54 protein-coding genes, 2 tRNA genes and 2 rRNA genes are annotated in these 53,722 nt (G+C 36.9%); 3 read left to right on the forward strand and 55 right to left on the reverse strand.

Features of this window, described 5'->3' with window-relative positions:
- The 18 genes from C7437_RS14835 to C7437_RS14920 all read right to left on the reverse strand — a co-directional run.
- Positions 1–91 (reverse strand): 16S ribosomal RNA (locus C7437_RS14835); the annotation flags it as partial.
- A 424-nt stretch (positions 92–515) separates the two neighbouring features.
- Positions 516–2,006: a lysine--tRNA ligase gene (gene lysS, locus C7437_RS14840; RefSeq protein WP_111440756.1), complete on the reverse strand. Its 1,491-nt coding sequence runs from the start codon at positions 2,004–2,006 to the stop codon at positions 516–518.
- Between the two features lie 240 nt (positions 2,007–2,246).
- Positions 2,247–3,272: a tRNA dihydrouridine synthase DusB gene (gene dusB / locus C7437_RS14845; protein WP_111440758.1), complete on the reverse strand. Its 1,026-nt coding sequence runs from the start codon at positions 3,270–3,272 to the stop codon at positions 2,247–2,249.
- A gap of 2 nt (positions 3,273–3,274) precedes the next feature.
- Positions 3,275–3,490 (reverse strand): helix-turn-helix domain-containing protein, encoded by a 216-nt coding sequence (locus tag C7437_RS14850; RefSeq protein WP_111440760.1) that lies wholly within the window; start codon positions 3,488–3,490, stop codon positions 3,275–3,277.
- Positions 3,442–3,960, reverse strand: a complete 519-nt coding sequence (folK, locus tag C7437_RS14855; RefSeq protein WP_111440762.1) for a 2-amino-4-hydroxy-6-hydroxymethyldihydropteridine diphosphokinase — start codon at positions 3,958–3,960, stop codon at positions 3,442–3,444. Before folK ends, C7437_RS14850 begins: the two co-directional genes overlap by 49 nt.
- Entirely contained in the window at positions 3,957–4,322 is a 366-nt protein-coding gene (gene folB, locus C7437_RS14860; RefSeq protein ID WP_111440764.1) for a dihydroneopterin aldolase, read from the reverse strand. The genes folK and folB overlap by 4 nt, the downstream gene beginning before the upstream one ends.
- A gap of 5 nt (positions 4,323–4,327) precedes the next feature.
- On the reverse strand, positions 4,328–5,185 hold the full coding sequence (folP, locus tag C7437_RS14865) for a dihydropteroate synthase (RefSeq protein ID WP_111440766.1): 858 nt from the start codon (positions 5,183–5,185) through the stop codon (positions 4,328–4,330).
- Entirely contained in the window at positions 5,182–6,024 is an 843-nt protein-coding gene (gene pabC / locus C7437_RS14870; RefSeq protein WP_111440768.1) for an aminodeoxychorismate lyase, read from the reverse strand. The genes folP and pabC overlap by 4 nt, the downstream gene beginning before the upstream one ends.
- Positions 6,025–6,027: 3 nt before the next feature.
- Complete coding sequence (pabA, locus tag C7437_RS14875; protein ID WP_111440770.1) at positions 6,028–6,618, reverse strand: aminodeoxychorismate/anthranilate synthase component II; 591 nt, start codon at positions 6,616–6,618, stop codon at positions 6,028–6,030.
- Positions 6,615–7,997, reverse strand: a complete 1,383-nt coding sequence (locus tag C7437_RS14880; protein ID WP_111440855.1) for an anthranilate synthase component I family protein — start codon at positions 7,995–7,997, stop codon at positions 6,615–6,617. Before C7437_RS14880 ends, pabA begins: the two co-directional genes overlap by 4 nt.
- Positions 7,998–8,140: 143 nt before the next feature.
- Positions 8,141–9,064, reverse strand: a complete 924-nt coding sequence (cysK, locus tag C7437_RS14885; protein WP_111440772.1) for a cysteine synthase A — start codon at positions 9,062–9,064, stop codon at positions 8,141–8,143.
- Between the two features lie 310 nt (positions 9,065–9,374).
- Positions 9,375–10,304, reverse strand: coding sequence for a peptidyl-prolyl cis-trans isomerase (locus tag C7437_RS14890; RefSeq protein WP_111440774.1), 930 nt, complete (start codon positions 10,302–10,304; stop codon positions 9,375–9,377).
- Entirely contained in the window at positions 10,288–11,169 is an 882-nt protein-coding gene (gene hslO, locus C7437_RS14895) for an Hsp33 family molecular chaperone HslO (protein WP_111440776.1), read from the reverse strand. The genes C7437_RS14890 and hslO overlap by 17 nt, the downstream gene beginning before the upstream one ends.
- The gene (locus tag C7437_RS14900; protein ID WP_111440778.1) at positions 11,170–11,952 is read right to left on the reverse strand and encodes a type III pantothenate kinase; all 783 of its coding nucleotides are present in this window, start codon (positions 11,950–11,952) and stop codon (positions 11,170–11,172) included.
- A gap of 114 nt (positions 11,953–12,066) precedes the next feature.
- Complete coding sequence (gene ftsH, locus C7437_RS14905; RefSeq protein ID WP_111440780.1) at positions 12,067–14,064, reverse strand: ATP-dependent zinc metalloprotease FtsH; 1,998 nt, start codon at positions 14,062–14,064, stop codon at positions 12,067–12,069.
- A 96-nt stretch (positions 14,065–14,160) separates the two neighbouring features.
- A complete protein-coding gene (hpt, locus tag C7437_RS14910; protein WP_111440782.1) occupies positions 14,161–14,703 on the reverse strand; it encodes a hypoxanthine phosphoribosyltransferase in 543 nt (180 codons plus the stop codon).
- Between the two features lie 18 nt (positions 14,704–14,721).
- Entirely contained in the window at positions 14,722–16,110 is a 1,389-nt protein-coding gene (gene tilS / locus C7437_RS14915) for a tRNA lysidine(34) synthetase TilS (protein ID WP_111440784.1), read from the reverse strand.
- A 74-nt stretch (positions 16,111–16,184) separates the two neighbouring features.
- Positions 16,185–18,551, reverse strand: a complete 2,367-nt coding sequence (locus C7437_RS14920) for a SpoIIE family protein phosphatase (protein WP_245909308.1) — start codon at positions 18,549–18,551, stop codon at positions 16,185–16,187.
- 421 nt (positions 18,552–18,972) lie between these two features.
- Between C7437_RS14920 and C7437_RS14925 the strand changes: the two genes are divergently transcribed.
- A tRNA-Met gene (locus C7437_RS14925) sits at positions 18,973–19,046 on the forward strand.
- Between the two features lie 58 nt (positions 19,047–19,104).
- Positions 19,105–19,176 (forward strand) — tRNA-Glu (locus tag C7437_RS14930).
- A gap of 631 nt (positions 19,177–19,807) precedes the next feature.
- Here the strand turns inward: C7437_RS14930 and C7437_RS14940 are convergent.
- The 26 genes from C7437_RS14940 to metG form a co-directional block, all read right to left on the reverse strand.
- Positions 19,808–21,013 carry an EAL domain-containing protein gene (locus C7437_RS14940; protein ID WP_111440790.1) on the reverse strand — a complete coding sequence of 402 codons (1,206 nt, stop codon included), beginning with the start codon at positions 21,011–21,013 and terminating at the stop codon, positions 19,808–19,810.
- Positions 21,014–21,137: 124 nt separating this feature from the next.
- On the reverse strand, positions 21,138–21,569 hold the full coding sequence (locus C7437_RS14945; protein ID WP_111440792.1) for a S1 domain-containing RNA-binding protein: 432 nt from the start codon (positions 21,567–21,569) through the stop codon (positions 21,138–21,140).
- A gap of 139 nt (positions 21,570–21,708) precedes the next feature.
- Positions 21,709–22,104, reverse strand: a complete 396-nt coding sequence (locus tag C7437_RS14950) for an FtsB family cell division protein (RefSeq protein WP_111440856.1) — start codon at positions 22,102–22,104, stop codon at positions 21,709–21,711.
- A gap of 14 nt (positions 22,105–22,118) precedes the next feature.
- Positions 22,119–22,628 (reverse strand): spore cortex biosynthesis protein YabQ, encoded by a 510-nt coding sequence (yabQ, locus tag C7437_RS14955; protein ID WP_111440794.1) that lies wholly within the window; start codon positions 22,626–22,628, stop codon positions 22,119–22,121.
- Entirely contained in the window at positions 22,625–22,927 is a 303-nt protein-coding gene (gene yabP, locus C7437_RS14960) for a sporulation protein YabP (RefSeq protein WP_111440796.1), read from the reverse strand. The genes yabQ and yabP overlap by 4 nt, the downstream gene beginning before the upstream one ends.
- Positions 22,928–23,016: 89 nt before the next feature.
- Positions 23,017–23,307: an RNA-binding S4 domain-containing protein gene (locus tag C7437_RS14965; RefSeq protein ID WP_111440798.1), complete on the reverse strand. Its 291-nt coding sequence runs from the start codon at positions 23,305–23,307 to the stop codon at positions 23,017–23,019.
- Positions 23,308–23,314: 7 nt separating this feature from the next.
- Entirely contained in the window at positions 23,315–24,772 is a 1,458-nt protein-coding gene (yabN, locus tag C7437_RS14970; RefSeq protein WP_111440800.1) for a bifunctional methyltransferase/pyrophosphohydrolase YabN, read from the reverse strand.
- 12 nt (positions 24,773–24,784) lie between these two features.
- Positions 24,785–26,392: a putative polysaccharide biosynthesis protein gene (locus C7437_RS14975; RefSeq protein WP_111440802.1), complete on the reverse strand. Its 1,608-nt coding sequence runs from the start codon at positions 26,390–26,392 to the stop codon at positions 24,785–24,787.
- Positions 26,393–27,057: 665 nt separating this feature from the next.
- Positions 27,058–27,594, reverse strand: coding sequence for a stage V sporulation protein T (gene spoVT / locus C7437_RS14985; protein ID WP_111440857.1), 537 nt, complete (start codon positions 27,592–27,594; stop codon positions 27,058–27,060).
- An 88-nt stretch (positions 27,595–27,682) separates the two neighbouring features.
- A complete protein-coding gene (gene mfd / locus C7437_RS14990; RefSeq protein WP_111440806.1) occupies positions 27,683–31,216 on the reverse strand; it encodes a transcription-repair coupling factor in 3,534 nt (1,177 codons plus the stop codon).
- Between the two features lie 69 nt (positions 31,217–31,285).
- Positions 31,286–31,516 carry an anti-sigma-F factor Fin gene (locus C7437_RS14995; RefSeq protein ID WP_111440807.1) on the reverse strand — a complete coding sequence of 77 codons (231 nt, stop codon included), beginning with the start codon at positions 31,514–31,516 and terminating at the stop codon, positions 31,286–31,288.
- Between the two features lie 47 nt (positions 31,517–31,563).
- Positions 31,564–32,127 carry an aminoacyl-tRNA hydrolase gene (gene pth / locus C7437_RS15000; protein ID WP_111440809.1) on the reverse strand — a complete coding sequence of 188 codons (564 nt, stop codon included), beginning with the start codon at positions 32,125–32,127 and terminating at the stop codon, positions 31,564–31,566.
- Positions 32,128–32,222: 95 nt separating this feature from the next.
- Positions 32,223–32,816 carry a 50S ribosomal protein L25/general stress protein Ctc gene (locus C7437_RS15005; RefSeq protein ID WP_111440811.1) on the reverse strand — a complete coding sequence of 198 codons (594 nt, stop codon included), beginning with the start codon at positions 32,814–32,816 and terminating at the stop codon, positions 32,223–32,225.
- Between the two features lie 76 nt (positions 32,817–32,892).
- Positions 32,893–33,852, reverse strand: coding sequence for a ribose-phosphate diphosphokinase (locus C7437_RS15010; RefSeq protein WP_111440814.1), 960 nt, complete (start codon positions 33,850–33,852; stop codon positions 32,893–32,895).
- Between the two features lie 23 nt (positions 33,853–33,875).
- Positions 33,876–35,246 carry a bifunctional UDP-N-acetylglucosamine diphosphorylase/glucosamine-1-phosphate N-acetyltransferase GlmU gene (gene glmU / locus C7437_RS15015; protein WP_111440816.1) on the reverse strand — a complete coding sequence of 457 codons (1,371 nt, stop codon included), beginning with the start codon at positions 35,244–35,246 and terminating at the stop codon, positions 33,876–33,878.
- Positions 35,247–35,407: 161 nt separating this feature from the next.
- Positions 35,408–35,707, reverse strand: coding sequence for a septation regulator SpoVG (gene spoVG / locus C7437_RS15020; RefSeq protein ID WP_111440818.1), 300 nt, complete (start codon positions 35,705–35,707; stop codon positions 35,408–35,410).
- Positions 35,708–35,874: 167 nt separating this feature from the next.
- Positions 35,875–36,246, reverse strand: a complete 372-nt coding sequence (locus C7437_RS15025; protein WP_111440820.1) for a RidA family protein — start codon at positions 36,244–36,246, stop codon at positions 35,875–35,877.
- The gene (purR, locus tag C7437_RS15030) at positions 36,224–37,075 is read right to left on the reverse strand and encodes a pur operon repressor (RefSeq protein ID WP_111440822.1); all 852 of its coding nucleotides are present in this window, start codon (positions 37,073–37,075) and stop codon (positions 36,224–36,226) included. Before purR ends, C7437_RS15025 begins: the two co-directional genes overlap by 23 nt.
- A 55-nt stretch (positions 37,076–37,130) precedes the next feature.
- The gene (ispE, locus tag C7437_RS15035; RefSeq protein WP_111440824.1) at positions 37,131–37,997 is read right to left on the reverse strand and encodes a 4-(cytidine 5'-diphospho)-2-C-methyl-D-erythritol kinase; all 867 of its coding nucleotides are present in this window, start codon (positions 37,995–37,997) and stop codon (positions 37,131–37,133) included.
- Between the two features lie 487 nt (positions 37,998–38,484).
- Positions 38,485–38,658, reverse strand: coding sequence for a small, acid-soluble spore protein, alpha/beta type (locus C7437_RS15040; RefSeq protein WP_111440826.1), 174 nt, complete (start codon positions 38,656–38,658; stop codon positions 38,485–38,487).
- 130 nt (positions 38,659–38,788) lie between these two features.
- Complete coding sequence (veg, locus tag C7437_RS15045; RefSeq protein WP_053591096.1) at positions 38,789–39,052, reverse strand: biofilm formation stimulator Veg; 264 nt, start codon at positions 39,050–39,052, stop codon at positions 38,789–38,791.
- A 151-nt stretch (positions 39,053–39,203) separates the two neighbouring features.
- Positions 39,204–40,082 carry a 16S rRNA (adenine(1518)-N(6)/adenine(1519)-N(6))-dimethyltransferase RsmA gene (gene rsmA / locus C7437_RS15050; RefSeq protein ID WP_111440828.1) on the reverse strand — a complete coding sequence of 293 codons (879 nt, stop codon included), beginning with the start codon at positions 40,080–40,082 and terminating at the stop codon, positions 39,204–39,206.
- 3 nt (positions 40,083–40,085) lie between these two features.
- Complete coding sequence (rnmV, locus tag C7437_RS15055; RefSeq protein ID WP_111440830.1) at positions 40,086–40,646, reverse strand: ribonuclease M5; 561 nt, start codon at positions 40,644–40,646, stop codon at positions 40,086–40,088.
- An 88-nt stretch (positions 40,647–40,734) separates the two neighbouring features.
- Positions 40,735–42,012, reverse strand: a complete 1,278-nt coding sequence (locus C7437_RS15060) for a G5 and 3D domain-containing protein (RefSeq protein ID WP_111440832.1) — start codon at positions 42,010–42,012, stop codon at positions 40,735–40,737.
- A gap of 122 nt (positions 42,013–42,134) precedes the next feature.
- Entirely contained in the window at positions 42,135–42,902 is a 768-nt protein-coding gene (locus C7437_RS15065; protein WP_111440834.1) for a TatD family hydrolase, read from the reverse strand.
- A 124-nt stretch (positions 42,903–43,026) separates the two neighbouring features.
- Entirely contained in the window at positions 43,027–44,985 is a 1,959-nt protein-coding gene (metG, locus tag C7437_RS15070; protein WP_111440836.1) for a methionine--tRNA ligase, read from the reverse strand.
- 341 nt (positions 44,986–45,326) lie between these two features.
- Between metG and C7437_RS15075 the strand changes: the two genes are divergently transcribed.
- Positions 45,327–45,602, forward strand: coding sequence for a transition state genes transcriptional regulator AbrB (locus tag C7437_RS15075; protein WP_053592248.1), 276 nt, complete (start codon positions 45,327–45,329; stop codon positions 45,600–45,602).
- 44 nt (positions 45,603–45,646) lie between these two features.
- Here the strand turns inward: C7437_RS15075 and rsmI are convergent, their stop codons facing one another.
- The 11 genes from rsmI to rrf form a co-directional block, all read right to left on the reverse strand.
- Entirely contained in the window at positions 45,647–46,525 is an 879-nt protein-coding gene (gene rsmI, locus C7437_RS15080) for a 16S rRNA (cytidine(1402)-2'-O)-methyltransferase (RefSeq protein WP_111440838.1), read from the reverse strand.
- Positions 46,497–46,790 carry a GIY-YIG nuclease family protein gene (locus C7437_RS15085; protein WP_111440840.1) on the reverse strand — a complete coding sequence of 98 codons (294 nt, stop codon included), beginning with the start codon at positions 46,788–46,790 and terminating at the stop codon, positions 46,497–46,499. Before C7437_RS15085 ends, rsmI begins: the two co-directional genes overlap by 29 nt.
- Complete coding sequence (locus tag C7437_RS15090; protein WP_111440842.1) at positions 46,777–47,523, reverse strand: tRNA1(Val) (adenine(37)-N6)-methyltransferase; 747 nt, start codon at positions 47,521–47,523, stop codon at positions 46,777–46,779. Before C7437_RS15090 ends, C7437_RS15085 begins: the two co-directional genes overlap by 14 nt.
- A 64-nt stretch (positions 47,524–47,587) precedes the next feature.
- Complete coding sequence (yabA, locus tag C7437_RS15095) at positions 47,588–47,941, reverse strand: DNA replication initiation control protein YabA (RefSeq protein WP_425450573.1); 354 nt, start codon at positions 47,939–47,941, stop codon at positions 47,588–47,590.
- A gap of 14 nt (positions 47,942–47,955) precedes the next feature.
- On the reverse strand, positions 47,956–48,786 hold the full coding sequence (locus tag C7437_RS15100; RefSeq protein ID WP_111440846.1) for a PSP1 domain-containing protein: 831 nt from the start codon (positions 48,784–48,786) through the stop codon (positions 47,956–47,958).
- Complete coding sequence (gene holB, locus C7437_RS15105; RefSeq protein WP_111440848.1) at positions 48,779–49,792, reverse strand: DNA polymerase III subunit delta'; 1,014 nt, start codon at positions 49,790–49,792, stop codon at positions 48,779–48,781. The genes C7437_RS15100 and holB overlap by 8 nt, the downstream gene beginning before the upstream one ends.
- 53 nt (positions 49,793–49,845) lie before the next feature.
- A complete protein-coding gene (locus tag C7437_RS15110; RefSeq protein WP_111440850.1) occupies positions 49,846–50,286 on the reverse strand; it encodes a YaaR family protein in 441 nt (146 codons plus the stop codon).
- Positions 50,287–50,305: 19 nt separating this feature from the next.
- A complete protein-coding gene (locus tag C7437_RS15115) occupies positions 50,306–50,635 on the reverse strand; it encodes a cyclic-di-AMP receptor (RefSeq protein ID WP_111440851.1) in 330 nt (109 codons plus the stop codon).
- 47 nt (positions 50,636–50,682) lie between these two features.
- Entirely contained in the window at positions 50,683–51,324 is a 642-nt protein-coding gene (gene tmk, locus C7437_RS15120; protein ID WP_111440852.1) for a dTMP kinase, read from the reverse strand.
- Positions 51,325–51,326: 2 nt separating this feature from the next.
- On the reverse strand, positions 51,327–52,748 hold the full coding sequence (locus C7437_RS15125) for an aminotransferase class I/II-fold pyridoxal phosphate-dependent enzyme (protein WP_111440853.1): 1,422 nt from the start codon (positions 52,746–52,748) through the stop codon (positions 51,327–51,329).
- 745 nt (positions 52,749–53,493) lie between these two features.
- A 5S ribosomal RNA gene (rrf, locus tag C7437_RS15135) occupies positions 53,494–53,609 on the reverse strand.
- Positions 53,610–53,722: the final 113 nt, after the last annotated feature.

The raw sequence follows: 53,722 nt of genomic DNA on the forward strand, positions 1-53,722 counted from the left end.
AAGAAGCAAGCTTCTTCATCATTCGCTCGACTTGCATGTATTAGGCATGCCGCCAGCGTTCGTCCTGAGCCAGGATCAAACTCTCCATAATAGTTGAGTATAAAACTCAACAAATTAGAACTAGTTTAAAAGCTCATTTTGTTTTGCTGGCATCATCATTAAATGATGTCAAAAATGTTTTGCTATCGAGCTAACCAAAGTTAGTCAATAAGCTGTATTTCTTAACGTTTTGCATGTTCAGTTTTCAATGTTCATTTTATTGCGTCGTTTTGACGACTTTAATATCATAACAAATTTTTCATTCTTTGTCAACAACTTATTTATTTCGTTTTCGGAAATATTTAGTAATGAAAATGACAACTTGATAACTATACCACCCACGATAGCTTATGACAAGGCTTATTCTTATCTTTCCACAAAAAAAATTAAACTCTATTTCCCCACACAAGATATAGTAAAAAATAGAAGGAGAGGCACTACAAATAGTAGCACCTCCCCTTCTCTATAACAGCTTATTAATCTTTATGACGCATCGTTGGGAACAATAACACATCACGAATAGATGCAGAATTAGTTAATAACATAATTAAACGGTCAATACCTATACCAAGACCACCTGTTGGAGGCATACCGTATTCTAATGCTTCTAAGAAATCTTCATCCATTTCATGCGCTTCATCATTACCTGCTTCTTTTTCAGCTAATTGTGCTTCAAAGCGTTGACGTTGATCAATAGGGTCATTTAATTCTGTAAAAGCATTTGCATGCTCACGACGAACGATAAACAACTCGAAGCGATCTGTAAAGCGACCATCTTCTGGATTTTTCTTCGCTAGTGGAGAAACCTCTACTGGATGTCCGAAGATAAATGTTGGCTGCACTAAAGTTTCTTCTACTTTTTGTTCAAAGAACTCATTTAATACATGTCCCGCTTCCATAGTAGGTTTTATATTTACTCCATGTTCTTTCGCTAAAGCACGTGCTTCTTCTTTAGTCATTTCTTTCCAGAAGTCAGCTCCGGTAATTTCTTTTACTGCATCAGCCATATGCCAACGTCTCCAGCCCGGCGCAAGATTAATCTCGTCCTCACCATATGTAACCGTTGTTGACCCTAACACTTCTTGTGCAACATGTGCCACCAAGTTTTCCGTCAAGTTCATGATATCTTGATAATCCGCATACGCTTCATATAATTCAATCATTGTGAATTCTGGATTATGACGTGTCGAAACACCTTCATTTCTGAAAACACGACCGATTTCATATACTTTTTCTAATCCACCTACGATTAAACGTTTTAAATGTAATTCAATCGCTATACGCATATATAATTCCATATCCAAGGCATTGTGGTGCGTAATGAAAGGACGCGCTGCTGCTCCACCTGCAATCGTATGCAACATTGGTGTTTCAACTTCCAAATATCCTTGACCATCTAAATAGCGACGGATTGCTTGGATGATACGACTTCTTGTGATAAATCTATTTTTACTCTCTTCACTTGTCATTAAATCTAAATAACGTTGACGATAGCGTTGTTCTACATCTTTCAAACCATGGAATTTCTCTGGCATAGGACGTAGAGATTTAGTTAAAAACGTAAATTCTATAGCTTTAACAGATAACTCACCTACATTAGTACGAACTACATTCCCTCGTATACCAACGATATCACCTAAGTCCGCTGAATTGAATAATTCATATGCATCGTCTCCGATTGCATCCTTACGTACATAGATTTGAATTTTACCACCAAGATCTTGAATATGTGCAAATCCAGCTTTCCCTTTTCCACGTTTAGTCATGATACGACCGGCAATTACTACCTCGTGATGCGCTTCTTCTAATTGTTCTTTAGTGAACGCATCATATTCTGCAATGACTTGATCGCTTAAATGAGTACGTACAAATTTGCTACCAAAAGGATCTAATCCTTTTTCTTGTATTGCAGTCATCTTTTGTCTTCTCACCAAAAGCTGATCATTTGTTTCTTCAATATTAGACATGTTTGTCACTCCTCCAACTACTATTATCCGCAAGTTTCTATTTATTACGTTGAACTTATTGTACACAATTTCTGTGCGCTGTTCACCTATTTCCTACAATACGAAATATATTCCATTATTCTGATTACCTTTTGAAATGGAAAGAGCCGCCACCTTTTGTGACAGCCCTTTTCTTTATTCATCAAATCCACTTCTCTCAGATTTCAAGAAAACAGTGCATTTAATACTTAAGCAAAGAAATTAGACAACAATTGTATCTGCAGCATAATAATCTTTGGAAGATTCTTCCGCAAATTGGCGTAAGTAATCTTTCAATTCTTGTGCAGTTTCTGTTTGATTGATTACATTTCTTGCTCTTCCGTTTCCACGAATCCCTTTTAAATACCAAGAAGCATGTTTACGCATTTCTCTTACCGCAATGTTTTCGCCTTTTAAAGCAGTTAATCGATCAAAGTGTAATAAGCATACCTCAACTTTTTCTTGTACAGATGGTTCTGGTTTTAATTCACCAGTTTCTAAATATTCTACTGTACGGTAGATCATCCAAGGATCTCCTAGCGCTGCTCTACCTATCATTACTGCATCTACACCTGTTTCATCCAGCATACGTTTTGCATCTTGTGGAGTATTCACGTCTCCATTTCCGATGACTGGGATATTAACAGATTCCTTCACTTGACGAATTAAATCCCAGTCTGCGTGACCTTCATACATTTGTACACGTGTACGACCATGCACAGCAACAGCTGAACCGCCTGCACGTTCTATCGCTTGAGCATTTTCCACCATATATAGATGTTCATTATCCCAACCTGTACGCATTTTCACACTTACCGGTTTTTTAACATTGTCCACAACAGCCGCAACCATCTCATAAATCTTGTTTGGGTCTAGAAGCATTCTAGCTCCGGCCTCGCATTTAATGATCTTGTTAACAGGACATCCCATATTGATATCAATGATGTCTGCTGAAGTATGTTGATCTACATACTTTGCTGCTTCTACTAATGTTTCTTTTTCTCCCCCAAAAATCTGAAGAGACAGAGGGTTTTCACGTTCATCAATGTATAGCATACTCAACGTTTTTTCATTTTTTTGTACAATTCCTTTGTCACTAATCATTTCTGCATAAACTAACCCCGCTCCGAATTCTTTCACAGTTAAACGGAATGCAGAGTTACAAATACCAGCCATTGGCGCTAACACTACACGGTTGTCCATCTCGAAATTACCAATTTTAAATGGTTTCGTTGATGCGCTCGTCATTATTATTCACCTTCCTTTATTCCTTTTAATTCTTTTACTTCTATACCAAGGATTGATGCAATTTCACTTAACTGCTCCTCACTTGGCACTCGCTTACCCTGCTCTATTTGACCTAAAATAGACACAGAGATATCTAGCTCTTTTGCAAGCTCTACTTGCTTGACCCTTTTTAACTTTCGAAAAGAACGAATGCGTCTACCCCATCGAATGTTCTCCACAAATGGACGCCTTCTTTCTGAATATGAGCAAGCTTCGATAAAGACTGCTTATTTAATGGATCTACTAAATCTGAGTTTAGTTCTACTAGTGGTATGAGCACGAATCCTCTTTCCGCCATCCTTGGATGTGGGATAATGAGGTCCTTCGTGTTCACATTCTCTTCATTATACAACAAAATGTCAAGGTCTAAAGTTCTAGGTCCCCAATGAATAGTTCTCATTCGACCTAACTCTGTCTCTATTTCATTGCATTTTTTTAATAATTCATGTGGTGTCAATAAAGTCTCTAGTTCCACAACCATATTCAAAAAAGCAGCTTGATCTACATAACCAACAGGGTCCGTTTCATAAACCGAGGAAACCTGATTTACATGTATACCTTCTGTTACAGTTAACAATTGAACGGCCTGCTGTAGATAATGAAGTCTGTCTCCAATGTTTGACCCTAATGAAATATACGCCCTATTCATATAGTACCTCTCGTAATATCTACAGCCACTGATGCATAATGCCCTGCAATCGGTGGATTTGGTTTCACTAATTGAATGCGACACCCACTTACTTTGGATGCATACTCTTCTAGTATGCGTGTAGCAATTCTTTCCGCTACTGCTTCTATCAATAAATACGGCTTGCCTTCCACAATTTCTTTACACAGTTCAAAAACCTCTGCATAATTAACTGTTGCATCTAGGTCATCCGTTTCTCCTGCTTTTTTTAAATCACAAGCAAGTGTAATAGTAACTTGGAAAATTTGACCTAGTTTTGTTTCTTCCGGAAGGGCACCATGATACCCGTAAAATTGCAAATCATTTAAATGAATATAATCCATCGTGATTAAGCCTCACTTTCCTTATATACTACTTTCCCCGTTAGCACATCCATCATTGTTGTCATGCGTGCTATTTCTTTCACGTCATGTACACGCACGATATGACATCCTAGTTGCACACCATAACAAACAGTTGCACCGGTTCCCTCCATTCGTTCATTTACTGGAAGGTTCAAAACATTTCCGATTACTCGTTTACGAGATGTTGCAAGTAAAACAGGATAGCCCATATCCACTAAGTCATCCAAATGTTGCATCATTAATATATTCTGAGTGTTTGATTTAACGAAACCGATACCTGGGTCTAACCAAATGTTTGCATCTGGGACCCCAGCGGCTTTCGCAATTTGAATACTTTCAGCTAAGTCTTGTTTTGCTTCAATCCAAAAGTCATTATACTCTTCATTATCCCGGTTATGCATTAAAATAATCGGCACTCCTAGTTCAGCTGCAACCGTCGCAATCTCAGGATCCCTTTTAGCTCCCCAAATATCATTAATAACATGCGCACCAGCAATAATTGCCGCTCTTGCAACTTCCGACTTATATGTATCGATTGAAATTACTGCGTCTACTTCTGCACAGATCGCTTTTATCACAGGTACAACGCGAGCAATTTCTTCTTCATCTGTTATAAGTGTATAGCCAGGTCTAGTCGACTCTCCACCTATATCAATAATTTTTGCACCTTCAGCAACCATTTGCTTGGCTCTTTCAACAGCTGCTTCTACTTCATTGAATTTCCCACCGTCTGAAAAAGAATCTGGTGTGACATTTAAAATTCCCATCACAATCGTTTCTTTGCGGAAGTCTAATGTAACTCCACCCGCTTCAAACGGGTGTTCATTGTATTGTAAGTTCATCTATCTATCCTTTCCTCCTGTATTTGCAATACATATGCTTCATGAAGCGTCATGTATACAGGTCCTTTATTTCCTAAAAATCGTTTGTCTCCTATACTTGTAATTGGAACTATTTCTTGCACCGCATTTGTTATGAAAACTTCATCAGCATCTTCAAGCATACCCTGCGTATATAAACCTTCATGCACTGGCGTAGCAGAATTGAGGATTAACCAATCTCTCGTAATCCCCGCTAGTATTCCCGTTTGCAAAGAAGGCGTATAAATCTGTCCATCTTTCACCCAGAATACATTTGACGTAATTCCCTCGGCAACGAAACCATCCGATGTTAAAAAGATACCTTCCAGAGAAGCAAGCGACTTCACTTCAAATCTCGCTTGTACATTATTCGCATAATGATGCGATTTATGACGGATAAGGCTTTCAGGTGAGTTCCTAGTAGTTTCTAACCAAACAGCCGTTTTCTCCGTTCCTCTAGGTACAACATGTAATGCTTTACGAAATAGAATCACAGTAGGCTTATCATACTCAGTCGGTTGTAATCCAATATCATGTATACCCGCGGAAATATTTAAACGAAAATAACCATCCTCGTTATTATTCGCTTTCGTCAACTCTTTCACAGCTGAAGCAATCGTTTCTTTATCGTACGGCATCGTAATTCGAAAATCAGCAAGTGCACGGGAAAGACGACACCAGTGCTCATCCCATAAAAATAATTGCCCCTCATACGTGCGAAAAGTTTCAAAAAAACCAAGGCCATACAAAAAACCGTGATCGTATGCAGAGACAGTTAAATCTTTCCCTTTATATAATTTACCATCTTTCCAAGCATCCATTACTTATGAAGCTCCTTTTCCTAAAGAGCTATGAACTCCGATGAAATTTTCAATCAGCTTTTTACCCTGTTCTGTCATAATCGATTCAGGATGGTATTGAACACCTTCTACTGCATACTCTTTATGGCGTAGCCCCATAATTTCTCCCTCTTCCGTCCAAGAAGTGACTTCTAAGCAGTCCGGCAATGATTCTTTTTCTACAAGCAACGAGTGATACCTCGTCGCTCGGAATGGATTAGGCATATTCGCGTTCACCCCTTTGCCATCATGAAAAACTGGAGATGTCTTCCCGTGCATCAGTCTTTCTGCACGAATAACTTTCCCTCCAAATGCTTGTCCAATCGATTGATGCCCCAAACAAACTCCAAGTATCGGAGTTTTTCCTGCAAAATACGAAATAACAGCTAAGCTAATTCCCGCTTCATTTGGCGTACATGGACCAGGAGATACAACAATTATTTGAGGAGCAAGTTGTTCAATTTCCGCTACGGTAAACGCGTCATTTCGAACCACTTTTACCTCCACTCCAAGTTCTCCTATATATTGAACAAGATTATAAGCAAAAGAGTCATAGTTATCAATCATTAAGATCATTGACTTCTTCCTCCTTCCGCCATTGCTTTCGCTTGCCATAATGCTTTTCCTTTGTTTAACGACTCCACATACTCCGCGCTTGGGATTGAATCAATAACAATTCCTGCTCCTGCTTGAATATGTGCCATTCCATCTTGTATAAATGCAGTGCGGATGACAATATTTAGTTCTAAGTCACCTGAAAAGCCAAGCCATCCAATAGATCCGGTATACAAGCCACGGCGAACAGGCTCTAGCTCTTCAATAATTTGCATCGTGCGAATCTTAGGTGCACCTGTAATCGTTCCACCAGGGAACATTGCTTGAACAATTTGCGCGTTCGTTGTTCCAAGGCGAAGTGTTCCTTTCACGTTCGATACAATGTGCATGACATGAGAGTAACGCTCAATAACCATAAATTCATCCACTTCGACTGTTCCATAAGCGGACACACGCCCTAAGTCATTTCGCTCTAAGTCCACCAGCATGACATGCTCTGCACGTTCTTTTTCATTTTCGATAAGTTCATTTGCTAATAATAGATCTTCTGCATCACTTTTTCCACGTGGTCTCGTTCCCGCAATCGGTCTAGTAGACAACTCTGTACCTTTTTTCTTCACTAAAAGCTCCGGAGATCCAGAAACAACAGCAAATTCTGGAGAATGAATAAAAGCCATATAAGGAGACGGATTAAATGCTCGTAATGCTTCATACATATCTATTGGCTTTACATGTAGAGTTTTTGACTGACGCACAGATAGATTTACTTGGAATACATCGCCTTGCTCAATATAATTTTGTATACGCAAAACAGCATCTTCAAATTCATCCGAACTAACAGATACATATAATTTTTCTTGGTCTTCTACAACTTCCATTGCTACACCAGATTGCATTAGGCGACTACTAAGTCCCATCTCAGCTGCTTCTTTAAACTGCTCCTCTAATACTTCCAAATCTACTTCACTCATAGACAGTTTCATAAGCGTAACTATTTCTGTTTCCACATCGAACACAAACCAGAAATCAAATACATAAAAATAAAGATCTGGGATATGTAAATCATCTGCCGCTAAATTTGGAAAAACCTCTATTTTACGAGCATAATCATAGCTAATAAACCCAACTGCTCCACCTTGGAAATCTGGTAAGTCGGTTTGAAAAGGAAGATGATAGTCCGCCACCAATTTTTCTAATTCACCAAGCGCTTCTCCATGTCGTGTTTCTTCCTCGCCATTTCTCCACATAATATGTAAACCCGCTTCTACCGACCGTGTTATTGCTAATGGATTCCAAGCAGCTACAGATAGATGCCCACCTCTTCCACTTTCTAAAAACAAATGATGCTGCTCAGTCTCTGTTATTTCTTTATATGCATAAAAAAACGCCTCTTTTGACATATTCCATGTCCGCGTTTGAAGTTGTAAAGTCACTTTTGTAAATCCCCTTATAAAATGTTTTCCTTCATCTTAACTTGAAACACCATCTTTTAGCCACTAAAAAAAGAGGAAGCATAATCGCTCCCTCTCTACTCTAATTTTACTTAGTCTTCGAATTGATATAAAGGAGTACTTAAATAACGTTCTCCGTTTGAAGGAACAATCGCAAGTACTTTTTTGCCTTTTCCAAGTTCTTTTGCAAGTTGTAGTGCCGCATAGATTGCTGCTCCCGTTGAAACTCCACCAAGAATACCTTCTAATTTTGCCACTTCACGTGCAGTTGCATAAGAATCATCATTTGATACTTGAATAATAGAATCATAAATTTCTGTATCCAATACTCCAGGAACGAATCCAGCACCAATTCCTTGAATTTTATGTGGTCCTGGTTTACCTCCAGATAGAACAGGTGAATCTTTAGGTTCTACTGCAGCAATATGAATTCCTGGGAAGTTTTCCTTCAATACGCTACCAGCTCCAGTAATTGTTCCACCAGTTCCAATTCCAGCTACAAATCCGTGTAATTCATCAAATGCATCTACGATTTCAGGTCCAGTTGTTAAACGATGAACTTCTGGGTTAGCTAAATTTTCAAATTGTTGTGGAACAAACCAACCATTTTCTTTTGAAAGCTCTTCCGCTTTAGCAATAGCGCCCTTCATTCCATCTGCACCAGGTGTTAACACTAAATCAGCACCGTATGCACGAAGTAAGTTTCTGCGTTCTAAACTCATCGTATCTGGCATTACTAGTACCGCCTTGTATCCTTTAGCAGCAGCAATCATTGCAAGACCGATACCAGTGTTACCACTTGTTGGTTCGATAATTGTGCTATCCGCGTTTAGCTTACCTTCTTTTTCTGCCGTTTCAATCATTGCAAGTGCAATGCGGTCTTTTACACTACTACCTGGGTTGAAATATTCTAATTTCACATAAACTTCTGCATCCTCAGGGTTTGATACTCTGTTTAATTTTACTACCGGTGTATTTCCTATTAACTCTAAAATTGATTGCGCCAACTTAGCCATTAATTCCACTCCCAATCCCTACTTAATCTATAGGTTTTATTTATCTTAATAATACCAATCTTAGTGAATAAAAGTCAATAAAATTAAACCAAAAATCTGAAAATTTTTCTAATAAGAAAAGCGGAAGCGCCTATCTCTGCCCCGACAGGCAAATGGGGAATCGCGAGGAGGCAGCTCCTCAGCCACCACACAAGGTTTTCTGCGACGAGCTTCGCGCAGGAGCACAGGCGCTGGAGCTAGACAGATTACGCATAAATTCTATATACTTTCTTATCTTTTAACAAAAAATCATACTTATCAGAGTACGCTTCTATTTTTCACTATAGAACCATTCCGCATCAAATTCATCCCAAAACGCTTCTTGTGTAACCGATTGAGGTAACTGATCTAGCGCTAATTCTCTATGAATATGATCTTCTACATCTGAATAAGAGAATGATTGACCTTTAAATACGGTATCAACTTGAACGACTGCAAATCGACCATCTTTTAAAGTTAAGACGTCACTCCATTTACCAGGTTTTAAACTAGGCAAAGCGGAGGTAATGGCGGGATCTACGGAGTCCGTTCCTTCTGACACATAGCCGATGTCTCCACCTAAACTCGCGGAACTAGCATCTACGGAGCGTTCTCTAGCAAGTCCTTCGAAAGAAGAGCCATTATTAAGTTCGTTTACAACTTCCTTCGCTTCACCAGCATTTTTCAAATAAATAACGTTCGTCCGATAAGACGTTGGAATATTATATAGGTTTTTATTGTTATCATAGTATGACTTAGTCGCATCTTCTTCTATTACGATATCTTTTGCTAATACTTTTTCAAGAATTAAGCGAGAACGAATCTTCTGACGTATCACTTCCTCATCAGACGATTGAAATGATGTATCCGATCCATCTTGCGTTGAACGAACAAGAGCAAGTTCCAAATCAATTTCTTGATCCGATACCTTAATATCATACTTTTTAGCCGCAACTTCCATCACTTGTGCGTTGACCATTTCAAGAAGTACTTCTTTCCCATACATCGACTCCATTTGAGCCATCCACTGCTCTTTTAAAATAGCTTCCCCATCAACCGAAGCTACTTCTTCTGTCGTGTTTGCAGTCTGATCGTTTGGTATTAACCAAGCGATCAGCCACAGTACATTACCTAACAAAAGAACTCCAAGCATGAGTAGTACTGGTTTTGTTTTTAAACGCCGCTTTTGTTGATCACTTACATTATCACGCGTTGATTTCATCAATAAACGACTCCAATTCATCAACTGAATAATTGTATTTCTCCATACAAAAATGGCAATGTGCTTCCGCTCCTCCATCCTCTTCAATCATTTCACGAATCTCTTGTTCACCTAGGCTAATAATTGCACTACCGAATCGATCTTTCGAACAAGTACATTCAAATGAAACTGGAGTTGAGTCTAAAATTTTCACATTCTCTTTGCCTAAAATTTCATATAGTAATTCTTCTGGAGTTAATCCTTTTTCAATCATTTTGGAAACCGGTTCCATTTTACTTAAATGCTCTTCAATTATAGTAATCGTTTCGTCATCTGCTCCTGGCATTAGTTGGATAGTAAATCCACCTGATGCTAAAATAGTATTATCAGGATTTACTAAAACTCCAAGGCCTACAGATGATGGAACTTGTTCTGATACAGCAAAATAGTAAGTGAAGTCTTCTGCAATTTCACCTGAAACAATTGGTACTTGTCCTGTAAAGAAATCTCGCATTCCAAGGTCCTTTACAATCGTAAGCGTCCCCTCCGTACCTACTGCACGCTTGACATCTAATTTTCCTACTTCATTTAAATCGAAATGTGTTTGAGGATTCGTTACATACCCACGAACCTCTCCTTTTGCATTACTATCAATAATCATTGGACCGATTGGACCATTTCCTTCGATCTTCACAGTAATTTTGTCTTCCCCTTTTAACATTGCACCCATCATTACAGCTGCACTCATCGATCTACCTAACGCGGCTGAAGCAGTCGGCCATGTTTCGTGACGACGTTGCGCTTCTCCTACTGTATCAGTCGTTCGAACTGCAAATGCACGAACATTTCCTTCGAAAGCTAACGCTCTTACTAAATAATCACTCATTTATCTATTACCTCTTTCATCTAAGTTTCTTTGATAAATTAAATATAATCCTTTTAACGTTAATAACGGATCAATTATATCCATTACAGTCGTCTCAGCTCCGATTAAAGAAGCTACTCCACCAGTTGCAATGACCTGCGGGTTTTGTTTAGATAATTTTTTCATTCGGCTAACAAGACCTTCTACTTGTCCAACAAAACCGTAAATAATTCCAGATTGCATAGCAGACACTGTATTTTTCCCAATGACATGGTCTGGTCGAGTTAGTTCAATTCTAGGGAGTTTACTAGCACGTGTAAAAAGCGCTTCCATCGAAATACCAACGCCTGGTGCAATAGCGCCCCCCATATAATCCCCTTTTTCATTCACAAAGCAATAGGTTGTAGCAGTTCCAAAATCTACAATAATGAGTGGTGTCCCATATTCATGAATAGCTGCTACTGCATTTACGATCCGGTCAGCACCCACTTCACGTGGGTTTTCATACTTAATATTTAAACCTGTTTTAACACCTGGACCTACTATTATTGGTTTAATATCGAAATATTTTTTGCACATTGCCTCTAATGAAAACATTATTGGCGGTACGACAGATGAAATAATAATACCTTCTATTTGTTCAAATGTAATATTAGCATGTGCAAAAAAAGCCTTTACTTGCATGCCATATTCATCCTCTGTTTTCAAACGGTCTGTTTCCATCCGCCAATGATGAATAAGCATATCTTTATCGTATACACCTAAAACAATATTGGTATTGCCTGCATCTAGTACCAGTATCATTTAGCTTTTCCCCACTTCTCATTGGTTTTCCAAAATATCATACCATATATATAGACAAAGAAAAAAGCTGATTGCCTCGTACAAACACGAGGAGCAATCAGCTTTCATATTCTATTAATCTCTTCGTTCTTCTTTAATCGAATCTTTTGGTTCTATAGCAGGATCTACTTCTTTTGGCAATTCGCCTATAGAAGGATCTGCCGGTGCACCTACTGCATCTGATACAGTTTCATTCTTTTCTAAATTTACCGCTGTGTCTGCTAAATCATATATACGGTCCGGAAGTGTCCCGTGTTCTTTTAAATGCATGATTTGTGCAGCATCAAGTGTTTCAACATCTAATAACGTCGTAGCTATCAATGTTAGCAAATCACGTTTTTCCGTTAAAATTTGTTTTGTACGTTCATATTGTTCTTTAATCATTGTTTGCATTTCTTTATCAATTTCATAAGCAATGGCATCAGAATAGTTTTGCTCTGAATTAAAGTCACGACCCAAGAAGACATTTCCTCCTTGCGCTTGACCGAATTGCATTGGACCAAGTTTGTCACTCATACCATATTCCGTCACCATTTTTCTGGCAATGCCAGTAGCGCGTTGGAAGTCATTATGAGCTCCAGTTGAAACTTCACCAAAGATGATATCTTCTGCAACACGTCCACCAAGTAATCCAGAAATTTTATCTAGTAACTCTGGTTTTGTCATGAAGTAACGATCTTCTTTAGGAAGCATTACTGCATATCCACCCGCTTGACCACGTGGTACGATCGTCACTTTGTGCACGATTTCTGCATCATCAAGTGTCAATCCAACAACGACATGCCCTGCTTCATGGAATGCAACGATATTACGCTCTTTTTTAGATATGACTTTACCTGTTTTCGCAGGACCTGCAATTACGCGGTCTGTTGCTTCATCAATATCACTCATATCTACTTTTTTCTTACTACGTCTAGCAGCTACAAGAGCAGCTTCGTTTAGTAAGTTTTCTAAATCCGCCCCAGAGAATCCTGGTGTACGTTGTGCAACAGCTTTTAAGTCCACTGACTCGTCTAATGGTTTATTACGAGCATGTACTTTAAGTACTTCTTCACGTCCTTTAACATCTGGACGACCCACTGTAATTTGACGGTCAAAACGACCTGGACGAAGAAGTGCAGGGTCTAATACATCTGGTCTGTTCGTTGCAGCAATGATAATAATACCTTCGTTTGCGCCGAAACCATCCATTTCAACTAGTAATTGGTTTAATGTTTGCTCACGTTCATCGTGCCCACCACCAAGACCAGCTCCACGTTGACGACCTACAGCATCGATTTCATCGATGAAAATAATACAAGGTGCATTCTTTTTCGCATTTTCAAACAAATCACGAACACGAGATGCCCCAACTCCAACGAACATTTCAACGAAATCTGATCCGCTTATAGAGAAGAATGGTACACCAGATTCTCCTGCAACAGCACGAGCAAGTAATGTTTTACCAGTACCTGGAGGACCTACTAACAAGATCCCTTTCGGAATACGAGCTCCAATTTCCTCAAATTTACGTGGATCTTTTAAGAAATCTACTACTTCTACTAGTTCAGCTTTTTCTTCATCTGCACCAGCAACATCGTTAAATCTCACTTTTTTCTTTTCTGTATCATACAGTTTTGCTTTACTCTTACCGAAATTCATCACGCGGTTACCACCGCCTTGTGATTGGCTCAATAAGAAGAAGAATAAAATAATGATAATTAAGAACGGTAATAAGCCTGTGAAAAATTGTACCCAGCCACTTGTTTTAGAAGTTTCAACCACTTCTACATCAACTGAGTTCGCTTTTGCAATTGCATAAATTTCCGACTGCATTTCATCACTATTGTAAGGAAGTTTAGTTAAAAACTTTTCCCCTTCTTCATAGCCTTTCATTTCACCTTCAACAAAATAAACGCCTTGTTCAGGTTGCATTGAAAAACTTGTTACTTCCCCTTTACTAAGAGAAGTCATAAATTCGTCATAACGAATATTTTTTGTTGGTTGATTGCTCGTATTAAACGTCGCAAATATTCCAACAATCACAAAAAATATTAATAGGTATAATATGGCGTATCGCAGTGCTCTATTCATTCCTAGCCTCCTCACAAGGTAACAGAAAAACTAATGATAATCTTATCATACGAATATTTTGACGTACAATGAAAAGCCTTTTAGTTTAGTAATAAATTAAAAAGAATAAATTTCTTTCTTCAATACACCTACATATGGTAAGTTACGATATTTTTCCGCGTAATCTAAACCATATCCAACCACAAATGCATCCGGTACTTCAAAACCAACGTAATCTGCATGTAGATCAACTTTTCTACCAGTTGGTTTATCTAACAACGTAACAATTTTAATCGATTTCGCTTTACGATACTTAAACAAATCTACCAAATAACTTAAAGTCATACCGCTATCAATGATATCTTCAATAATTAAAATATCTCGGCCTTCAACACTTGTGTTTAAATCTTTCACAATTTTCACTTCTCCTGAAGAGACCGTTGCATTTCCATAACTTGATACATCCATATAATCCATTTCGATGTATGTATCAACACGTTTCATCAAATCAGACATAAAAGGCATAGCACCTTTCAAAATACCAATGGCTAACGGAAACTTGTCTGCATAATCAGCAGTAAGAATCGCTCCCAATTCTTTTGTCTTTTCTTCGATTATTTCTTCAGTTAGTAAAATTTCTAGTATATCCTTTTCTAACATGTTAAGCCCTCCTAGTAATTAATCCCGTTTAATATACAAAATATAGTTTTGTGAACAATAATCTTTTGAAAATCGTTCTTCATACCGAAGTCCTATTACCGCTATTATACCATTGTTACCATCGACAAGAAGAGGCCAAACATCTCTTTCATTTGAAGAAATTTTTTCATCTATAAACACTCTAGAAATTTTCTTTGGAGAATCCATCCCCTTCACTCGGATGCGATCCCCGTCAGCTTTTTGACGCACAGAAAGTGGTAAATTACCATCATCTAGTTGGACAAACCATCTTTCACCTTCAATAGCTTCAGTTAAATCTCTTGTTAAATAAATGGAAAAACCTGCTCCGATTTCTTGCCAGCAGTTCTCTTGTATCATAACGCGACCTGTGAGCTCAGGTATTTGGTAATGAGAAGTAAACTGGACTCTATTATAATGACGAATGAGAAAATAAGCATTTGGTAAATGGATTAGTATATTCCCACTTTGCTCATTACACGCAGAAAGAATGGATTCTATCATCCGTTCGCTTAGTCGCACGTCAGAATCATTGTATAGATACTTTAATACTAGTAGAACAACTCTTCTTTGTAAAGCAATGGGAACTGTAGAAAATTGCACCGTTTCAATAAAAATAGTTCCGCTAGGATCAACTGTCACGAGCTGTTCAAATTTTATTTTTGCCAATTCTTGTAACAGGTCTTCATCTTGTTGTTGTTTTTCAACAAATGTTTGAATCGTTTCACTTACTCTAGGGTTTTCCTCTAAAAACAACGGCACAATTTTATGTCTAAAACGATTTCTTGTGTATGTATTTTTATCGTTGCTAGGATCATGTCTAAAGTGCTGATTTAGAGAATTAATATAATCGAAAATCTCAACTTTGGTTATAGCTAATAAAGGTCGAATAATCTGGCCAATAGAAAAAGGCCGACTTTTTGGAATACCAGTAAGCGAAGAAGAAATAGATCCTCTTACTAATGACATAATAACGGATTCTATTTGGTCATCTGCATGATGCCCCACTACGAGCTTATCGTATTTATACTGTTCCATTGTATTTGCAAAAAATGTATACCGTTCTTCTCGACAAATTACTTGGACATTACCATTTTCCGCTGCAACTCTACTCGGTACTTCTAATGTCGCAGCGTGAAAAGGCAGATCCAATCTATTCGCTAATTGTTCCACAAATCGCATATCCTCTGCAGATTCTTCTCCTCGTAACTGATGATCGGTATGTACAATACCTATCTCCACTCCATACTGTTCTTTCATATCGTTTAGTATGAGCACTAGTGCAACGGAATCTGCCCCCCCAGAACAAGCAATTAAAAGCCGCTCTCCTCCTTCAATCAAATTATTCTTATCTATATAATTTTTTACTTTACGAACAATCGGTAGCATCTTCTCACCTATTTCTTTCTAGTACACTGTCTAGCGTAAGCATCGGGTCAGAGATAGGCGCTTACGCATTTCTATTATTGTACCATTTTTTCTTCATTTTTAGCTGTTTGGCGGGGTGAAAAGATCGACCAGTTCGGAATAATGTGACTCACTTTCATGAAAATAACTGTACGATCATCTCCTGGCAATGAATATTTCTCTTCCAGCAGCTTCACGAAACGCTCTGCATTCATAGATGGATTTTGTAATATTTCCCGATAATACAATTCTTGTTTTTCAATTGAAACGTCAGATGAAAATACACCATCCGACAGCATCAATATACTGTCGCCATCTTTAATATCGATTTTTCTTGCCTCAATAGAAAAAGTAGGCAAAAATCCAAAAGGTACATGCTGACTTTCAATCTTGCGCATATCGTTCCCTCTGATTAAATACGTAGACATGCTACCTGCTTTCCATGACCAAAGTTCACCTTTTTGCATATCAATCAACGCCAAATCTACCGTTGCATAGCTATCAGTATCATCTTGTAAACTCATCATATAGTGAAGTGTGTGCATCGTAGTTTCTGGATCCATCTTTTTATTTAAACACTCTCGCATAAACTGCATCACTCTTCTACTTTCCCTATGTGCTTCTACGTTATTTCCCATACCATCTGATAATATAACTGCCATTAAACCGGGGTGTAAAGGAAATACTGCGTATGCGTCTCCTGAATAAATAGTATTCCTAATTGATGAAGTATAGACATCATGTGATACATGAAAACGTACGGAAGACTTACATGTCATTTGGATATGCTCATAAGGATGATGCATTTCTTTCATCGAAGTTATTTCAAAAGGCTCTTTCCATAAATCATAAAGAATTGGCAATATTAATCGTTCTCCAACCATTTTCACCTTAGACTCTATCGGCAAACAACAAACTACTTCCATTTTACCCACTGCCACTTCTAGAACATCAACTTGGAAAAATGGGATTGAACACTGTGCGAATTTTTGTTTCACTTCCTCTTCATGTGATGTATATAGTGTAATATTTTCTTCCAGTTCACTTATTATATTGCTCATATGATTGCCCATATCACGAAGTTTAAATGCCAACATCTTTTTACCGTGTTGAAGTTGATTGTTTAACTGGCCTTTCGCCTCCCTTTCTGTAAGTTCTTTTACTATTTGTACTGGTTTTAAACATTTATATTGAATATTCTTTTCTATTATGGTTCTCGATTTACTTGGCTGCGATTGCCATTGTTCAATAAGCGAAGGGATGCCATTCGACCTTTCTCCCCAGCATCTATCAAATTGATAACAAGACTGGCAAATAGAGAATGGGACATGTTGTTCTTTCTCCACACTAACTTTAGGTTCAAAACGTTCTGATATAAACCGTGTGATGAAATCAACAAAATGGTGAAATTCCTGTAACTGATGATTCACTTTCTCCGTCATCCACTTTTGCCTTCTTAGTAAAAGTTTAGACGTGTCGGGAAAGAGTTGCTCTTTTGAATACTTAATCCAACTGGATGGTATTACAAAGAAGACTAGCGACGCAGCAACCAATGAGCCGATATATACTGAATCTAAAGGTAAGGTACTATCGTATAAGATAAAGAAAAAGGTTGCTCCTAGCATACTAAAAGCTTGCCACAAACGTCCAAATGGTTTATGAAGCCCTGCCAAGAAACCTGTTACTGCATAAACTGCAATCATTCCACTAAACGAGAGCTTAGAAATACTTAAAATGGTACCAGAAAGGACTGCCACTACAGTTGCTAACTGAACCCCTCCTACTGCCGCAGAAAACGCTATGACTAATTGTACAAGCATTAATGGGATAGATACATAACCAAAGATAAAAGAGCTCATGCCTGTTAAAACCAAAGCACCAACTAACAAACCAGCGCCTAATCTTTCCATCGTCCACTGTTTATGGATAAGTTCTGGTAATGGAGGAAACAGCTGAAAAAGGAAAATTGTCATGAATAAACTTAAAATACCTTCATATGCAATTGCCATCCACACAAATCCAGGGATTTCTCCTCCGTATGAGATTAGTTGCCATATGATTTGAATACAAATAACATCTAGAAAAACAAATAAAGAAATTGGGATCTTTCTAAATATTTTCTTTCCATGTAGCGGAAAAAAAATTGCTTGTATTGCATGAATGACCACTTGTCCAAACCCTAACGTAATACTACCCAGAAAAGCTCCGCCCAGGGTCCAAAGTAAAAAGCGGGGAAACCTAATTGACACAAGCGCCAAGATTGGTAGAAAAAATGGAACTGAAGCTTCGAATAATACGACTTGCGCCAAGAAAAATGCAAGTATGAAAAAAGTTAAAGCACACAAAATCGATACTTTTCTTAGTTGTATATACTGTAAAACCCTCCTCCACCCTACGCCCTTTTGTCTATCCTGCTCATACACTGTCTTCAAATGTATTCCCCCCTATTCTGCTATTGAAGAAAGTATACCTACGGCACCATCAAAAAGTCTGTCTTATTCTGACAATGAGCTAAAAAAAGTTTTCGACCATTTTAGCAAAACAATCACCTTTATGCTGCTTTGCGTAGAGCACAAGCTATTTAATACTTGGAGAATTGACAATTTAATCAAATTCGCCAAGGCAAATTTGTACCCAGATTTTTCTCGAGTTTGATCGAGAAATCCATTTGAAAACCTGTGGCATCCGCTGGAGGCTTTATACTTTTAGAAGTGGAAGACTTCTGCTCCTGCGCAAGCTCGTAGCAAAAAAACATTTGCTGAATAAAGTTAAGTTTTAAAAATCTACTAAAAAGTATTGACACTTGATGCAATCGCTTGTAATATAGAAAATGTTCGTTAAAAAGGCGGCCTAGCTCAGCTGGCTAGAGCGTACGGTTCATACCCGTGAGGTCGGGGGTTCGATCCCCTCGGCCGCCATATCTTTTAAATTACTGATTATTTATGAGTTACGTAATTAGAAACATAAAAGTATTAAGGCCCCTTGGTCAAGCGGTTAAGACACCGCCCTTTCACGGCGGTAACACGGGTTCGAATCCCGTAGGGGTCATCAAATGCAAACAGCTTCCAAAGATTATTCTTTGGAAGCTGTTTTTTCATTATAGAGACTATTTGTCAAATGACGTTGGTGAAGAATTTTAGTCGGCTATAATTGATTTATTTATTTGTCGAGGGACTGTCCAGAAAGTCAGTAAAATGATTTTTTGAGGCAGTCTTTTTATGTAGTTTTTCAAGTATCCCGTTGTTTCGCAGGTATAGCTGGAGTCACTATCTTGCACTCCAAGCAACTAAAATTGCACGTTAAAATTGGATGAAAATATATAAATTTTCCGATCCGGTGAATTGCTTAAAATTAGGATTATGCGCTTTTTAGCGTATTTTTTTATCAGATGGTTTTAGTCGACTTTTATTCTACAGGGAATTTCACTTGTGTTTTATATCTATTGAACTTATGTTTCTTATGTTTCCAATATTCACTTTGCTGATTTTCGTTACGAGCGGCGACTCCAGTGGGATTAGCGTGACAGGTGAGACCCCACAGGAGCGCGGGCTTCGCGACGAGGAGGCTCACCGCACGCCCCACGGAAAGCGTCCACTCGTAACGAAAATCAACGCGGATCAGGGTTTTATTTCACCAACGCCATATAAAGCACTGCTAATAGTTTTAGCAGTGCTTTAGTTTATCTGAAAATATTCTGCTTATATAAGTAATCATACGAAATATCAATAAATAAATATTCACTTTCATTCACCGGAATAGAAAATGTACGTGTCATTTCACCTGTAACAATATCGCTATATACATCTGAAAACACACCACTCTGATCGTTACGCATTTTAATAATTGTTTTTAAAAAGTATGGACGCCAACTCCAATTTTTATTAACCGCATCTTCTTGCACATGCCACTTCTTATCGATACGCATTATATTAGGTGATGTTTGATAACCATCTTCATCGCAAATATAAATTCGGAAAGAGTATTCATCTAGCTCCTGAGCAAGTCCTAGTAGTTGCTCTCCGCTATTACTGACCGGCTTAATACGTTGAAGGGATTTTTCTAAAATATGTTGTAAATCCTTCAAAGAATTATATTTTTCTTCAAGCATACGCTTTTCTATCCTAATAAATTGCTGGCATTCCTCTCGAAAACGCTCTCTCAGCTGGTCACCTGGAATGATTGTTGTGTCTGCATCAGCTAAGTATTTCCCTTGATAATAGCGTCCTCCATTTTTCCAAGCAAACTGGAGTTGATGCACACTAATAATTCCTTCAAATAGCATATTCGCCCCTATTTTGCGCGCTAAAGCACCAAGTGAAGTAAATACATCATTTTGCGCACTCCATGATTCATAACTCAGTTGTTCAATATTTAGTTTTAGTATATTTGGCGAAAGTATTTTTATATAGTCTAAATGACTTTCAGAGCCGACTTGATCTATAGCAATTTTAATACCGTACGTACGGAAATAACGAAGGATATTATTCAGTTCTCTAAATTCACCATTAAAATTATGTTCTGAAATGACAACAACAACACGAGTTAGTTCTTTCTCTGCAATATATTCTTTTATAATATCGAAATAACTTTCCCCATAGTCAAGCATTAGTAAATTTGCATTACACGGTAAGTAAATATCAAACTTGCCTGCTTCTTTCACTAGTTTCGAAAGGGCTACATGCAATATTTTATGCTGCACTTCAACCCGATACTCTTCCGGTATATCTTCATCATATGCAAAAGCTTTTAAATTAATAAGCTGATCACCATTTAGAAGCTTCCCAGAGACTTCATAGCCAACAACAACATGTTCATCAGCACTGAAAATCGGTTGATAGTATGCTTTTAGTTTTTCTAAATTTGTCAGCACATCAATTGGATCCATATTAAAACCTCCTAGAACGATTGAACACAGCACCATCTTTTTTGGTATAAAAAAAGGTGTCAGCAAAGCTGAGCACCTTTCCATCTATTTAAACATTTTTTCAACGGATAAAAAAAACAGCAAGTTATCCTCTTTTAGCGCCTCTACCACCGCGTTTAGACTCTGTTGCACGCTTTAACGTAGACAAACGATCTTCACTATCCTTTAAGAATCGTGTCATTTTTTGCTCAAAATTCTCTTTCACTGGACGATCGCGATCATTTGGGCGATTATTGCCACGTGGACGTTGAGGACGTTCCGGTCTCTCTGGTCTTTCCGCTTGAGGCTTCGCTTTACGAATTGATAATCCGATTTTGCCATCCGCTTCAACATTCATCACTTTAACTTCGACAATGTCTCCAACCTTTAAATGCTCATTAATATCTTTCACATAATTATCCGCAACTTCACTAATGTGAACTAGACCTGTTGAGCCTCCTGGTAGCTCGACGAATGCTCCGAAGTTTGTGATTCCTGTTACCTTACCTTCTACCTTGCTGCCTACTTCAATTGCCATAAAAAAAATGCTCCTCCTTAAAATTTAAACGACTCTTTAGTGTTCTTATATGATTTTCACAAATAAGACTATACCCTTATTATATCTAACAAAAAAAGAGTGTCAATAAAGACTACTCTTTTAAACCTCTATTTTTTCGTTATTCTCCATTAGTTTCGGGTAAAGAAAAAATAATTTCTCCTTCTTCTGAAAGGAAATAGTCTTTTCTTAATAGTTTTCCAATGTACTCATCGTCATTTAATTTAGTAATTTCTAGATTAAGTATTTCTTGCTCTTCTAGTACTTTAGACAGTTCTTGTTCTACTAAGACTTGTTCTTCTTTTTTTTCAGCTAAAGTAGTATGGCTCGAGATTAACGTAGAAACTAAAAAGCTTATAATGGCGAAAGAAGATATTCCAAATACCGCCAACCGTCTATATAAACGGATTTTTTTTTCTTTACTACGTTTTTGTTGACTTTCAATCAAGCGAACGTAATCAGAATTAATCGAGGCAATTTGTTTCTCTGTTGATCCATTAAGTTGCTTTCTCCCCATTTCACTCTCTCCCATCACTTCTTTATCTCATTTTTTATTTTATTCTTATTATAACGGAAGTTTACTTTTTTCTGAAGTGCCAAATGCCATATTTTTTTGAAGGGATAGAGTATGGGGTAAAGTAAAGTTGTTACTATTACTACTATTAGACGCAAAATCTTACTAATAATAGTAATAATCAATAAAAATAAAAACCAAATCGGTTGAATGAATAAACGCAGAATAATTCTTCCTGCCAGCCTAAAAACTGGTTGTAAGAACTGTTCATATAAAAGTATGCCTACGATTTGAGCAAGTGGGTCATAAATTCGCCAAACCCCATCCCGCACTACGTAAAGAATATAAAAAGTCCCAATTCCAAGTCCAATCCAAATGATGATTTCCACAAATTTTTGATACTTAAAAAGAAAGGAACGCCTTGGAGTACTCTCCATGATAAATCGCGTTCCTTCTATAATTGCACCTATTAACATCCCACTCAAAATCATCCATAACAGACTAACAAGTTGTAGAGAGAGCGTCATCCGAATAGTTTATGAAGTAATCCTTTAGCACCGTCTGAGCTCTGCTCATCATCATACTGCAGCCCTCGAACTGTGCCTTCTAGTGTAAGCAGACCCTTATCTACATCTAAATGGACGATTTTAAGCTCTTCACCTTTAATTTGTAAAGTACCTTGGGATGTTCTTACATAAAACTCTTGTTGGTCGAATCGTTCAATCGATTTTACGGAAGTTAAATCCATGCGTTTGCGATTGCGTAAGGAAATTAAATGATCCCCCGAAGGAATTGTAATGGTTTGATTTTCTGCTTGATATTGCATATGCTATCTCCTCTCCTTGTCCTATCTTTGTTATTGTATGCGCATAAAAAAAAAGCATGACAACTGCCATGCTTTTTCTTTACATATACTTAGTCTTCATCATCCATAAACTCTGGATCGACTTTTTCTAGACGTTCTTCGTTTGTAATTGTAAACATCGATGCTGCATCATCTTTTTTCGCTGAGTCTTTAATCGCATCCACTTGCGCAGTTACCACTTTTTGTCCAAATCGAATAGACAATTCATCTCCCACTTTTACATCGGAGCTTGCTTTTGATACTTTGCCATTAATCATAATTCTTCCTTGATCTGCAACTTCTTTTGCTAATGTTCTACGTTTGATCAAACGAGAAACTTTTAAAAATTTATCTAATCTCATGTATTCACTACCTCTCTAATTTCTTCGCTTCATCCCAAAATGCATCAAGCGCTTCTAAATCATAACTTGAAAAGTCACCTTTTCCTTTTTTTACACTTGATTCAATGAATTGAAATCTTCTTTTAAATTTTTCATTTGCTTGCATCATTGCTTGCTCTGGAGAAAGGCCATAAAAACGAGCTAAATTAACAACCGTAAATAATACATCTCCAAGTTCATCTACTTGTGAATCTTTGTCACCATTTTTAAGCTCTTGCTTCCACTCTTCTAATTCTTCCTCAAACTTTTCCCATGCACCAGACACATCCGGCCAATCGAAACCAACTTTTGCCACGGATTTTTGATAATTAAAAGAAGTTAACAAAGAGGAATCAGTTCGCATTTCTCCATCGAGTAAAGACTCTGTAAGATCATTCTTTTCTTGTGCTTTTATTCGTTGCCAGTTGCGATTTACTGCATCTGTATCTTCCGCTATCACATCTCCAAAAACATGTGGGTGTCTGCGAATCATTTTATCTGCTACCGATGCTAATACATCCTCTAAACTAAAGTATCCATTGTCTTCCCCAATTTGTGCATGTAAAAACACTTGTAGAAGAACATCTCCAAGCTCTTCAACGATATGGTCATCATCTTCTTCATTGATGGCTTCTAGAAGCTCATATACTTCTTCTACGGCATATTTCTTCAAGGAGCTATGTGTTTGTTCCTTGTCCCATGGGCAACCGTTAGGACCGCGTAAATCCGCTACTATCTTACGTAGTGTTTGCCATTCTTTTAAACGCTGTTCCTGCTCCTGTATAGGAGGAACATATAAAGTAGTTAAATTGCTCAATTCCATCGCTCTGTCTAACTCAAACAATGGCACTTTAGTTAACTTTTCCTGGGATGAACCAGCTGCAGTAACAATTGTTACTTCGTATTCATCTGGATACTTTTCCATAAGTGTTAGTTTTACTTCGGATGCACTAAAAGCATCATACACTTGGCCTATTAGCACATGTGCATTCATCTGAATGTCATCTCGCTTCAAGCTTGTCCCGTCTAATAACTGAAATCCTTCAATTGGATCAATACGTAGAGCTGCAAAAATAGGATCTAAAAAGCTTTGTCCACCTTCAATTCGAATAGTAGCTTTTCCTTGTTTCTCTGCCTCTATTAATAATTGTACGGTTTGTTCTGCAACTAACGGATGCCCTGGTACTGCATACATAACAGGCATTTCTTGCGCTAATGTAAGAAGCGTTTCTACTATTTGCTCATAAACTCCTTCGAATTGATCATTCTTTTCATAGATTTCATCAAAGCTTGTCCATGTCAGACCTTCCTGTTTTAATTCTTGTAAAACGGGATGTTGCTCTGTTCTAACATATAAATGCTCTGCTGCTTTTAGTTTTTTGTATATCCCAATTGGCAACTGATCTAATTCACTTGCACCAAGGCCAATAATTGTAATTTCATTCATCTGCTCACAACCTTACTTTTCTTTATTTAACCATAATTGAAAAGCTGCCATTCTTCTTCCAAATGGCAATAAAAACCACTCTTTTTCTGCAATGACACGTTTTTTGGCTACAATGATTAAGAATATCCCCGCACCTATTGTTACTGCAGTAAGGGATATAACGACCGACTGAATTCGACTAGACAAATGATCCAGTAGGATAGTATCCGCTAGTACCACATAAGCTGTAACACCAATAATCATGCATATTGACGCCCACGTAATTCCTTTATAAAAAGCAATTGGTGCGAACTGGATCTTCCAATTCTTTTTAAAATAATAAAGCATTAAGAGAAACACAATTACTAAACTAATATTTCCAGAAATAGCTGCTCCCATAACTCCATATGATGGTATAAGCATACCATTTAACACCCATTTACTGCACACACCTAGCAATAAAAAAAGTGTAGGCACCATGATTTTCCCACTTCCTTGTAGCATTGCCATCAAAGTTAATATTAACGACATCCATACAATTTGAAGAGAAAATACCATTAATGTACCCGATTCATCTCGCGTTTGGAATAGCATTTCATTCACATATGGTAGAACTGCTATCAGTCCTAGTGATGCGGCAATTCCAAATGTAAAAGCCACTCGGTAAGTTAACTGAATGAAAGGAATGGCCGTTCTACCTTTTGCTCTATTCATACGATGTGCAACAAGTGGAACAATTGCTAAGGATAAAGTAGAAGAAATGACAATCCCAAGTTGGACAAGTGGTTGGCCGCGATCGTAAATCCCTTTTTTCACCATCGCTTGTTGCTTCTCCATGCCATTTTCTAATAGCATTTGAAAAACTGTAAACGAATCTACTAATTGTAATAGTAAAAATAGTAGAGCACTTATACTCGCACTGATACTAACCATTGTTAGATCCTTTACAATCGGCCAAAGAGGTACATGTTGTTGCATTTTTATTGTTTTTCTTTTCCTTGCCTTCCAATAAATAACTGAAAGAAACACTACTCCTACAAGTTCTCCTGCCACTGCCCCGTACATCGCCATACTTCCAGCTTTATATAAATTAAAGCTACTCTGAACTACAATCCATGTTCCAATCAAAATAACTGATACCCGAACTGCTTGTTCCACAACTTGAGCATAGGCGACCGGTCCCATGCGACCATCGGATTGAAATTCACCTTTTAGAACGGCAAGCATCGGCATCAGCAAAATAACGTAAGAACCCACCTTTAATAATTGGGCAAGCTGTACGTCACCCATCAAATTCGCTATATTATTTGCTCCCAAATATAAAATCCCAAAAAACACGATCGAAATAATACTTATATATACAAAAGCAATCTGTCTAATTCTTGGAATGGCATATGCATTTCCAGATGCTTTATAATCCGATAATATTTTGGATAATGCTACTGCAAATCCATAAGAAGTCCAGGTCGTCACAATCCCGATGAACGGATATACTTGTTGATAAATGTAAAAGCCTTCATCTCCAACTAAGTTTTGAAAGGGTACGCGATAGACTGCACTAAGTAACTTTACAATAATCGCTGCAATCGTGAGCATCACCGCACCTTTCATATACGTTTTCATATTCCATTCATTAGTCATAATCCAAATCCTTCTCCCGTCTAGCAATAGCATTATTATACATAAGAAAAGCGGAAGCGCCTATTACTGCCCCGACAGGCAAATGGGGAATCGCGAGGAGGCAGCTTCTCAGCCACCGCAGTGATTACCCATTTGACCCCGAGGGGCAAGGCGCTGGAGCTAGACAGTTTTATGCAGAAATTCTATATACTTTCTTATCTTTGAAATAAAACCCTGATCCACACTGATTTTCGTTCCGAGCGGACGCTTTCCGTGGGGCGTGCGGTGAGCCTCCTCGTCGCGAAAACCACTGGAGTCGCCGCTCGGAACGAAAATCAGCAGAAGGAGCATTCATCAAAGTAAGAGGGGACATGACAGCCGAAATATCATCTTCGGCGTCCTCTTTAAAAGACATGTGGCTCCTCTCTTCTTAACAAAAGCTTTCACACAATGATTACGATTATTCTTAGAAAGCGACGGACAGTCATTAGTTACACAACTACTAAAAAGAGGAATGACTTAAGAAAGCGACTGCGTCACTTTCTTAAGTCATTGTTTTTCTTTTAAGTAAAAGTGTAAGATAATAAAACTGTCCAAAGTACTCAAGAAAAAATCGTATATCATTCTTCTACTTCCTAATCTGGCAATAAAACAAGCCTCCCTCTTTTTAAAGAGGAAGACCCATTTTAACTTTCCATTTGTTTTGCTAAAAAATTTGCTGCCGTTTCTACAGATTTAAGCTCTGCTTCTCCGACAAAATGAACTTTAGATAGTAAAAAAACAGCCCCAATTGAATCCCCTGAAGAAATTATAGGGGCTATACAATATGATTTAACTGTTTCAACGACACCTTGCACCCACTCAACTGTGTTCTCGTGTTTTTCAGTAATAATTGTTCGTTTTGCTAAGAGTTCATCGACATCTGGACTAAGCCTTCTGTTCATGTAATCCTTTTTGGTTAACCCTGCTACTGCAATCATTTCATCTCGATCGCTTATCAAAACTGGAGTGCCCAGAGTTTCATACAAAGTTTCCGCATACTCTTTTGCAAATTCTCCGAGCTCACTAATAGGTGAATACTTCTTTAATATGACTTCCCCTTCTCGGTCCGTAAAGATTTCTAGTGGATCCCCTTCACGGATTCGAAGTGTTCGACGTATTTCTTTTGGAATCACTACACGACCTAAATCATCAATTCGACGTACGATGCCTGTTGCTTTCATCTGATGTGCCTCACTTTCGACAGAATGGAAATTAAAGTTCATTTCTGCCATAGTATGCATCACACTACCAAATAATATGCAAAGAGGTTTATTTTGCTTGTGTTGGTTCTTTTTTCGCTTGTGGTAAAAGTTTCATCATTTCCTCTAATACATCAAATGCATTAAACTTACCTGTTTTGCGTTCATCTATTGTTATAACTAAACTTGCACCATCCATACTAAAACCTACCGAACGACCATATTTCATGGATTCTTCTACAAGCATTGCACCATTTATCATTTGTGTACCTTCTACACTAAAACGGATCGATACAACTTTATTTACTTCTTTAATCGATTCTACTCCTACTGATTTACCCCAAATTTTCATGCGTGCGATTCGTAGTAATGTTTCTGTCTGGAGAGGAAGATCGCCAAATCTGTCTTGCAACTCATCTACTAGATCTGAGTATTCCTCTACTTGATCCATAGCTTTCACTCGCTTATACATTTGAATTTTTTGATAGCCGTCTGGAATATACTCATCCGTTATATAAGCCTCAGTGGATAAAACAATTTCTAAATCTTGTATATCTTCTTTTCTAATACCTGTACGTCTTTCTTCAATAGCATCTTCAAGCATTTGCGTATACAAATCAAATCCAACAGAATCGATAAATCCATGTTGCTGAGAACCTAATAAGTTTCCGGCTCCTCGAATAGATAAATCACGCATAGCAATTTTGAAACCTGATCCAAGTTCCGTAAATTCTTTTATTGCTTGTAATCTTTTTTCTGCTACATCCGTTAAAACTTTATCGTGCTGATGCATTAGATAAGCATAGGCTACACGATTAGAACGTCCAACACGCCCACGTAATTGATACAATTGAGACAATCCCATCTTGTCTGCATCATGTATGATGAGTGTATTTACATTTGGTATATCTATTCCTGTTTCAATAATCGTCGTAGTAACTAGCACATCGTACTCGCCTTCTAAAAAGCTAATGATCACAGATTCTAGCTCAGATTCAGCCATTTGACCATGAGCATATCCTACTCTTGCACTTGGAACTAACATTTGTATTTCATCTACTTTTCTAGTAATATCCTCTACTCGATTATATAGATAAAACGCCTGTCCTCCCCTTGCAAGTTCTCTTTCAATCGCTTCTCTAACAAGCGCAGCATTAAACTCCATTACATACGTTTGCACCGGAAAACGGTTTTTCGGTGGTGTTTCTATGACAGATAAGTCACGTACGCCAACCATCGACATATGCAAAGTTCTCGGAATCGGAGTTGCCGTAAGTGTCATAACATCTACATTTGTTTTTAAGTGTTTAATCTTTTCTTTATGTTTTACACCAAATCGTTGTTCTTCGTCGACTACTAAAAGCCCCAAGTCATGATACACAACATCTTTTGATAGTATTCGATGCGTCCCAACTACTACATCTACAAGACCTTTTTTTAGACTTGTTAATGTTTCCGTTTGTTGCTTTTTCGAACGGAAACGACTTAATAAACCAACTTCTATAGGGAAATCCTGAAAGCGTTCTATCATTGTTTCATAATGTTGTTGCGCCAAAATAGTTGTAGGACAAAGGAAGGCAACTTGCTTTCCTTCCATTACTGCTTTAAATGCAGCACGAATTGCCACTTCTGTTTTGCCGTAACCAACATCTCCACAAACGAGACGATCCATTGGCCTTGGCCTTTCCATATCTACTTTTACTTCTTGAATCGTACGTAGCTGATCCACTGTTTCTTCATATGGGAAAGCTGCTTCAAATGACTGCTGCATCTCCCCATCTGGTTCAAAAGCGTACCCAACTTCCGCTTCTCTTTTTGCATAAAGCTTTATTAACTCGTCTGCAATATCTTGGATAGCGGCAGATACCTTCGTTCTAGTTTTCTTCCACTCTGCCCCACCTAATTTGTGTAACTTTGGATCTCTCTCACCGGAAGCTACATATTTTTGAATCATGTCAATTTGATCTACTGGAACAAATAGTTTATCTTCTCCGCGATAACGAATATGCAAATAATCTTTATGAATTCCATTTACTAGTAGCGTCTCTATTCCTATATATTTCCCAATCCCATGATGAATATGTACAACACTATCTCCAGCTTTTATCTCAGAATAACTTTTAATACGTTCTGCGTTTGTAATTTTTTGGGCTCTGGATTTTTTCTTTTGCTTCTGTTTAAATAATTCAGAATCCGTAATAACAGCAATGCGTTGTAGAGGTAATTCAAATCCGGTATCTAAATCTCCATCTAAGATAAATATACCGGAATTTTTTAAATCCTCGGCTTCTGCTCCTATTTTAGAAACTATTTCATAATCTTCTAGAACTTCATGAACTTTTTGCACTCGATCTTTTCCATCCGCAAAAATGATGACGCGGAATTTCCCTTGTGTAAATCTATCAACTTCATTTTTTAGTAGATGCATCTGCCCATGGAAATTTTGCATTGGCTTACAGGAAAAACTTAGGCTCTTTTTAAACGTAATCCCAGAAAATGTGCGTGCAAATAATGAAAAATAAATTTTTTCATTTGACAACATGCCGATAATTTCTTTTAAATTAAATGAAGGCTTTACATCATGCACCGTTTTCCCTTCTTCTAGTAAAGACAAAAACCAATCATTTTCTTCTCGTTCTAATGTTTCCATTACTTCTTGAATTCTTCCAAGCTCGTCGAATAAAACCATTCCATTTTGATCGAAATAGTGACCTAAAAAGCTTGGTTTCTCTTCTAGCAAAGACACATATTTCATAAATCCTTTTGGCTGTTCACCATGCTTTAAAAGTTCAATATCATGTTGGATATTTTGATAAAATAACTCTTTCATCTCAGGAACTTTTACTTTTTCCAAAGTCTCGGCTAATGCATCCTCTAATTTATGAGCAAGTACTTTCTTTTTTTCTTCTGTTAAGACATATTCTGTTGCAGGTAATAGTCTAATCTCTGTTAACTTTTCTAACGAACGTTGATCTTCTGCAGAAAATGTACGTATAGAATCTACTTCCGTATCAAATAGTTCAATACGTATCGGATTCTCAAGGTAAATCGGATATATATCAACAATTCCACCCCTTAACGCAAACTCCCCTGGTGCAGTAACCATTGGTTGTCGAACATATCCCATATTCACGAAGCTCAATAATAATGCTTCTAACACTATTTCTTCGCCTTCTACAACATGAATCGTACTGTCACGCCAATCCTTTTCTGTTGGCATATGTTTTTTCAAACCAGCAATAGGGACGATATAAATTCCATTTTTCTTCGTTAACATATGATTTAACGCTTCGATACGCTGCCCTCGAAGCTCTGGACTTGCTATAGAAATATCTGCAGCTATAAGTTCATCGGCAGGATATAAACGTACTAAGTCTTCACCTACTAGCTTTACCAAGTCCTCCGTTAGCTTTTGAGCGTGCAGTAAATTAGGTGCCACAATAAGCATCGCTTTTTGGCGTACGTTGTATAGCATATTAATAAAAACAGCTCTCGCACTACCGGATAACCCCGTTAATAGTTGCTGATCTTTACCACTCTCTAACTCTTTCACTAACTTCTCTATGTGTGTATCTTCGATTAGTAAATTACTTAAAAGTTTCATCTCTATGCAAACCCCCTACTATAAAAACAGAAAAAGGCTTTGTGCACGAAAAACCGTGCCAAAGCGTCCTTACTGTATCCACTTTTTTAATGCGTAATAATTCGGAAACTTTTGAAGAGATTTTTGGCAATCTTCACAAATACAATTAACCGTATAGTTCCCTTCCGTTCCATGTTCTATATACGAATCTTGTTCTTCTAATGTAAGTTCATTTTTGAGAAGAAATTGATCATCTATTGAATCGAACGGCAATTGTCCTATCTCCGTTTCACAATGGCGGCATTTATAACGAATCGTCATACCTATAACTCCCCCTTTTTAGGAAGTATAGGTATTTACCTTACAATTTATGCACCATTGTATGTATTCATTACATCTAAGAATTTTTTTGACAACCAATCTTCACAAGCTGTAGCACTTTTATTGATTGCTTCCATCATATCGGGCTTTTCATCTTCACTAAACTTAGATAACACATAATCTGATACCTTCATACCATTTTTAGGTCGATCAATACCTATTCGAATACGATTGAATTCTTGCGTTCCTAAATGCTGAATAATTGATTTAATGCCATTGTGTCCACCTGCGCTCCCTTTTTGACGGAGACGAAGTTTTCCTACTTGTAAGTCTAAATCATCGTAAATAACCACTATTTGGTTGTCCTCAACGTCAAAATAATCCATCATCGGAATAATGCATTCACCCGATAAATTCATATATGTTAATGGTTTCAAAAGCATAACTTTCTCTGTTCCTACTTGAGCTATACCATACATCCCATTAAATTTAGACTGAGTCATTGGTATATTCAAACGCTTTGCTAATTCATCTATTACATAAAAGCCGATATTATGTCTCGTTGCTTCATACTGTTTACCTGGGTTACCAAGACCTACAATGATTCTCATTCATTTCCATTCCTTTAAATATATATTTCATTTATTTTATCATAAACAAAAAGAAAAGAGATTGCCAGTAAGACAATCTCTTTTTTCTTTGTTTATTATTCAGCTGGTTTTTCTTCTACTGCTGCTACTGATTCCTCAGGCTCTTCTTCTACTCGAGGAGCAGAAACAATCGCTAATGCAAAATCATCTTCATTGATAATTGTATACTTCGTTTTATCGCGAATATCCGCTACTGTTAATATATCACCAATGCCCAGTCCTGATACATCCACATCAATATTTTCTGGAATATCAGATGGTTTTACTGTAATCATTAATTCTCGGTTTGGCTGTTGAATCATTCCACCTTCAGAAACTCCTACAGAAGTACCAACTAAGTGAACTTGCACACTTACTTCTAATTCTTCCTTCATGTTAATCGCTAAAAAGTCTACATGAATCATTTCACCTTTTAATACGTTCATTTGGTAATCATTCATTACAACGTTTACAGATGTACCATCTACGTCTAACTTCAAAACACCATTACGACCAACTTCACGAATTGTTTTAAGTAATTCTTTTTCGCTCACTGCTACTGCTTGTGTATCCATCTTATATCCGTAAACGACTGCCGGGATAAACCCTTTTTGTCTTAAACTTGCATTCTCTTTTTGCTCACGTTTTTGTGCTTTAACTGTTGTACTCATATATTCTTCATCCTCCTGCTAATACCTACTATATAAGTGTATACCCACTTATATAAAACTTCAAACCTTTTTATGATTAATCAAATAATGTACTTACTGATTTCTCTTCATATACACGTACAATTGCGTCTGCTAACAGTTTAGCTACAGATAACTCTTTGATTTTTGGAGATGTTTTTCCTTCTGATAATTGAATTGAGTTTGTAATTACCAATTCTTTAATAACAGAATCATTGATACGTTGAATAGCAGGGCCTGATAATACTGGATGTGTGCAGCAAGCGTAAACTTCTTTAGCTCCACTTTCCATTAAAGCTGCTGCTGCAATTGAAATAGTACCTGCAGTATCAATAATATCATCAATTAAGATACATGTCTTTCCTTCTACATTACCAACGATATTCATTACTTCCGCAACGTTTGGACGAGGACGACGTTTATCGATGATCGCAATAGGTGCTTTCAAACGATCTGCCATTTTACATGCGCGTGTAACTCCGCCGTGATCTGGTGATACAATAACTAATTCTGCCGGATCAAAATCTTTTGTCAAGAAATAATCAGATAAAATTGGCGCTGCAACTAAGTGATCAATAGGAATATTAAAGAATCCTTGAATTTGAGGAGCATGTAAATCAAGTACAATTGCACGAGTTGCTCCAGCAGTAGTTAACAGATCTGCTACAAGCTTAGCAGTAATTGGTTCACGTGCACGTGCTTTTCTATCTTGACGAGCATATCCATAATAAGGCAAAACAACACTAATTGTACGAGCTGAAGCACGTTTCAATGCATCTAGCATAATTAATAATTCCATAATATGCTCGTTTACAGGACCCGAAGTTGATTGCACGATAAATACGTCACATCCACGAATACTTTCTTCAATATTGATTTGGACTTCTCCATCACTGAATCTTGTAACTGTATTTTTCCCTAGTGGAATTCCTATTTCTGTCGCGATTTGACCCGCTAATTCTCTATTGGAGTTTAATGTAAATAACTTTAACTTTGAGTCTGCATATTGAGATGGCATGGATGATCCTCCTGAATGATAGGTTATTTTAGTTTTAACTTACTGACGTAGCCTTCTTTGTTTTCTTGTCGAACTCGACCAATTGCAAGTGCTTCTCCAGGTACATCTTTTGTGATTGTAGAACCTGCAGCAACATACGCTTTATTGCCAATACTGATTGGTGCTATTAAATTGGAGTTACAACCAACAAATACATCGTCTCCAATTGTTGTTAGATATTTATTTTTTCCATCATAATTCACTGTAATTGTTCCACAACCAATATTCACGTTAGTTCCTATGACTGCGTCACCCATATAACTTAAATGAGAGATTTTACTACCATTTCCTACTGTCGATTTCTTCACTTCGACAAAGTTTCCTACTTTTACTTCATTTCCTATATCTGATTGAGGTCGGATATGAGCAAATGGTCCAACTGCAGTATGGTCACCTACCGTGCTTGAAAGAACAACGGAAGAATGGATCTTCGTTGCATCTCCAATAGTACTTGAGACAATATGACTATTTGGACCAATTACACAATTTTTACCAATTATTGTTTTACCTTCAATAAGAACACCAGGTTGAATAATTGTATCTGCTCCAATGACTGCGTCGCTACTAATGTATGTACTTTGAGGATCAATGATTGTTACTCCTTCTCGCATATGATGATATGCAATACGAGTTTTCATTGTTTGCTCAGCTTGAGATAATGCGATTCGATCATTTACACCAAGAATTTCATCAAAATCTTTTGCTGCAAAAGCAGATATGATTTCTCCTTCTTTTTGTAAAATCTCAATTACATCTGGTAAGTAATATTCACCTTGTGCATTTTCATTTTTCACTAGTTTTAATGTTCTAAATAACGCTTCGTTATCAAAGCAATATGTTCCGGAATTTATCTCTTGTACCAACAGCTCTTGTGTTGATGCATCTTTTTGTTCCACAATATTTTTTACGGCACCATCTCTAGCACGTATGATTCTTCCATAACCTGTTGGATCATTCGCTATTGCAGTTAGAACAGTTGCTTTCGCCCCAGATTCTTTGTGATGTGAAAGCAAATCACGCATTGTTTCTGCAGTAATCAGCGGTGTATCTCCACAGATAACAATTGTGGTCCCCGAAAGATTTGCAAGTAAGTTCTCCGCTTGTAATACAGCATGAGCAGTTCCAAGTTGTTCAGCTTGAAGTACATATTCACTTCTTTCACCGAGCTCACTTTTCACAGTTTCTGCACCATGGCCAACAATTGTGACAATTTTCTCGACGTTAAGTTTTTCCATGTTTTCTACAACGTGTTCTACCATAGGTTTCCCACATACATGATGCAGTACTTTATATAGACTTGACTTCATACGAGTTCCTTTACCAGCTGCCAATACAACCGCATAAGTGTTTGTCATTTTTCAATTTACCTCCAGTAGGCTAATTTCCTCTCTTGACTATAGCTGAAATTGAGTGGTTTTTCAAGGAAATATCTATTGACAAATACATGACAAAGCAAGTATTATTATAAAATTTCCCAACAAAAAACCATTTCTAGTTGAGAAATGGTTTTTTGTTGTTATACGATTGCTTCTTCGACTACTTCTTCTAATTGTTCAACTTCTTCTTCATTTAAATAATACGCGTATAAAACTGCTTCTTGAAATTTATTCCGTGTTTCAGCATTTATTGGATGTGCAATGTCTCGAAAATCTCCATCGGGGGTTCGTTTACTTGGCATCGCAACAAATAATCCTGCGTTTCCATCAATCACTCGAATATCATGTACAACAAACTCGTTGTCCAGTGTAATGGAAGCAATTGCTTTCATACGGCCATCTGTTAGTACTTTACGTAACCTCACGTCCGTAACTTCCATTCTCTCACCACCCCTCATCCTTTTTACAAAATCTAGTCTACAATTTATTATTCAACAAATGTTATTATTATCCTTCTTTATTAAGAATACTTTTTTGAATATTTTAAAATGGTAGTTTAAAGCGTAAGAAAAGCGTGTTTTCCGAAGAAAACACGCTTACTAATCTATTATACGATTGCAATTACTTCAATTTCTACTTTTACATCTTTAGGTAATCTTGCTACCTCTACAGCAGAACGCGCTGGTTTGTGACCTGCAAAGTGTTTGTCGTAGGCTTCATTGAATTCAGCAAAATCATTCATATCTTTTAGAAATACTAATGTTTTAACTACTTTTGATAACGAAGAGCCCGCTTCTGTAAGGACTGCATCCAGATTTGCAAATACTTGTGCTGTTTGCTCTGTAATAGAACCTTCTACTACTTCTCCTTGTGGAGTCAAAGGAATTTGTCCTGAACTATAAAACATGCCATTTACAATAACTCCTTGTACATATGGTCCAATAGCTGCTGGTGCATTAGTTGTTGATACTGCTTTCATCTAAATTTCCACCTTTCTCAAAATAGTTTCCTTCTGTTAAAACAATAGTACCATCTTTTTCATTTACTTCATGCAGTTTTATAAGTGATAAATAATTTTTTACTAATTGCTCATCTGCATGCTCTGCCTCTACTAACACTGCAATACCAGCTAATTCACAGTTAAATTCTTCAAGTAGGCTCTTCATCCCGTTAATCGTACCGCCGACTTTCATAAAGTCATCCGTGATTAGCACACGTTGGCCTTTTTCCATGCTTCTTTTAGAAAGAACCATCGTTTGAATACGTCGTGCAGAACCAGACACGTAATTAATACTTACAGTAGGGCCTTCTGTTACTTTACTGTCTCTACGTACTACTACGACTGGTACGTTTAAATGTCTTGCAATCGCATGTGCAATTGGAATACCTTTTGTTGCTACCGTCATAATCGCATCAATTTTTTCATTTGCAAATGCGGATGCAAATACTTTTCCCAATTTATTCATAAGAGAAGGATTTCCAAGTAAGTCTGTCATATATAAATATCCACCCGGTAATAACCGTTCAGCTTTGGATAACTGCTCCATTAAATTTGATGCAATTTCATGTACATCTTGAGTCGTCATCGTCGGTATGAATTTTACACCTCCAGCTGCTCCTGGTACGGTAATAAGTAGTCCTCGTCCTCTTTCTTCAAAAGTTTCTTTAACAATCGTTAAATCTTCGCTAATAGAAGATTTAGCTGATTGATATAAAGAAGCAAAATATGTTAAAGGGATTAGTTTATGTGGATGTTCCATTAAGTATTGCGTCATATCTACTAAACGTTCGCTTCTTTTCCATTTCATATAAGTACCTCCAAACACGAATGTTTTAATACGAATTTAACACAATCATCCGTGTTTAAGCAAGTGTATCCCTTTCACCGATTAAGCGAACAGCATAAACTTCATCACAAAAACCACGAAGTCCATTATAAACTCTCTGCACTCTTGACTCCTGTTGAACTAGCCCAAATACTGTTGGACCACTTCCACTCATTAACACTGCGTCTGCTCCAAATTTTTGCATCTGTTCTTTTAAAACAGCAACCTCTGGATATAATTTTAATGTCACATCTTCTAGCACATTTCCGATAGAATCACACATTTGATAAAAATCTTTGTTCTCAATCGCTTCGATCATTTGGTTTGTTTTCGGATGTATAATTTTATCAAGCTTCATTTTTCCGTATATATCTGCTGTTGAAACACCTAGAGTCGGTTTTGCAAGAATGACCCAACTATTTGGAGGGGCTGGTAATTCTTGAATTAGTTCCCCCCTGCCAGTTGCGAGAGCAGTTCCTCCGTATACACAAAATGCGACATCTGAACCAATCTTCGTTCCAAGTTGGGCAAGCTCTTCCAACGACAAGCCTAAACCCCAAAGTGTATTAAGCCCTCTTAATGTGGCCGCAGCATCGCTACTGCCTCCAGCAAGTCCAGCCGCTACTGGAATGTTTTTTTCTATTGTAATTGAAACTCCCAATTTCACATGATACGTATCCTTTAGTAACTTAGCTGCTTGATAAGCTAAGTTACGGTAATCATTTGGAACAAATCGATCGACAGAAAGAATTTGAATTTTCTCATCTTCTCTTATTTCTAATCCAATACGATCCGCCAAATCTACAGTAGTCATAATCATTTCAACTTCATGGTAGCCATCTGAACGTTTATGTAATACATCGAGTGTTAAATTAATTTTAGCAGGTGCTTTTACGTAGTACATTCCATCTGCCTCCTTTCAAATTTATATTGTTCATTATTTTAACACATGACATTCTTTTTGGATAAGAAAACAGTCAGTGTCCTTTTCTAAATGGTCATTTTCGGCGCGCTCTTAGAAACCAAGCAAGTACTGTAATTAGGTTGACACCTTTCATTTCTATACGTTTAATATCTTGCTGTATTTTATTAATGATGATTTGTAAAATATAGCAAAATTACTATACGACTTATCCAGAAATAAGTGCCAAAAGAGACTTCCCTCCTGTTTTTGTACTTATTTTAAAATATGTCGTATGTGAGTTTTGGGCATTTTTGAGGTTTTGAGTTATTTTTGGATAGGTTCGTTTGAGGAGTGCTTGGTTGGAGTCGCGTTCCTACGCAAAAGAGTTGCCCCAAAATTACCTCGGGACAACTCTTACTAGTTATTTTGGATTTTTTTAATCTCGCGGTCAAGCATGTCGAGCTCTATTGTTGGACATTCACAAGACTTACTTTTTTTTGTTCGTTTGTTGTTCAGCCATTTCAATTGCTCGTTTTACCATGTTACCTGCATCACGTGACTTTATTCCACCCCAGCCCTCGGCCTTGACTACATCATAAAATCCAAGATCTTTGGCGATCTCTTCTTTTAATTCTTTAGACATAATACCTTTTCTGGACATATGGTGAATCCTCCTTTTTAATAACTAGCTTTTTTAGTATGTCCGTAAAACAGAAAAAAACTCGTTTTTCATTCATGAGAATGAAAAACGAGTTTTTTTCTAAAAATATTAAAAGTAAAAGTTCTAAAAATCATTTTACAACTATTAAATTATTTGCTTCATCAAAAATAGTGATTTCTACTGCTTCTGTCAAAATGTCTGCATAACTATAAGATACACGTTCAAAAGAATTTTCATCTTGATCCAAGTCGATAACGAATACTGCATGATAAGTTTCTCTTAGTACACCGGCACGTTCGATTGTTTTCTTACGTCCTCCGTTTGCTTTTAATTGCAAACGTTTACCTAAATGATGATCTAATGACTTTTTAATATCAGCTAAAGTTTTTGGCATTTCGATTACACCTCACTAGATACTATTATATCATCACTTTTATGATTTGTCAAACATGATATTTTATCAATCATTTACTACTCTTGTCAATATATTTTTTCTGACTCCAGCATGTTCTTCACAGACATGACAAATATTGTAACAAGTGGGATTAATGGAAATGGGGGTATAGCTCATCTGCTAACCGACCAAATTCCTCAATAGACAAAGTTTCGCCTCTTCTAATCGGATCAACATTCACTTTTTCTAAGCATTGCACAATTAAATCTTTCTTTTCTTTCCCGTTAGGCAACGATGATTGCAAGTTATTTATGATTGTTTTTCTTCTTTGAACAAAAGACCCTCTTGATACTTTAAAGAAGAAATCTTCATCAATTACATTTACTGGAGGCTTTTCGTAGCGTGTTAATTTAATTACAGCTGAGTCGACATTTGGTTGTGGCATGAAAACTGTTTTAGGAACAGTCATAGCTACTTCGGCTTTCATATAGTATTGAATAGCAATGGAAAGAGACCCATACGCCTTTGTACTAGGTTTTGCTGTGATGCGGTCTGCTACCTCTTTTTGCATCATCACAACCATGCCTCTAATCGGTAAACGGTCCATTAACAACTTTAACAAAATTGGTGTCGTTACATAATAAGGTAAATTGGCTACTACCATTACATCTTCATAGTCCGCTAATTGCTCTTCTAAAACCTTCTTTACATCCGCTTCTAGAATATCTCCATGTATGATTTCAACGTTATCATACGGAGAAAGAGTATCCGCTAATACCGGAAGTAAACGCTGATCGATTTCGAAAGCTACTACTTTCCCTGCTTCTCGCGCTAAATTTTCTGTTAATGCACCAATCCCTGGACCTATTTCTATTGCAGCGGAATTTTTCGTAAGATCTGCATGACTCACAATATTGCGTAAAATATTTGGATCAATTAAAAAGTTTTGTCCTAAACTTTTTTTGAAAGAAAACCCGTATTTTTTTAATATTTCTTGTGTACGTATTGGTGTCGCTATATCTTTTTGCATAAATTATTTTTCCTCCATATTGAGCTGCGAGATTGCTTCTTCTAGCTGCTTCAGACTAATTTGAAAAACGGAAAGTCGCTTTTGTAACTGTTTTCCATTCGTATAACCTATTTTCAATAATTCTCCAAGCTTCGTTCTACGGTCCCTTGAGTTTGAATATCCAATTAATCTTGCTTCAACCAACATTTTTATTGGTATTTCAGTAGTAGTGTCTGTTTCCGTTTTTGGAGTATACACATTTTCGAGCGCACTTCGAATATCTTCATCTTTTGCATGTTCAATTCCTAATCCTTTTCCATTTTTGGCAATTGTTTTTTCCTTTGACAAAAATGCATGTTTTACTCCAGGAACATGTTCTTCTATGATGGCACGTATACGTCTTCCAGGATAATCAGGATCGGTAAAGACAATAACGCCTCTTTTTTCTTGAGCATGCTTTATTTTCATAAGTGTTTCTTTAGAAATAGCAGATCCATTAGTTTCAATCGTATCTGCATCAACTGACCTTTTTACAGCTGTTGTGTCATCTTTACCTTCTACAACTATTACTTCTTTTATACGCAAGTAAACTTCCTCTTTTCTTTCCTTTTACTGCTCTCTATCATAACGCAAAAAAGCCCTCCCAATCAATGACAGGGAAAGCTATATTGCATTAATTTAAAACTTTAACAAGCACTTTTTTACGCCCAAAATCATACGCTTGAGATTTAGAAGGCATAAATAAATCAATTTTACTTCCCTTAATAGCGCCACCAGTATCTCCAGCTACTGCATAACCATAGCCTTCTACCCATACTTTTGACCCGAGTGGTATCACACTTGGATCAACAGCAATAACCTTTAAGTTTGGATTTTCTTTTAAATTAATGCCTGTTGCTGTAATTCCAGAACAACCATTACAATATGCTGTATATGCGGTTGCTGTTACATAAAATTCTTTTCCTTGTGCTGGCTCTTCAGATGAACTTGCTCCACGAGAAACACTAGTTGTCGCTACTTTTTTCCCTTGAGAAACACTAGCTGTCGCTACTTTTTTCCCTTGAGGGACACTAGCCGTCACTATTTTTGTTCCTACTGCAATCACTTTTTTCGTAGACTCTTTCTCTACCTCTTCATTTAAAAGATTACGAGAAACTTCTTTGTCGTTTTCTTTTACTACTTCATACGTGCGTTTAACTGAACCTTTTTCTCCAGCTTGCACTACTTTTTCTTTCCCTTTTAATAGCGAGTCATCTTTTTTCGTTTCTACTGCAAAGTTTGTTTCTTCCTCAACTACATCGGTGACCTTTTCTACTCGCACTACTTGTATAACAGATTCCGGAAGTATTAACTCATCCATTGCCAGTTCTACTCGGTCGAATTCATTCAATTGAATGTTATGTTGTTTTAAAAAGTCAGCGACCGTAGTCGAAGTGGACCATACCTTCGTTTCTTCCTTGCCATCTACTAGTGTTACTTCGAACGCTTTTTCGAGAGCAATTATGCCGTTAGGTCCGACCTCCGCGTCTGCGGCAGGTGTTACTGCATCATGTTCGGCGATTTGAACATTAGCCTCTGCTAGTACTTCTGAAACTACATCAGCAGTTGTCGAGATTGTTTTCGTCTCTCCACCTACTATGATATCTATTTTTATTGCCTGCTCCCACTCAACCGATAAATCATTTGAGATTGTAGTGTTCACTGAGGGTTGTATATAATCTTCATTTGCGACTTCTATTGCGTTTTGCTCTAGAAGTTCACCAACTGTATTTGCATGCGTTAAAATTTCTTGTTGTTCACCATTAACTGTTAGAGCTACATTTTTCTTTGTTCCTTCGAATAATACGAAAGAAACTACTGCAAGAAATAACATGAAAGATGCTACTGTTACTAGTGTTTGCTTAGTCCTCAATGACTGAAAGAACAGGTTTTTCATGGATTTTTTTATCATGAAAAACACCTCCTTGTTCACTCGAGTGATTATATAGATTCCTCTTCAGCTTGTCAACACTTCAGGTTTATTTTAACTAATTGAGATCTTTTATTATAAGAGCAAAAAAAGCATAGTTCTAATCAATTAATACCAAAAAACTTTTTTGCATTTTGTGTGGTTGCAGCAGCAACTTCTTCTACAGAAATACCTTTCAGACGAGCAATTTCTTCCGCAACTAAAGTAACTAACGCTGGTTCATTTCTCTTTCCACGATGAGGATGCGGTGCTAAATATGGTGCATCTGTTTCAATTAATAAATGCTCTAAAGGAATTTCTGTTGCTACCTCTTTTGGTTTCTTTGCATTCTTAAACGTAACTGGTCCTCCAAGGGAAATCATAAAGTTCATATCGATGCACTGTTTAGCTGTTTCAACACTTCCACCATAGCAATGCATAATGCCACCAGTTAAATGAGCTTCTTCTTCATGTAAGATTCGTACAACATCTTCTGTAGCTTCTCTATTATGAATAATTATTGGTAATTTTACTTTTTGAGCTAAGCGTATTTGTTTTCTAAATAATGCTTGTTGAACATCTTTTGGTGATTTATCCCAGTAATAATCAAGTCCTGTTTCACCAATACCAACTACTTTTTCATTGGCAGAAAGTTCTTCGATCCATTGTAAGTCTTCTTCTGTACAATCGATTGCATCTACTGGATGCCAGCCAATTACTGCGTAAATAAACGTATAGTCTGCTGCTAGTTGCATTGCTTTTTCAATTGTTTTTCGGTCAAACCCAACAACAACCATTTTTGTTACATTCGCTTCTAACGCACGATTGATAACTTCTTGAAGATCTTCTTCATATTGATCTGCATTTAAATGCACATGTGTATCTATATACATAATTTATCTCCTTTTAATTTCAGCATTAAATTTATATAGCGTAAAATACTATCTAAAAATAATTTTTTAAAAAACCTGCCACTATATAGCGACAGGTCTATTTTTTAAAGCAAATTTGATTCTATTATTTAACTTGAGCACCATTTTCAAGTTTTTCATCCACTGTAGCAAGTGTTAAATAACCATCTTTTCCACCGGCAAGAATCATTCCTTGAGACAATTCACCTCTAAGTTTGACTGGTTTTAAATTAGCTACAACAATGACTTTTTTGCCAATTAGTTCTTCTGGCTTATAGTGCTCGGCAATTCCAGAAACGACTTGGCGTTTTTCATATCCCATATCTAATTGAAGTTTTAATAATTTATCCGCTTTAGGAATTGGTTCACAAGCAAGAACAGTAGCTACCCTTAAATCTACTTTTAAGAAATCATCAATAGAAATTTCTTCTGTTTGCGGTTTTACTTCTATTGCAGGTTCTACTTGCTCTGTTTTTACAGAACCAAGCATTTGCTCTCTAATATACGCTACTTCAACATCTACATCTAATCTCGGGAAGATCGGAACTCCAGCACTAATTACTTGTGTACCATCAGCAATTACATTAAATGAACCTAAAGAGTCCCATTGTAAAGCCTCTGATGTTAATCCTAATTGCTCGATTATTTGTTTAGGACTATTCGTCATAAATGGTTGGATTAATGTAGCAATTTGTCGCAAGCTTTCTGCCAAATTAGTCATTACTGCAGCTAATTTACCTTTAGTAGACTCATCTTTTGCTAATACCCATGGCTGTGTTTCATCAATATATTTATTTGTACGAGATACGAGTCCCCATATATCTCCTAACACTATACTGAACTGCATATTTTCCATATTAGTTTCATATTTCTCAATAGTATCTTTCGCAAAGTTTTGAAGAACTTGATCAAATTCCGTCTCTTCGGCTTGGTTCACTGGTATTTTTCCGTCAAAATATTTATTAATCATAGAAACCGTTCGATTCAATAAATTACCTAAATCATTTGCTAAGTCAAAGTTTGTACGTTCTACAAATGATTCTGGAGAAAATACCCCATCTTGTCCAAATGGAAGCTCACGTAATAAGAAGTAACGAGTCGCATCTAGTCCAAAACGTTCCACTAACATTTCTGGGGATACTACATTCCCTTTAGATTTAGACATTTTACCGTCCTTCATCATGATAAATCCATGAGCAAATACTTTCTTAGGAAGCGGTAAATCTAATGCCATCAAGAAAATTGGCCAATAAATAGTGTGGAAACGAACAATATCTTTACCAACTACGTGAACATCTGCTGGCCAGTATTTATTGAATAAAGAATCGTCCTCTGAAAGGTATCCCAGTGACGTAATATAATTCGTTAACGCATCCACCCATACATAAATAACATGCTTCGGATCTCCAGGTACTTGAATTCCCCAGTCAAAAGAAGTTCTAGATACAGACAAATCTTCCAAACCTGGTTTGATAAAGTTATTAATCATTTCATTTTTTCTAGATTCAGGCTCAATAAATTTTAAATTTTCTTCATAATACGCTAGTAAACGATCTGCATATTTCTTCATATTAAAGAAGTACGATTCTTCTTTTACTTTATGAACCGGACGACCACAATCTGGGCAATTCCCATCCTCTAATTGTGACTCTGTATAAAATGATTCACAAGGTGTACAGTACCAACCTTCATACTCACCTTTATAAATGTCCCCATTGTCTAAAAACGTTTGGAAAATCTTTTCGACAGACTTCTTATGGCGCTCTTCTGTTGTTTGAATAAAGTCATCATAAGAAATATCCATTAGTTTCCACAACGTCTTAGCAGCTTCCGCAATTTCGTCTACATAAACTTTAGGCTCCATACTTGCTTCTTGTGCTTTTTCTTGAATTTTTTGACCATGTTCATCCATTCCTGTTAGGAAACGAACGTCATAGCCTCGCAATCTTTTATAACGTGCCATTGCATCGGACGCTACCGTTGTATACGCAGTACCAATATGGAATTTACCACTTGGATAATAAATTGGTGTAGTTAAATAAAATGTTTTTTGTTGATCTTTCAATGTTATGGCGCCTCCAATATAGAATCTACTTTATCTTCTATTCTAACGAAATGAAGTACTTGTTTCAAATAATTAATCAAAATCGAATAATGTCGAATGATATTCATTTTAAAAAAACAAGTAATTATAATTAATATCCCCAAATAATTACTTTTACTTATAAATATGCATCAAATATATGTCATTATTAGTGATATATAATGTAATATTAATAAAAATAACATTTCTTCTTCTAAATTAATAATTGACGAAAATGGTATTTACTGGTATGATAGATTACATGAAAGAGATATATGTCGAATTTTGACGAATAATATAACCTCTTGAAAGGAGAAAATATAATGAAATCTACAGGTATTGTTCGTAAAGTTGATGAATTAGGTCGTGTTGTTATTCCTATAGAACTTCGCCGTACATTAGGTATTGCAGAAAAAGATGCTCTTGAAATCTATGTTGATGACGACAAAATCATCCTTAAAAAATACATGCCTAACATGACGTGTGCTGTAACTGGTGAAGTATCAGATGATAACCTACGTCTAGTTGGCGGAAAACTAATTCTTAGCCCAGAAGGCGCAGAATTATTAATTAAAGAAATCCAAAGCAATCTTAAATAAGAAATGTTAAACATCCGCCTTCTATTAGAAAGCGGATGTTTTATTTATTCTACGTGATAACTTTGATATACATCTCTTTTGGATAACCCTCTTTGAATCGCTGCTTCTTTTATTGCCTCTTTTGATGTACACTGTTTTTCTTCCATTATATGGTTCACATGCTGTTCTATCGTTAAAGCTTCCCAATAAGGAACTTCTGATGATTCATTCTCTGCTTCATTACTTCCTTCAAGAACAATACAAAACTCTCCACGAATTTCTGCTTGTTCTACCCATTCCACAGCTTCATCAATTGTCCCTCTTAGAAACTCTTCAAACTTCTTGGTCAATTCTCTTGCCAGTACAATTCGACGATTTCCGTCCATAATCGTTTGCATATCTCTTAGTGAATCTTTTAAGCGATGTGGAGACTCATACAAAATAATAGACTCCTGTCTCTTTTGCAACTTCGAAATCTCTTCTTTACGCTCTTTTTTATTTCTACTTAAAAAACCATAAAAGAAAAATGGTTGTGTTGATAATCCTGATGCTATTAGTGCACTAAGCGCTGCATTTGCTCCTGGTATCGGGACAACTGCAAAGCCTTCACTGACAGCCTTTTCTACGATATCTGCTCCCGGATCTGAAATACAAGGTAATCCTGCATCACTTACTAACGCAACACTTTTTCCTTGTCTAAGTAATTCTAATAATTTTTCTCCACCTACTTGTTGATTGTGATCATGATAACTTGTTAATGGTGTATGTATTTCAAAATAATTACATAGTTTTTTTGTATTTCGAGTATCTTCTGCAGCAATTATATCTACTTCTTTTAGTATTCGAATGGCACGCATCGTCATATCTTCCAAATTACCGATGGGAGTAGCAACTAAATACAAGCAACTGCCCTGTTCATGCTCTGTCGATTTCTGAGATTTCATCGTTTACCCGCTTTCCCATATAGTGAATTTTTTGCTTTCTTGTTAATTGCTTAAATGCATATTCAGCTTGCATAGCTTCTGTTTGCGTTTTGTATACTTCACTATGAATACAAGTGACTGGGAGTCTTGCTCGTGTATATTTTGCTCCCTTGCCTTCATTATGAACAATAATTCTTTTTCTCAAGTCATTTGTATAACCAGCGTAGAAGGAACCATCCCCGCATTCCAACACGTAAAATGTATGCTTTTTTTCATTTTTTTCCATATAGCATCTCATTCACTTCTTTGGTATACTCCCCATTCTCTTCATATACATATAAAGGCGGTAATATTTTTAAATCGGGTTTACCATCTTTAATTGCTTCTATTAATAATGTATTTGCCTCTTTTCCCTCTTTCGGATAGACAAAGCGGATTCGTTTCGGTTCTAAACGATTCGCTCTCATAGCAGTAACAATATCGAGAAGTCTTCCGGGGCGATGAACAAATGCAGCTTTTCCACCTTGCTTCAACAATTCGCTAGCAGAGCGAACAGCTTCATCTAAAGTAAGATGAATTTCATGCCGTGCAATCGCTAAATGTTCTTTTAAGTTCTTTTCACTTGCTTCGTGTGCAGGGAAATAAGGGGGGTTACACGTTACAACATCGTACTTTTCTGAACCAATTTCTGTTGAAATCCCTTTTACATCGCCTAATTTAATTGAAATTTGTTCTTCCAGCTTATTATACTGAACACTTCTTTTTGCCATATCAGCTAAACGATCTTGTAACTCAATTCCTATAATTTCAGCTTCTGTTCGGGCACTTAAAAAAAGAGGAATTACACCGTTTCCAGTACACAAATCAACTATTTTGCCTCTTTTAATGGGTACATATGCAAATCTAGAAAGTAAAACCGCATCTAGAGAAAAGGAAAAAACAGAAGGACTTTGAATGATTCGTAAATCTTCTGCCAATAAATAGTCAAGCCGTTCATCATTCTGTAACCATTGATCCATAATATGAATACCTCCAGCAAAATAAAAGACTGACACCCACTTATGAGTGGCATCAGTCAAATGATCATATATTTTGTTTACTTAAAAATGACAAGCAAAATAGACAATCTTCGTCTTTTCGAGAACTACCAAAGTGAACATTGCACACATGATGGCCTTCTTGATATAGACGTGCTAAATTATCATAGCCTTCTCCTACATCGCTCTTGTTTAACTTTTTTTCTTGTTTTTTTTCAAGTAATGCTTCTTTTTCAAGTATTTCATCAAGCCTTTGTCTCAAATGTGCATTTTCTTGTTGCAGCGCATGACGTTCCTCTACCATTATCGCTACAAATTCCTTTAAAGCATGAAATTGCAGCTGCGTGGACTCTAATTGTTTTTCAAACTCTGAAATTGTATCAAAATAATTTCGCTCCATCACACACATTCACCTCATTGACCTGACCATTGTACTGGATTTTCTGCATAGTTTGAAATTTCTTCTAATGTGTATTCTAATACTCTTTGAGGATCTTGTAACTCAATCCGTAATACACGTTCTAAAATATTCATACCAACAACTTTTCCAAGACCATCTGGAGTTTCTATTTTGTCACCAAAATCTGGCATTTGTTCTTTTGCTAATTCATACTCATCATTTTCATACTTCAAACAACACATGAGTCTACCACAAAGACCAGAAATTTTAGACGGGTTCAACGACAAATTTTGGTCTTTCGCCATTTTAATAGAAACAGGCTCAAAGTCTCCCAAAAACGTTGAACAACAAAGCATACGCCCACATGGACCAATACCGCCTAACATTTTCGCTTCATCACGAACACCAATTTGTCGAAGTTCGATTCGGGTTCTAAAAACAGAAGCTAAATCTTTTACTAAATCACGAAAGTCTACTCGACCTTCTGCAGTAAAGTAAAAAATAATCTTGTTTCTATCGAATGTATATTCAACATCTACAAGCTTCATTTCTAGTTCTCTATCCAAAATCTTTTCTGTACCTAAAGCCAGAGCTTGAGAAGATTCTAGACGATTCTCTTCAACTTGAATTCGATCTTTATCTGTCGAAGGCCTAACAACTTGCTTTAAGGGAAGAACGACATCGTGTTCCCCTACTTCTTTAATCGGAACAACTACTTTACCGTGTTCTACACCTCGAGCAGTTTCAACTATTACGTAATCATTCTTCTTTAAATCAAAATCGATTGGATCAAAATAATATATTTTACCCGCTTTTTTAAAGCGAACTCCTACAACATTATACAAAAGTAATTCCCTCCTGCAGGTTTAGCATTAACTGTTCCATCATCAGTGTCCGGTTCATATTTTTATGCAAATTTTCTTTTGCATGCAATATCATTTCTAAGTGCTTTGACAATTGCTCATAGGTTGTATGTAGCGCAGCCTGTTGCCAATAGTGAATCATATCCGGATAAGTACAAACTGCGATGGCACTTGCTTTTATAGCAACTATATCACGATACGCAAATAGTAGTAAATCTAATGCCTGTTCCGCCTGTTCTTTCTCTTTTAGCAAAGGACCAAAATCTTCATGAATACACATGAGTGCATCCTGAACACTTTTTCCACTCGCTTCAACCAATTTTAACACTGATTTCCTCGCAAGTCCAAAATGCTCGTCTTTCGCTAAAGTAATCGCTTCTTCTACTTGATTCGTCATTTTACTCACTGTGGAAGCCATTGAATCTGTGATTCCTTCTTCTACTAATTTCTGTTTTAATAAAGATTGTGGCATAGAAGCTAAACTAAAATGCTGGCATCTGGAAAGTATTGTTGGAAGAAGGGCATGAATTCTATCTGTTAATAAAATGGCGGTTATTTCACTCTGGGGTTCCTCTAAAAATTTCAATAGTGTATTTGATGCACTTTGATTCAATTGATCCGCATGGTATATAACATAGATTTTTCGTCCAGTTTCCATGGCAGTTTTACTCATTTCGTGTATTAAATCATCAATTTGAGCTTTTTTTATGTTTTGTCCATCCGGCTCTAATTGCATAAAATTTAAATGGTTATTTGATTTTAACCGTTTACATGAACGACATGTTTCACATGGAACACTTTTTGTCGAATTTTCACATAATAATAACTGAACGAAAAACTGCATGACCTTCGTTTTTCCAGTACCTTTAGCACCCTCTATTATATAAGCATGTCCTATGCGTTTTCTAAATACAATAGACTGTAGTTGTTTTATTGTTTTAGATTGTAGTTCTTCTATACCTTGAGTGTCCCAGTTTTCGATGTACATCACCTTCTTTTTTAAAAATCCCGTGTTCTCGCATTATGCGAAACACGGGAAGCTTACGTGTACAAATTGATAAGTAGACCTTTAATTTCCCCAATTTTATCTAACAAATCGATTGAACTTTTTTCGCTATTTAAAATTTCTTCTGCTAATTCAATTAATTTTTCATCAATTGTTTCGACAATCTTTAATTTTCGACCTTCTCCAAAGCGATTCCATGTATGAGATTGTTTTAAACCCATTCCAAAGTCTACTGCTTCCTGCAAAAATTTGCGGATAAGCATTTTATACTTTGCCATATCACGTAAATTTCTCGATCTTGCAAGGCGGTCTCCCGCTGAAGATATATCACCTAAAAGCCTAGTCATTGTATCTGTCTGCATTCTTTGTTCATGTTTTGTAATAATTTGCCCAAACCTTGCAGATTGCGCACCATTTGACAGATTATCTTTTCTTCTATTATCTATTCCTACTCTTAAATCTTGATTTATTTTCATTATTTATTACCTCATCTCATTAGAAATGATGGAATTGTTCTATTGGCAGAACAAATACTGTTGCTCCTCCAACCTCAACCTCCACCGGATAAGGGATGTATGAATCTGCATTTCCTCCCATTGGAGATACTGGGGCAACCATTTGCTCTCTTGCTCTACAATTTTCTCGGATGAGCTCTAGGGCGCTTGAGACTAACGAATCCTCTGTACCGATTAAAAAAGTAGTATTTCCGGATCGTAAAAATCCACCTGTGCTTGCAAGTTTAGTAGCTCTAAACTTCGCTTTTGTTAAAGCATTTGATAAACGATTGCTATCCTGATCTTGCACTACCGCCACTACTAATTTCATCCATACTCACCCCTGTTCATTCTTTATTCCTTCTATTATAACATGAATTATCTAATAATTTCTAATTCCTGTTTTACCACTTTATATACTTCTTCTAATACTTCCTCTATTGAGCGATTTGCATCAATTACTTGAATGCGTTTTGGATATCTTTCTACAAGTGATAAATACCCTTCTCTTACCTTCTCATGAAAAGCAAGACTTTCTACATCTAGTCGGTTTTTTTCTCGACCCGAATGTGCATCTATCCTTGCAAGTCCAATTCTTGGTTCTATATCAAACAGAATGGTTTTATCTGGCATCATCTCACCAATTGCAAATTGGTTAATAACCAAAATCTCTTCTATACCAATGCCTCTCGCGTGTCCTTGATATGCCAAGGAACTATCGATAAATCGGTCACAAATAACAATTTTCCCTGCATCAATGGCTGGTTGAACTTTCTCAACTAAATGTTGTCTTCTAGCAGCTGCATATAATAATGCTTCTGTGCGGCTATCCATCATTGTATGCTCAGTATCTAGAATTATGTCTCTTATCTTCTCAGAAATTGAAATCCCACCAGGTTCTCTAGTCATAACGACTTCATATCCTTCAGCCTTTAATTTATCTCCAAGCAGGTTCATAACAGTAGTTTTTCCTGCACCTTCAGGACCTTCACTTGAAATAAAATAACCTTTTTTCGTCACAATTATTCCTCCACTACATATATTAAACTTTCTTCCAATCGATGTTCTCCTTGAAATAATGCACCTTTTTCAATCCATTCTTCTAATTCTGTTAAGATAGCAATTGTAATTTTTTCTCCTACTACTATTAAAGGAATTCCAGGCGGGTAGGGGATAATCATTCCTTTTGCAATTCTACCAATAGAACGGACATATGGTATCCACTCTCCTTGCTTCCCATTTAATACATCGATACTCATCTCTAATGTAGACAATGAATTCCTACCACTTGGACATATATCCTCTGGGGAATTAGGGGTAAGCTCTCTTAACTCGTCTACTGCAGACTTCAGACGTTTTCTAACATTAGCAAAGCCATACTCCTGCTCTGCCTTGAGTAAGGGTAATATTAAGAGAACTTGATATGTATCCGCTAACTCGACAAATATATTCTGAGCCTCTAATGCCTTTTGTACTTGAAATCCAGAATAATTCCCAACTCGGATTAATAGCTTGAGTGGATCATCTACTTGTATTACTTCAAGCAATCCAATCATTTCCAAGGCTTCTATAAATAACTTTCGTTTATATGTAAACTGTTTATAGTCCATCTCACTATATCTTTCCACATAACTTCGTGCATCATCCAAAGATGCTAATAAAAGATAGGACGGGCTGCTAGACTGTAGCATTCTTAAATACTTATTTACTTTATTTACATCTATGAGTGTCGATTGTATATGTAAAAAAGAACCCATTGTTAGTGCAGGTAATGTTTTATGAGCTGACTGCACAACTACGTCTGCTCCGTAAGCTAGTGCAGATTTAGGGAATCCTTTATGTGCACGAAAATGCGCCCCGTGAGCTTCATCGACAAGAACCGGAATATTTTTTGAATGACATAGTGCTATAACTTCTTCTAATTCTGAAGAAACAACACCATAGTAGTTCGGATAAGTTAATACTACCACTTTCACCAATGGATATTTTTCTAATGCCTCTTGAATAAGCGCTAATGAAACAAAAGTTGCTGTTTTAGTTCGTGTATCCCATTCCGGTGATATAAAAATAGGTTCTACTCCAACTAATTCAATTGCATGGAAGATAGACTTATGTGCATTCCGTTGGACTAAAATCTGTTCTCCAAAATGGCAGGTGGCATAAATCATTGCTAAATTCCCTACCGTTGATCCATTAACTAAAAAGAAACTTTTTTGAGTTCCATATACTTGTGCAAGTAAACCCTCTGCTTCTTTTATTGCTTCTTCTGGATGATGATAATCATCTAGGCCATGTAGCTCCGTGAAATCATACTCCATTGCCTTTTTCATTCCAGATGGTAAGTTTGATAAGAGTCCATTCTTATGTCCTGGTACATGAAATGAGATGGGTTTATTGCTATGAAATTTTTCTAATGCTTCGACTAATGGACGCTTCTCTTGCATGTATTATTCCCTCACAATACCGTTCATATTTCCTTATTCTATTATACATAAGAAAAGCGCAAGCGCCTATTACTGCGGAAGGCAGAAAATGGGGAATTGCGCTAGAGCTAGACAATTACTATGCAGAGATTTCATATACTTTTTTATCTCTTAAGAAAGCTGCTAAAGCGTCCTTTTTTCTATGTGGACTTTTTGGTTCGCTTTGGACGAAACTTATGGTAATAGGTTAAACGAGAAAAAGATAGATGAGCTATGTGACTGCGTCACGTAGCTCATCTATCTTTTTCAGTCATCCTATTACGATTGTTCGTCCGTCGCTCCCCTAAAACATCAAAGAAAAAAGGGCAAATGCTTTTGGGAATAAAAGAAGAGATTCTTTTCTACGTAATAAAAAGCGCCTAAAGATACAATTTCAGGCGCCATCCACTTTCCTACATAAGATACTAGAAATAAATATGACTCTGTTTAGAAGTGTCACTAAAAAGGAAGGAGCATTCCTCTAAGTAAAAGGGGACACGGCAGCCGAAATGGCATCTTCAGCGTCCTTATTTGAAAGGATGCATTTCCTTTTTTCTTAACCAAAGCTTTTACACAATGGCTACGACTCATTTTAGAGAGCGGCAGACTAGTCGTTCGCACATAATGATTAAAAAGAGGTAGGAACTTAAGAAAATTCGGTAAGGTGATATTATTTTCTATACAAAAAAGGTTATTACCGATTTCTCAGTAACAACCTTTTTATAGTGCCTAGCGACGTCCTACTCTCACAGGGGGAAACCCCCAACTACCATCGGCGCTGAAGAGCTTAACTTCCGTGTTCGGGATGGGAACGGGTGTGGCCTCTTCGCCATCGTCACTAGACAATGAGTGCTTGTTCACTCAAAACTGGATAAAAGACATTGATTTTACGTATTCATTATTTGGTTAAGTCCTCGATCGATTAGTATTCGTCAGCTGCACGTGTCGCCACGCTT

This window comes from Psychrobacillus insolitus, from assembly GCF_003254155.1.
GTDB classification, from domain to species: Bacteria; Bacillota; Bacilli; order Bacillales_A; family Planococcaceae; genus Psychrobacillus; species Psychrobacillus insolitus.

Bases quoted from the DNA above. Each gene is read 5' to 3' on its own strand.
- C7437_RS15125 (WP_111440853.1), bottom strand. From the start codon at position 52,748: ATGCAAGAGAAGCGTCCATTAGTCGAAGCATTAGAAAAATTTCATAGC.
- C7437_RS14940 (WP_111440790.1), bottom strand. From the start codon at position 21,013: ATGGATCCAATTGATGTGCTGACAAATTTAGAAAAACTAAAAGCATAC.
- C7437_RS15005 (WP_111440811.1), bottom strand. From the start codon at position 32,816: ATGAGTACAACAGTTAAAGCACAAAAACGTGAGCAAAAAGAGAATGCA.
- spoVG (WP_111440818.1), bottom strand. From the start codon at position 35,707: ATGGAAGTTACGGACGTGAGGTTACGTAAAGTACTAACAGATGGCCGT.
- C7437_RS14880 (WP_111440855.1), bottom strand. From the start codon at position 7,997: ATGTCAAAAGAGGCGTTTTTTTATGCATATAAAGAAATAACAGAGACT.
- C7437_RS14890 (WP_111440774.1), bottom strand. From the start codon at position 10,304: ATGAAATCAACGCGTGATAATGTAAGTGATCAACAAAAGCGGCGTTTA.
- C7437_RS15065 (WP_111440834.1), bottom strand. From the start codon at position 42,902: ATGTATATAGATACACATGTGCATTTAAATGCAGATCAATATGAAGAA.
- spoVT (WP_111440857.1), bottom strand. From the start codon at position 27,594: ATGAAAGCAACAGGCATCGTACGTCGAATTGATGATTTAGGTCGTGTA.
- C7437_RS15110 (WP_111440850.1), bottom strand. From the start codon at position 50,286: ATGAAAATAAATCAAGATTTAAGAGTAGGAATAGATAATAGAAGAAAA.
- yabA (WP_425450573.1), bottom strand. From the start codon at position 47,941: ATGGAGCGAAATTATTTTGATACAATTTCAGAGTTTGAAAAACAATTA.
- yabQ (WP_111440794.1), bottom strand. From the start codon at position 22,628: ATGACGCTCTCTCTACAACTTGTTAGTCTGTTATGGATGATTTTGAGT.
- dusB (WP_111440758.1), bottom strand. From the start codon at position 3,272: ATGACGAGCGCATCAACGAAACCATTTAAAATTGGTAATTTCGAGATG.
- C7437_RS14995 (WP_111440807.1), bottom strand. From the start codon at position 31,516: ATGACGATTCGTTATAAATGCCGCCATTGTGAAACGGAGATAGGACAA.
- yabP (WP_111440796.1), bottom strand. From the start codon at position 22,927: ATGCAATATCAAGCAGAAAATCAAACCATTACAATTCCTTCGGGGGAT.
- C7437_RS15090 (WP_111440842.1), bottom strand. From the start codon at position 47,523: ATGGATCAATGGTTACAGAATGATGAACGGCTTGACTATTTATTGGCA.
- pabA (WP_111440770.1), bottom strand. From the start codon at position 6,618: ATGATCTTAATGATTGATAACTATGACTCTTTTGCTTATAATCTTGTT.
- C7437_RS14900 (WP_111440778.1), bottom strand. From the start codon at position 11,952: ATGATACTGGTACTAGATGCAGGCAATACCAATATTGTTTTAGGTGTA.
- folP (WP_111440766.1), bottom strand. From the start codon at position 5,185: ATGAACTTACAATACAATGAACACCCGTTTGAAGCGGGTGGAGTTACA.
- C7437_RS15025 (WP_111440820.1), bottom strand. From the start codon at position 36,246: ATGAAAGCAGTATCAACAACTAATGCACCAGCAGCTATTGGACCATAT.
- C7437_RS15040 (WP_111440826.1), bottom strand. From the start codon at position 38,658: ATGTCCAGAAAAGGTATTATGTCTAAAGAATTAAAAGAAGAGATCGCC.
- C7437_RS15060 (WP_111440832.1), bottom strand. From the start codon at position 42,012: ATGATAAAAAAATCCATGAAAAACCTGTTCTTTCAGTCATTGAGGACT.
- ftsH (WP_111440780.1), bottom strand. From the start codon at position 14,064: ATGAATAGAGCACTGCGATACGCCATATTATACCTATTAATATTTTTT.
- C7437_RS14975 (WP_111440802.1), bottom strand. From the start codon at position 26,392: ATGACTAATGAATGGAATATGAAAACGTATATGAAAGGTGCGGTGATG.
- ispE (WP_111440824.1), bottom strand. From the start codon at position 37,997: ATGTACTACGTAAAAGCACCTGCTAAAATTAATTTAACACTCGATGTA.
- C7437_RS14965 (WP_111440798.1), bottom strand. From the start codon at position 23,307: ATGAGATTAGATAAATTTTTAAAAGTTTCTCGTTTGATCAAACGTAGA.
- C7437_RS14945 (WP_111440792.1), bottom strand. From the start codon at position 21,569: ATGGCAATTGAAGTAGGCAGCAAGGTAGAAGGTAAGGTAACAGGAATC.
- C7437_RS14950 (WP_111440856.1), bottom strand. From the start codon at position 22,104: ATGGGGAGAAAGCAACTTAATGGATCAACAGAGAAACAAATTGCCTCG.
- holB (WP_111440848.1), bottom strand. From the start codon at position 49,792: ATGTACATCGAAAACTGGGACACTCAAGGTATAGAAGAACTACAATCT.
- C7437_RS15010 (WP_111440814.1), bottom strand. From the start codon at position 33,852: ATGCCATCTCAATATGCAGACTCAAAGTTAAAGTTATTTACATTAAAC.
- rsmA (WP_111440828.1), bottom strand. From the start codon at position 40,082: ATGCAAAAAGATATAGCGACACCAATACGTACACAAGAAATATTAAAA.
- purR (WP_111440822.1), bottom strand. From the start codon at position 37,075: ATGAAATGGAAAAGAAGCGAACGTTTAGTAGATATGACGCAATACTTA.
- C7437_RS15075 (WP_053592248.1), top strand. From the start codon at position 45,327: ATGAAATCTACAGGTATTGTTCGTAAAGTTGATGAATTAGGTCGTGTT.
- pth (WP_111440809.1), bottom strand. From the start codon at position 32,127: ATGAGAATCATTGTAGGTCTTGGTAACCCAGGTAAACAGTATGAAGCA.
- mfd (WP_111440806.1), bottom strand. From the start codon at position 31,216: ATGAAACTTTTAAGTAATTTACTAATCGAAGATACACACATAGAGAAG.
- tilS (WP_111440784.1), bottom strand. From the start codon at position 16,110: ATGCTACCGATTGTTCGTAAAGTAAAAAATTATATAGATAAGAATAAT.
- folB (WP_111440764.1), bottom strand. From the start codon at position 4,322: ATGGATTATATTCATTTAAATGATTTGCAATTTTACGGGTATCATGGT.
- veg (WP_053591096.1), bottom strand. From the start codon at position 39,052: ATGCCAAAAACTTTAGCTGATATTAAAAAGTCATTAGATCATCATTTA.
- C7437_RS15085 (WP_111440840.1), bottom strand. From the start codon at position 46,790: ATGGAAAAAAATGAAAAAAAGCATACATTTTACGTGTTGGAATGCGGG.
- cysK (WP_111440772.1), bottom strand. From the start codon at position 9,064: ATGGCTAAGTTGGCGCAATCAATTTTAGAGTTAATAGGAAATACACCG.
- hpt (WP_111440782.1), bottom strand. From the start codon at position 14,703: ATGTTAGAAAAGGATATACTAGAAATTTTACTAACTGAAGAAATAATC.
- yabN (WP_111440800.1), bottom strand. From the start codon at position 24,772: ATGAATGAAATTACAATTATTGGCCTTGGTGCAAGTGAATTAGATCAG.
- lysS (WP_111440756.1), bottom strand. From the start codon at position 2,006: ATGTCTAATATTGAAGAAACAAATGATCAGCTTTTGGTGAGAAGACAA.
- hslO (WP_111440776.1), bottom strand. From the start codon at position 11,169: ATGAGTGATTATTTAGTAAGAGCGTTAGCTTTCGAAGGAAATGTTCGT.
- glmU (WP_111440816.1), bottom strand. From the start codon at position 35,246: ATGACAAACACTTATGCGGTTGTATTGGCAGCTGGTAAAGGAACTCGT.
- folK (WP_111440762.1), bottom strand. From the start codon at position 3,960: ATGAATAGGGCGTATATTTCATTAGGGTCAAACATTGGAGACAGACTT.
- pabC (WP_111440768.1), bottom strand. From the start codon at position 6,024: ATGGATGCTTGGAAAGATGGTAAATTATATAAAGGGAAAGATTTAACT.
- C7437_RS15115 (WP_111440851.1), bottom strand. From the start codon at position 50,635: ATGAAATTAGTAGTGGCGGTAGTGCAAGATCAGGATAGCAATCGTTTA.
- rsmI (WP_111440838.1), bottom strand. From the start codon at position 46,525: ATGAAATCTCAGAAATCGACAGAGCATGAACAGGGCAGTTGCTTGTAT.